This window comes from Streptomyces sp. NPDC101776, from assembly GCF_044766845.1.
In the GTDB taxonomy this organism is placed as follows: Bacteria; Actinomycetota; Actinomycetes; order Streptomycetales; family Streptomycetaceae; genus Streptomyces.
Window position 1 is genome coordinate 213,692 of record NZ_JBIWMV010000003.1, and the last position, 56,003, is coordinate 269,694.

Consider the following 56,003-nt stretch of genomic DNA (forward strand, 5'->3'; position numbering starts at 1 on the left):
GGAGAAGAGGTCGGCGGACGGGAGCGCCCCGGCCGTCTCACCGCCCAGCGCGAGGACGGCGGTTCCGGCCAGACCGAGTACCTGACAGCGGCGGAGATCGACGGGAAAAGCCATGGCCAACACTCGCCAAGCGTGTCAACTCCGGATGGCGGGAAAGCGACGTGCCGCTCTCCGTGCGGAGGCCTGCGCATGACCTCCGTGTGATCGGGCCGAGCCACCCATGAATTCGCCGTGCGCAGGGGGATCCAGTCAGAACACCGACACCCCGGTGAGCGTCGTGAAGCGGTCCAGGGCCGCGACCCCGGCGACCGAGTTCCCCCGCTCGTCAAGTCCCGGACTCCACACGGCGATTGTGCAGCGGCCCGGGACGATCGCGATGATCCCGCCCCCGACCCCGCTCTTGCCGGGCAGCCCCACCCGGTAGGCGAACTCCCCCGCCGCGTCGTACGTCCCGCACGTCAGCATCACCGCGTTGACCTGCTTGGCCTGGGTGAGGGTGAGCAGCCGGGAGCCGTCGGCGCGGCTGCCGTGCCGGGCCAGGAAACCGGCCGCGAGGGCGAGGTCGGCGCAGGAGGCCTCGATGGAGCACTGCCGGAAGTACTGGTCCAGGAGGACGGGCACCTCGTTGCCGATGTTGCCGTAGGACTTCATGAAGTGGGCGAGGGCCGCGTTGCGGTCGCCGTTCGCGGACTCGGAGGCGGCGACCTCCTTGTCGAAACCGAGGGACGGGTTGCCGCTCTCCGTACGCAGGAAGGCCAGCAGTTCGCCGGCCGCGTCTCCGGTACGGGTCTGGAGCCGGTCGGTGACGACGAGCGCGCCCGCGTTGATGAACGGGTTGCGCGGGATGCCGCTCTCGTACTCCAGCTGGACAAGGGAGTTGAAGGGGTTGCCGGAGGGCTCGCGGCCCACGTGCTGCCACAGTTCGTCGCCCTCGCGGGCCAGGTCGAGGGCGAGGGTGAAGACCTTGGTGATGGACTGCGTGGAGAACGGCTGCCGCCAGTCCCCCACCCCGTACACCGTGCCGTCCAGCTCCGCGACGGCCATGCCGAAGCTGCGCGGGTCGCAGGCGGCGAGCGCCGGGATGTAGTCGGCGGGCCGGCCGCGGCCGGGGGTCCGCTCGATCTCACCGGCGATGCGCTCCAGGACCGGCTGGAAGGTCATCGATGGGGACATGATCACCATTGTGCCTCCGGGCCGGTCCTGGTGCGCGTCCGCGGTCAGCCGGCCACGGGGCCGCTGCCGGCCAGGACCTCGGGCCGCAGCAGGTCTGCGAGGGTTTCGGCGGGCAACAGGCCCTTCTCCAGGACGAGTTCGGCCACGCCCCGGCCGGAGGCGAGGGCCTCCTTGGCGATGTCGGTGGCGGCCGTGTACCCGATGTGCGGGTTCAGCGCGGTCACCAGGCCGATGGAGTTCTCCACGCTCGCGCGCAGCGCCTCGGTGTTGGCGGTGATGCCGTCCACGCAGCGCTCGGCCAGCGTGAGGCAGGCGGCCCGCAGATGCGTGATGCTCTCCGACAGCGAGTGCAGGATGATCGGCTCGAACGCGTTGAGCTGGAGCTGTCCGGCCTCGGCGGCCATGGTGATGGTGACGTCGTTGCCGATCACCTCGAAGGCGACCTGGTTGACGACCTCGGGGATCACCGGGTTGACCTTCCCGGGCATGATGCTCGAACCGGCCTGCACCGGCGGCAGGTTGATCTCCCCGAGCCCCGCGCGCGGCCCCGAGGACAGCAGCCGCAGATCGTTGCAGCTCTTGGAGAGCTTGACCGCGACCCGCTTCAGCACGCCCGACATCTGCACGAACGCCCCGCAGTCCTGCGTGGCCTCGACCAGGTTGGCCGCCGTCACCAGCGGCAGCCCCGTGATCTCCGAGAGATGCCGCCGAGCCGACTCCGCGTACCCCGCGGGCGCGTTGAGCCCGGTCCCGATGGCCGTGGCCCCCAGGTTGATCTCATGGATCAACTGCACAGCCTCGTCAAGACGTTGACGATCCTCGTCAATCATGACCGCGTACGCCGAGAACTCTTGACCGAGCGTCATCGGCACCGCGTCCTGCAACTGTGTACGGCCCATCTTGAGCACGTCACGGAACTCGACGGCCTTACGGGCGAACGCGTCCTCAAGAACAACCATTGACTCGATCAACCCATGGACGGCGAAGACCGTCGCGATCTTGACCGCCGTCGGATACACGTCATTGGTCGACTGACCGAGGTTGACGTCTTCATTGGGGTGCAGGTACCCGTACTCCCCCTTCGCGTGCCCCAACAACTCCAACGCCCGGTTGGCGACAACCTCGTTGGCGTTCATGTTGGTGGAGGTCCCGGCCCCGCCCTGAACCACGTCCACGACGAACTGCTCATGCAGCTTCCCGTCCCGGATCTCCTGGCACGCGGCGACAATGGCGGCCGTCTTCTCCGCCGACAGCAGCCCCAACTCCTCATTGGCGAGAGCGGCTGCTTCCTTGACGGCGGCAAGGGCATTGATCAAGTGCGGGTAGACGGAGATCGGCGTCCCGGTGATGGGGAAGTTCTCGGTGGCTCGCAGGGTGTGAACACCCCAGTAGGCAGAAGCGGGTACATCCCGGTCCCCGAGCAGATCATGTTCGCGACGGACAGCGACGGTCATCGGGTTCACTTTCAGAAGAGGTCGAGGACTGTTTTCAGGGGCGCGGGAAACTGCGCGACCAGCCACAACGGACCCGCGCATCCCCCACAACCGATCTAGGCACACGCGGACAACGGCGACACCGGGTCCAAAGCCCGCACAGGCCGCACACACCCCACCGGCTCCCCACCACCAAACACCGGCTCCCCCGCGAACTCGCCGAGCAACGAGGCGGAAACCCCGGCCCGCACTAGCCCCGCGGCCGCCACAGGAACTCGCGCCCGGTTGGCCCCATCCGCAATCTTCACGGCAACAGCTCGCCCATCAGGCAAGGCGGCAACCTCGACCCCCTCGAACCCGTCCTTGGCCAACAGCCCCGGCACGGCCCGCATCAACGCGGCGACATCCCGCCCGGAACCGGACGCCATCTCCGCGAACTCCCGCATCGCGTCCGCGACCCGAGCCTCAGGCGTCCCCGGCGCGGAAGTGACGATCCGCGAGACACCCCGAGCAAGCCCGTGCAGGGAGATGGAGAACAGAGGAGCCCCGCACCCGTCGACACTCACCCGAGCGATCCGCTGCCCGGTGAGATCCTCGACGATCTCGGCGATCGCCTGCTGAAGCGGATGCCCGGGGTCGAGACAGTCGTCCAGGGACCAGCCGTTGAGCTTCGACACGTACAGCATCGCCGCGTGCTTCCCGGAACAGTTCTGGGCGAGCCGGGACGGCGACCGCCCCTCGCGCACCCAGGCGTCGCGGACGTCGGGGCCGTAGGGCAGATCGGGGACGTTGCGCAGATCGTCCTCGCCGAGGCCCGCCAGTTCGAGGATGCGCCGGGTCCCGGCGAGGTGGCGTTCCTCGCCGGAGTGGCTGGCGGCGGCGAGCGAGAGCAGTTCGCCGTCGAGCGGGAGTCCCGCCCGGACCATGGCGACGGCCTGGAGGGGTTTGATCGCCGAGCGCGGGTAGAACGCGGCCTCGATGTCGCCGAGTTGGAGCTGTACCTGGCCGTCGGCGTCGAGGACGACGACGGAGCCGTAGTGGATGCCCTCGGTCATTCCGCCGCGGATGAGGTGGGCGACGGGTGCGTGGAGGGGTTCACGGATGAGGGGTGGGTCCGCGAGGGGACTGCTGTACATCGCTGCCTGTCGGGGTCAGGACGGCGTGGGTCTCACGCGTCGGGTGCGGTGGTGGACATGTGTGTCACGCGGCGGCGGACGGCGAACCATCCGGCGACCAGCGCGGCGGCGATCAGCGGCAGACAGAGCACGGTGGTGCGTCCGGCGCCGCCGTCGGCGTACATGAGGACCAGGACGGAGGCGAGGAAGGCCAGCGTCACGAGTTCGGTCCAGGGGGAGCCCGGCAACCGGTAGCCGGGCCGGGAGAGTTCGCCCTTCTCGGTCTTCCACCAGAAGAGGAGGTGACAGAGCATGATCATGCCCCAGGTGGCGAGGATGCCGATCGCCGCGAAGTTGAGGACGATCTCGAACGCGTCCGCCGGGACGACGTAGTTGAGGCCGACGCCGAGGACGCAGATGCCACTGGTGAGCAGGATGCCGCCGTAGGGGACCTGGCTGCGGCTCATCACCGAGGTGAACTTGGGTGCGGAGCCGGACATCGCCATGGAGCGAAGAATGCGGCCGGTGGAGTACAGGCCGGAGTTGAGCGAGGACATGGCCGCGGTGAGGACGACGAGGTTCATGACACCGCCCGCCGCCGGGATGCCGATGTTCGACAGCACGGTCACGAAGGGGCTCTGGCCGGCGCTGTACTTGTTCCAGGGCAGCAGCATCGAGAGCAGGAGCACCGAGCCGACGTAGAAGATGCCGACACGCCACATGATCGAGTTGATCGCCTTCGGCATGATCTTCTCGGGGTTCTCGGTCTCGCCGGCGGCGACGCCGACCAACTCGACGGAGGCGTAGGCGAAGACGACGCCCTGGACGATCAGGAGCATGGGCAGCATGCCGTTGGGGAAGATGCCGCCGTTGTCGGTGATCAGGGACGGGCCGGGGGTGGTGCCGTCGACCTGGTGCTGGGTGGCCAGCAGGAAGATGCCGATGAGCATGAAGACGACGAGCGCGCCGACCTTGATGATCGCGAACCAGAACTCAAGCTCGCCGAAGAGCCGTACAGAGATCAAGTTGACGGTCAAGACGACCGCGAGGGCGATCAATGCGATCAACCATTGAGGGATGTCGGAGAACATGCCCCAGTAGTGGGTGTACACGGCCACGGCGGTGATGTCGGCGATGCCGGTGGTGGCCCAGTTCAGGAAGTACATCCAGCCCGCTATGTAGGCCCCTTTCTCGCCGAGGAACTCGCGGGCGTACGACACGAAGGCGCCGGACGAGGGCCGGTAGAGGACGAGTTCGCCCAGGGCGCGGACGACGAGGAAGGCGAAGAGTCCGCAGACCGCGTACGCGATGAAGAGGGAGGGGCCGGCGTCGGCGAGGCGGCCGCCCGCGCCGAGGAAGAGGCCCGTGCCGATCGCTCCGCCGATGGCGATCATGTTGACGTGCCGGGACTTCAGGGACTTGCTGTATCCGGCGTCTCCGGCGTCAACATGGCCGGATCGTTTCTGCACGCCGTCGTGCAGGGGCTGCTCGCTGTCGTGCAGGGGCTGCTCGCTGTCGTGCAGGGACTGCTCGCTCACGCCTCGGGTCCGCCTTCCGTGGGGGTGTCCGTGCGCGTGGGGCGCACGATGTCGGTGAGGGTCGTCTCGACCCGGTCGAGGTGGTGGGACATGGCCTCGACGGCGTCCGGTTCGCTGCCGTCGATCAGCGCCTCGACGATCGCCCGGTGCTCACGGTTGGACTGCTCGCGCCGGCCGCCGAGTTCGTTGAGGAACGCGGACTGGCGGGCCAGCGCGTCGCGGATCTCCTCGATCACCCGGCGGAACACCGGGTTCTGGGCGGCCTCGGCCACGGTGAGGTGGAAGAGGGTGTCCATCGCGACCCACGCGGTGGTGTCCGTCTCCTGTTCCATCCGGTCCAGGAGGTGGGCCAGGTGGTCCAGGTTCTCCGGGGTGCGGCGCAGTGCCGCGTACCCGGCGACCGGGATCTCGACGTGGCGGCGCACTTCCAGCAGGTCGCTGGCCGCGTAGTCGCCGAAGGTGGGGTCCTCCACGGCGTTGGCCACCACGAAGGTGCCCTTACCGGTCTTGGAGACGGTCAGCCCCATGGTCTGCAGGGCCCGCAGGGCCTCGCGGAGCACGGGCCGGCTGATCTCCAGGGTGCGGCACAGCTCCGCCTCGGAGGGGAGCTTGTCGCCGATGGCGTAGTCGCCGCGCTCGATGGCGCCGCGGAGGTGGACGAGCACCGCTTCCATGGCGCTGACGCGCCGCGGCCCGACTCCACCTGTCTGGCTGTCTGACAGGTTCACGGACGTGATCCTGCGGGTGACGGGACAGTGCTGTCAAGCGATCGGAAAAGAAAAATACAGAGGGCGTGCGGCCTGAAAATCCGGCTTCACGCCCTCCGCGATGATCGTCCGCGCGGTGTCAGCTGTTGAGCACACCCGTGCCGAGCAGGCCGAACAGCAGCAGCCCGATGACGATCCGGTAGATCACGAAGGCGTTGAAGGAGTGCTTCGCGACGAACTTCAGCAGCCAGGCGATGGAGGCGTAGGCGACCACGAACGACACGACCGTGCCGACGGCCAGCGGGGCGGCGCCGACCCCCGCGCCCAGGGCGTCCTTCAGTTCGTAGATGCCGGCGCCGGTCAGTGCGGGGATGCCGAGGAAGAAGGAGAGCCGGGTGGCGGCGACCCGGTCCAGGTCGAGGATGAGACCGGTGGACATCGTGGCGCCGGAGCGCGAGAAACCGGGGAAGAGCAGCGCGAGGATCTGTGAACTGCCCACCAGCATCGCGTCCTTGAACGTGACGTCGTCCTCACCGCGCTTGTGCCGGCCCATCTGGTCCGCGGCCCACATGACACCACTGCCGACGATCAGCGAGGCGGCGACGACCCACAGCGAGCCGAGCGGCCCGTCGATGAGCGGCTTCGCGGCGAGGCCCACCAGCACGATCGGGATCGTCGCGTAGATCACCCACCAGGCGAACTTGTAGTCGTGGTGATAGCGCTCCTCGCGGTTGCGCAGGCCACGGCCCCACGCGGTCACGATCCGCACGATGTCCTTGAAGAAGTACACGAGGACGGCGGCGATCGCGCCGACCTGGATGACGGCCGAGAACCCGACGACGGAATCGTCGTCGACGGGGATCTTCATCAGCCCCTCGACGATCTTCAGATGGCCGGTGGAGGAGACGGGCAGGAACTCGGTCACCCCCTCGACGACTCCGAGGACGGCGGCCTGACCGACGCTGATGACGCTCATGAGATCCAGTTCTTCGGGATTGGTCGACAGTGCTGTAGACAATAGCGCCGGGGGCGGTGCCGCTCGGGCGCGGGAGCCGCCCGACCTCTTACGCCCACAGGGCCTGCGCGATCGACACCCCGACGAATACCGCGCCGAGGCCCGCCATCACGCTGCCGACGACGTTGGCGGCAGCGTAGAGGCCCGCCCCTGTCTCGGTCAGCCGCAGTGTCTCGTACGAGAAGGTCGAGTACGTCGTCAGGGCCCCGCACAGGCCTGTCCCGACGAGGAGTTGGAGATGCGAGCCCGCCGCGCCGGCGGACACCGCACCGGTCAGCGTGCCCAGGATCAGACAGCCGGTGACGTTCACCGCGAAGGTGCCCCAGGGGAAGACGGAGTCGTGTCGGGTCTGCACGGCGCGGTCGGTGAGATAGCGGAGCGGAGCACCCACGACGGCTCCCGCGACGACCAACAGCCAGTTCACAACGACCTCTTACCCTTCGCGCGACCCCTGGTGTCCGTTTCGCCGGAGTCGTCCGCGCGGCCGACGTACCGGATGACCTCGCAGTCGTCGAGGATCACCAGGCCCTCGGCGACGAGTTCGTCGAGCTGCGGCAGGAACGCCCGGACCCGCTCCTCGGTGTCCACGATCACGATCGCCACCGGCAGGTCCTCGCTGAGCGACAGCAGCCGTGAGGTGTGGATCAGGGAGGAGGCGCCGAAGCCCTCGATGCCCCGGAAGACGCTGGCACCGGCCAGCCCGGCCCGGTGTGCGCGGTGGACGATCTCCGAGTACAGGGGCTTGTGGCGCCAGGTGTCGTTCTCGCCGATGAAGACGGTCACGCGCAGGGCATTGCCGGTCAGCCTGGTCATCGCTGCCTCCGCTTCAGGACGCGCCGGGCCGCCGTCACTCCGAGCCACACCGCCGCGAGCGCCGCGAGCAGGGTCGCGGCGAGGTAGGCCAGCGCGGTGCGGGGATGGCCCGCGTCGACCAGTTTCTGGATGTCGACGGCGTATGTCGAGAAGGTGGTGAAGCCGCCGAGCACACCGGTGCCGAAGAACGGCCGCACCAGCCGGTGAGCGGCCCACACCTCGGTGACCACCACCATGAACACGCCTATGACGGCGCAGCCCACCACATTGATCCCGAACGTCGCCCAGGGAAATCCGCCGCTCCGCGCGGGCCACCACAGGGACGCCGCGTAGCGGGCCACGGCACCGATCGCGCCGCCGAGCGCGACCACCGCGACGACGGTTCCCTGGCCGCGCCAGACGGACGGGCGCGGGGGTCGGGTCGGGGCGCGCAGGCTCTCGGCTTCGGGGGCTGTCATGGCCGTACGTCTCCTACTCGTCGGGGGCCCTGAGGGCACACGCCTCTACAAGTAGGGACCGTTGGCGGCACCACTGCCGCGGTTCGGGTACGGCGGGCCCCACCGCCGCGCCGCGAGAGCTGATCGCGGCCGGGGATCAGGGTAACGCCGGGGGCCTGCCGGGGTCACTTCGGGGCGGGCGGCTCGCACAGCGCGACACCGCGTTCGCGGAGGCTGCCCAGGACGAGATGGCCGACCGCCTCACAGGCGCTGGTCACCATGCGGAAGGACGAGCCGCGCGCGACGAGGTGGTGGACGATCCGTCCCGAGTCGTCGACCGCCAAGGCCCCGATCATGCCCGTGGGGTGGAAGGGCACATGGACGGCGATACGGCCGGCCGTGTGCCGTACGGCGTCCGAGCCCCGGTGGAGGAGGTCGAGCGGGGCCACCCGGGGACCGGCCAGGGCCACCCAGATCGGCCCGTCGGTTCCGGCACGCCAGATGTTGTCGGGCATCCCGGGGAGGTCCTCGACGAAGACGTCGCTACGGCCCGCCCGCGGTCCGGTGAGCCAGTAGCGGGTGAGGCGGTACGCGCCGGTCTCGGCGATCGCCAGGAAGGACTCATCGGCGCTGAGGGCGAGCCCGTTGGCGAACTGGAGCCCGTCCAGCAGGACTTCGGGGGTGCCGCTGTCGGGCGCGAGGCGCAACAGGCGTCCGGTGCCGGTGTGTTCGACGATGTCGGCGAGCCACTGGTGGAGCGGGTAGCGGCGGCTGGAGACGGTGAAGTACACACTGCCGTCGGACAGCGCGACCACGTTGCTGCAGAACCGCAGCGGCTCCCCCGCCACCGAGTCGGCGAGGACGCGCACCGTACCGTCCCCCAAGTCGACGCCCAGCAGCCCGCGTTCCGCGTCGCACACCAACAGGGCGTCGTCCGCGAGGAGTTCGAGGCCGAGTGGCCTGCCGCCGGTGTCGGCGAGGGTCTCCACCCGTACCGTCTCGGGGTCGCTCAGACCGTCCAGGCGGAGGATGCGGCCGTCCTCTACGCCGGTCAGCACCCGGCCCCGGGTGTCGGCGACCACGTCCTCGGGGCCGCGGCCGCCGATCGCGACGTAACGGCGGGCGAGCAGGGCCTCGGGTCGGTCCATGAAAGCCTCCACGGTTCGGGTCGGCGAGCGTACGCTTGCTGCTCTTCCCGGTCATCGCGGCATCCGGTCACGTTTGCCGAGCGTATTGCCGGCTACCCGGATCCCGCTGCCGGTCGGCGAGAAGGGGGCCCTCATGTCACGGTCGGCCACCCGTCGTGCGGGACGGCAGCGGTGAGACGGGTGCGGGCGGTGTGGCAGGGGCTCGGCCTCGCCGAACTCAACCGGCGCGGGCGGGAGTTGGAGCTGCTCCACCGGGCCATGGGGTTCGCGACGCTGGCCCTGGTGACGCTGGCGCCCCTGCTGATCGTGGTGGCCGCGGCCGATCCGATCGGGCACGGCGGGTTCGCGCTGTGGCTGGTGGACGGCATGGACCTGTCCGGCCGGTCCGCCCGCGCGCTCACCGACGTCTTCACCCCGCCGCGCAAGGTCATCGGCACCACCAGCGCGTGGAGCGTGGCGCTGCTCGCGCTGTTCGGCCTGTCCTTCGCGTCGAGCGTGCAGAACGGCTACGAGCACGTGTGGCGTCCTACCGGCGCACCCTGGCATCGCATCTGGCGCCAACTCATCTGGCTGGTCATGCTGATGGGCTACCTGTACGCGCAGGTGCAGACCCGCACCGTCCTGGAGGGCACGCCCCGCATCCTGCTCAGCATGGCGGCAGGCCTCCTCTTCTTCTGGTGGGGCCCGCACTTCCTGCTCAGCCGTCAGGTCCACTGGCGCTATCTGCTCCCGGGCGCGCTCGCCACGATGGCGGGCCTGGTCGGACTGCGCTGGTTCTCGTATCTGGTGTTCACTCCGCTCCTGGTCACGCAGGCGGTCAGCTACGGCCCGGTCGGCACGGTCCTGGTGGTGGAGTCCTGGCTGGTCGGCGTGGGCTTCGTGCTCTACGGCGGCGCGCTGGTGGGCCGGCTGCTGTGCGAGCGGTTCGGGGACCCGGACGCGGCTTTCCGCACGGAGCCGGAGGAGACAGTGGAGGAGGAGACGGAACCGGAAGCGCCTCCGACACCCTCGCCGCAGGACACCCTCTGAGGTCCCGCCCTACCAGCCCTTCTCGAACATCCGGGCCACCTCGGCGATACGGACCTCGTCGCGCCGGTAGTAGGTGCGCAGCCGGATCCGCCGGGTGCGCAACAGGCCCAGGGACACGAGGAGTTCGAGGTGGGTCTCGGCCACCTGGCGGGACACGCCCAGCTTGGCCGCCACCGCCTCCGAACCGACCCCTGCCTCGTCGAGGTACCGATGGGGCGGGAAGTGGGCGGCCGGATCTCTCAGCCACTCCAGGATGTCCAATCGTCGCTGACCAACCGGAGTCCTCAGCATCTCGTGCCCCTCCGTCCTGCACGCCGCTTGCCGTGCCCTCCCACTGTCCCGCAGCACGGTCCATCGCGTCCCGGACTCGGTGACCCTTGTCCGGGACCGACCGTTCCTGTTCGGCACGGCCGCAGCCACTGGGGCGTGGGGCGACAGGCGGGACGCGATGAGACCACCGGGAACGAACTCCGGTTCCTGGAAACGGAGTTGGCCGAACCACACCGCCCCAGCCGAACAAGAACGCACGCGCGCCGGACGACGGGCGTCCCCCTCCGCCCGCGGCTCGTGGCTCGCGCGGGCGGAGGGGAGCCGGGTCAGCCGTCGAGCCGCAGCACCCGAACGGCTCCGGCGGGGACCGCCAGGTCGCCCGCGGCGCGCTCGCCGGTCAGCAGCTCGGTGCCGTCGGCGCCCAGCGGCACCTTGACGTCCGAGGCGCTGTGGTTGATCACGAACAGGAAGCTGCCCGACTCGCCTTCCCTGCGCACGACTTCGACGTCGTACGGCAGCTCGGCGCGCGGCGCGATCCGGGCGTCCTCCGTCGCCCAGCCGAGCAGGGCGTCCAGGCCGTGGGCGTCGAGACGGGTCGACACGTACCAGGCGGTGCCCTCGCCGAGGCGGTGCCGGGTGACGGCCGGGTGGTCGGCGGTGAGTCCCTCGGCGTACGTCCACACGGTCTCGGCACCGCGCGGCACCACGAACTCGGTCCACACGTCGCCGGTGAGTTCGGAGCCGTCGGGTCCGGTGATGCGCACCCGCTGCCCCGCCAGCAAGGGCGAGAACTCCTCGACGGTCAGGCCGAGTACGTCCCGCAGCGCACCGGGGTACGCGCCCTCGTGGACGGCGTCGTGCTCGTCGACGATGCCCGAGAAGTAGGAGACGACGAGGGTGCCGCCCTGCTCGACGTACCGCTTCAGGTTGCGGCCGGCCGCCTCCGTGGTCAGATACAGGGCGGGTACGACGACAAGGGGATAGGCCGACAAGTCGGCTTCCGGGTGGGCGAAGTCGACCGTGAGGTGACGGTCGAAGAGGGCCTCGTAGAAGGCGTCGGCGCGCTCGCGGGCGTCGTGGTCCTCGCTCGGGCGCCACTCCAGCTTCTGCGCCCACCACGACTGCCAGTCCCATACGACGGCCACGTCGGCCCGTGTGCGGGTGCCGCGGATCTCGCTCAACTCCTCGACGGAGGCGCCGAGTTCGACGACCTCGCGCCAGACGCGGGTCCCGGTGCCGCCGTGCGGGAGCATCGCGGAGTGGAACTTCTCGGCGCCGCGCCGGGACTGACGCCACTGGAAGAACATCGCGCCGTCCGAGCCGCGCGCCACGTGCGAGAGGGCGTTGCGGGCCATCTGGCCGGGGGCCTTGGCGGGGTTGCGGGGCTGCCAGTTGACACCCGAGGTGGAGTGTTCGAGGAGCAGCCAGGGGGCGCCGCCCGCGACGGAGCGGGTGAGGTCGGCGGCCATCGCGAGGTTGACGTGGGTGCGCCGGCCGTCGGTGATCAGGTAGTGGTCGTTGGTGACGAGGTCGACCTCGCGGCCCCAGGCCCAGTAGTCGACGGACTCGCACTGGCTGAGGGCGGCCATGAAGTTGGTCGTCACCGGGATACCGGGCGCGAGGCGGTGCAGGATGTCCCGTTCCGCGACGAAGTTCTCGCGCATCGTGGCGTCCGCGAACCGCGTGTAGTCCAGCGCCTGGGCCGGGTTGACGGCGGTCGGGGTGAGCCGGGGCGGGTTGATCTGGTCGAGGGTCGCGTAGCACTGGCCCCAAAACGCCGTGCCCCAGGCCTCGTTGACGCCGTCGACGGTCTGGTACGTCCGGGTCAGCCAGCGGCGGAAGTGGGCGGCGCAGGAGTCGCAGTAGCAGGCGGAGACGGGGACGCCGTACTCGTTGAAGACGTGCCACAGCGCGAGGGCCGGGTGGGTGCCGTAGCGCTCGGCGAGCTGGGTGGTGATGTTCGCGGCGGCGGCGCGGTAGTCGGCGTCGCTGTGGCAGATCGCGCCGCGTGAGCCGAACTCGTAGCGGGTGCCGTCGGCGGTGACGGGCAGGGCCTCGGGGTGGGCGCGGTAGAACCAGGCGGGCGGGGCGACCGTGGGGGTGCCGAGGTCGGCGCGGATGCCGTGCTCGTGCAGCAGGTCGAGGAGGCGGTCGAGCCAGCCGAAGTCGTACACACCGGGCTCGGGTTCCAGCAGTGCCCAGGAGAAGATCCCGACGCTCACCATGGTGACGCCGGCCTCCCGCATCAGCCGGACGTCCTCCTGCCAGACGCTCTCCGGCCACTGCTCGGGGTTGTAGTCCCCACCGAAGGCGAGCCTGGTGAGGCCCTTCAGGGTGGTCTCCGGCATGGATCTCTCCCGTAGTCGATCATTTGGGAACGTGCACACAGCGCGCCCTACGGCGCCGCCTCAACATAACCGCACGCCAGTGACCGCTGACAAGTGTCCCCGATGTTTCTCTGCCGTGAATGCTGTGAACGCTCCCATAGAGGTCTCCCAGCGGTGCTTCAGGCTCCGGGCACGGGCGCCGTAGAGTCATGACCATGAGCAATACGGGGGGTCGGCGCAGGCCGCCGACGATCCATGACGTGGCGCGCGAGGCCGGTGTCTCACGGGGCACGGTGTCACGGGTCCTCAACGGCGGGCACTATGTGAGCCCGGCCGCGCAGGAGGCCGTCAACGCGGCCATCCGCAGGACGGGTTACGTCGTGAACCGGCACGCCCGCTCGCTGATCACCGGGCGCTCGGACTCGGTCGGTTTCCTGCTGACGGAACCGCAGGAGAAGTTCTTCGAGGACCCCAACTTCAACATCCTGCTGCGCGGCTGCACCCAGGCGCTGGCCGCGCACGACATCCCGCTGCTGCTGATGCTGGCCGGCACCGAGGACGAGCGGCGGCGCATCACGCGGTACATCACCTCCGGGCACGTCGACGGGGTGCTGCTGGTCTCCAGCCACTCCGGGAACCCGGTGGCGGAGGAGCTGAGCGAGGCGGGCGTGCCGCTGGTCGCGTGCGGCAAGCCGATCGGGCTCGGCTCCAAGATCAGCTATGTCGCCGCCGACGACCGGGACGGCGCCCGTGACATGACCCGGCACCTGCTCTCCCTCGGCCGCCACCGCATCGGCACGGTCACCGGTCCGCTGGACACCCCGGGCGGTGTCGAGCGCCTCGCCGGATACAAGGAGGTGCTCGCCGAGGCGGGCATCGCGGTGGACGACGATCTCGTCGTCTCCGGCGACTACAGCCGGCTCAGCGGCGAGCGCGGCGCCGAGCGGCTGCTGGCCCAGGTCCCGGACCTGGACGCCGTGTTCGTCGCCTCCGACCTGATGGCGCGGGGCGTGCTCACCACGTTGGAGCGGGCCGGACGACGGGTGCCGGAGGACGTGGCGGTCGGCGGCTTCGACGACTCCCCCGCCGCGCTCGCGTCCAGCCCCGAACTCACCACGATGCGGCAGCCGTTCGACCGGATCAGCGCGGAGATGGTGCGAGTGCTGCTGGCGCAGATCGGGGGCGAGGACACGGCGGCGGTGATACTGCCGACGGAGTTGGTGAAGCGCGAGTCGACGTAGGAGGGGACGCGCTCCCGGTGGAGAGCGCGCCCCTTTCCCACCGCCGTCAGGCGGACGGGTTGACGATCACCTCGGCCGTGTTGTTCGCGGTGTTCGTGTCGAAGGCGAGGGGCGTGCCGTTGTAGGCCCGGGTCGTGACGTGTCCTGTCGCGTCCGGGACGACCGTGTCGATGCGCAGTTGGAACGGGAAGCCGACGTCCAGGTCCGGCTTGGCCCAGGTCGGCAGGGTGCACGCGTAGTGGGCGATGGTCGGATCGTCGCCGGACGTCCAGGCGTTGTGGCAGGTCTTGGGCACGGACGTGACGACGGTGCCCTGCGGGGCGTAGAAGTCGATCGTGGTGATCGGGTCGCCGGCGCTGATGTCACCGGCCCAGGCCGGTCCGTGGTTGACGAAGCGGAAGCCGGAGGTGACGGTGTCGCCGGCCGCGCCGCTCGCCTCGGTGCCGTAGACGGCGAAGTCGGCGGTGTTGTCCGCGGTGATGTGCCAGGAGCGGCTGTTGTCCGAGCTGTCGAGGTCGGTGACGTCGGCGGCGGGCTCGACGTCGTAGTCGAAGCGGTCGTACAACGCGTGCTCGGTGACGGCGAGTTGGAGGGGTTCCGGCAGTTCGACGGTGGCGCCGGGGGCGATCTCGGTGTCGAAGGAACAGGTCACGGTGGTGAAGCCGGTGCCGTTGACGTCCGGTCCCGTGTAGGCGCACTGCGGGTAGCGGGTGGTGACGTCGAGGCCGTACGTCGCCCACATGTTCACGCTGAAGCCGTGCGCGGTCTCGTTGCCGGTGTTGGTGATCGAGGACGGCACGGTGAGGCTGCTGCCGGGTGCGACGCCGGCGGCATCCTGCGGGGTGCCCATGCCGAGGTCCACGCCTGAGCCGACCGTGACGGTGGTGTCGTTGCTCCGTGTGGTGACGATCGTGCCGTCGGGGGCGCCGGTGGCCTCGGCGGAGTAGGTGACCGTGCCCTGCGCGCCGAGGGCGGCGGCGGTGAGGGCCCGCACCTTCAGCCGCACCTGCGGGTTGTAGCGGTTCGGCACGTCCCCGGTGTCGCACACGGCGACGGTGCCGGCGGTGTCCGGCGCGCAGGTGGCGGGCCAGGCCACCTCGGCGACCCCCGCGAGCCCGGAGGCGTCGACGGTCAGGTGTCCGTCGGTCAGGGTGAAGGTGTCATTGCTGTGCGTCAGGCCCAGCACCAGCGGCCGGTACTGCGCGACACCATCGTCCGGAGCGACGGTCGCCGTCACGTCGTACGGTGAGTGGATCGCCAGCTCATCGGTCTGCGGTACGTCGTCGGCGACCGCCGCCCCGCTCCCGAGTCCGGCGACGACCAGCGCCCCCACGGCTCCGGCACAGGCCCCGCGACGCAGCACGCGTCCGACGGAGACAGAACTCATGAAATCCCCCAGTTGGGACAGCAGAGACCCCGGCAACTGATCGGTGCCGGGCGGGAGTTGGACGGGACGGCGGGACGGAAGGTTGTAGGTGGGGCGGGTGTGACGGGGGGTTCTTACCGTTTTCTTGATCGGCGCGGGACCGGGCAGCGCGTCAGGCCTGTCGGGCGGGTCGGGGCAGCCAGTCAGGATTCGAGAAGCCCTCACCCCCTCCCGCGCCCTAGCCTGAATTCACCGGCGAAAACCGTCGGACCGCACCGCACGGAGGAGCTCGTCATGACCGACGGACTGAACACGATCATCTACCCCGTCAAGGACCTCGACGCCGCGAAGGCCCTGTTCGGCGCCCTGCTCGGGGTCGAGCCGTACGCGGACGAGCCGTACTACGTCGGCTACAAGGCCGCCGGACAGGACGTCGGCCTCGACCCGAACGGGCACGCCAAGGGCATGACCGGACCGGTGCCGTACTGGACCGTGGACGACATCCGGACACGGCTCGCGGCGATGGTGGAGGCGGGAGCCGAGCTGGTCCAGGACGTCCAGGACGTCGGCGGCGGCAAGCTCATCGCGTTCGTGAAGGACGCGGACGGGAACTTCGTCGGGCTCACCCAGAATCCGGCCGCCTGACACCACCGCCGCACCGGCCCGGCTACTTGCACGCGCACTAGTTGCAGACTCAACGATTGGCCGGATCGGTGTTACCGTGCGGGTATGGCAGTGAAGTCGGCCGGTGCCCGGCAGCTAGAGGAACAGTGGCGGGACATCCTGTCCGTGCACGCGCGCACGATGTGCGAGATCGACCGTGTACTGCACCCGCACGGCCTGGGCGCGAGCGACTTCGAGGTGCTCGACATGCTCGCGTCCGAGGCGCCCGGGGAGGGCGACCAGTGCCGGGTGCAGAACCTGGTCGGGCGGGTCCATCTCAGCCAGAGCGCGCTCTCCCGCCTCATCGGGCGGCTGGAGAAGGACGGCCTCGTCGAACGTTCCGTGTGTGTCGAGGACCGGCGCGGGGTGTGGGTCGCGCTCACCCGGAAGGGCCGCGAGCTGCACGCGGAGGTGCTCCCGCTGCAACGGGACGTACTGGCACGGATGTTGGACGACGCACCGGCCTAGGGCCTGTCCGGCGGAGCATGTCGCAGACGCGGGGCGTGGCACGCGCATCTGCGGCGGTGTCGTCGGTTGCCAAGGCTCCGCGTTGACGCCCTCCTCCGCCTTGCAGCTGCACGCACCACGCCCCGCTCACCGGCGCCCATCAGGTACCGCCGATTTCCTGCGAGCTGCTCCGCCGGACAGGCCCTAGCCGCCCACCACGAACTCGGCCCCGTCCATGAGCACTTCGACCCCGGCCCCGTTCACCTGCGCCCGCGCCGCCGAGCCCGGGTCGAGCAGCGGGTTCGTGTGGTGGAGGTGCGTGTAGATCCGGCGCACGCCCGGGTAACGGGCGAGGGCGGTCAGGCTGCCCCGGGCGCCCGCGACCGGCAGGTGTCCCCGGGCCGACCGGTCGGTGGCCGTCTCGTCCGCCGTGAAGAAGGTGCCGCCCAGCACGGCGCAGTCCGCCTCCGTCAGCAGGTCGTCGAGGGTGTCCGTCCAGACGGTGACACCGGGGGCGTAGACGAGCACCCCGCCACTCGCCAGGTCCTCGATGCGGTACGCCGTCACCCAGCGGTCGTCCGACGGGCGGGGCGGCAGATACACCGGGGGCCGCGCGGCCATCGGGTGGGCCGTGACGACAAGACCCCCGGCCAGGACGAACCCGCCCTCGGCGAGGCTGTCGGACCACTCCCAGGGCGCGTGCCGGTCGAGGACGGTCCGGGCCGGGGTGAGCGCGGCGAGGACGGGCCGCGGGGCGTACACCTTGAGGCCCGCCGCCCCGCGGAGTGCGGCCAGGCCCGTCACATGGTGGGCCTCGGCGTCGGTGAGGAGCACGCCACGCACGGGGGTGTCGCGCGGACCGGGACCGGGCCAGAGCGCGGGAGTCGCGGCGAGCTGAGGGCCGATGTCGGGCGACGCGTTGAGCAGCCACCAGTCGCGCGCGTTGCCGGTGACGGCCACGCACTCCTGCGTGCGCGAGGGCAGTTTCCCGTCGCGGGCGGCGGCACACAGCGCGCAGGCGCAGTTCCACTGCGGGAAACCACCACCGCCCGCCGTACCGAGCAGGACGACCCTCACGACGATCGCGCCCCCTTGCGGACTCACCGAACTCACGGACCGACCGGGCTCACCGAATCCCTCAAGGGATCTTTCCTCCGAAACAGACCGGACTACCCCACCGCAGGGGGCAGTTCCGGCCGATCTCAGACCGGCCGGACGACGGCCCCCCGCCGCGCCTGTCTCAGCGCAGCAGATCCCGTACGGCCGCGAAGGCCGCGTCCACCGTCGCCGGGTCGGCGCCCGGGCGGGCGAGCGCGCTCATCGGGATCGGGGTGACGGAGGGCAAGCCGTCGTAGGGGGTCAGCCCGTCCGGAGCCGTGCCGACCGCGGCGAGCAGCGCGACGCCCTGTCCGGTGCGGGCGATGTCGAGAACGCCGGCGAGATAGCCCGCGTCGCCGACGACCGCGGCGGGCACACCGTGCGCGGCGAGGGTGGAGATGGCGCGGCGGCGGATCGCGCACGGGTCCTCGATGGCGACGAGCGGGACGGGCGCGGGCGCCGCCGGGGGCTGCCAGCCGGGCGTGGCGTGCCAGGTGAGCGGGAGGCCGCCGACCGGTGTGCCCTCGGTGGCGGCGGCCTCGGTGACGTACACCGCGACATCGACGCTGCCGCGTTCCACGGCCTCGACGAGCCGGGCCGAGCGGTCGATGCGGAAGCGGACCCGGCAGCCGGGCCGCACCTCCTGGACGGCCGCGGTCAGCCGTGGCAGAAACTGGTCGGCCGCGTGTTCGGTGGAGCCGATGGTGACGGTGTCGCCCTCGACGTCGAGCAGGGTGCGCACGGCCTCGTCGTGCACGGCGAGGATGCGCCGGGCCTGTTCGAGGAGCAGCCGCCCTTCCGGTGTGAACCGGGTGCCCCGCCCCTCTCGCTCGACGATCGGCAGACCCAGCGTCTTCTCCAGTCTGCGGACGTGCTGGCTGACCGCGGACTGACTCAGGGCGAGAGCCCGGGCCGCCCGGTGGAAGCCACCGCAGTCGGCGATCGCGGTCAGGCTGCGCAGGGCCACGATGTCGAGGACAGGTTGGGGCATGCCGGTGACGGTAGTCGTTTCCCGCACCGATCGCGATAGCTGATCGATTTCGATGCGGAATCATCGTTGGACGCGATCGGTCACGGCCGGTCATGATGGGCCCATGCTGCACACGACCGCTTTCGCTGCCTTTCTGACGCAGCGCCGAGTCATCGACTTCGGCGTGGCGTGCAGCGCGCGCTGTCGTTGACCGACCGCCGGTCTCCGGCACCCTTCCCGAGCTCCCGCTGATCACGTCCGCCCCGCGCACTGACACGTGACGGCTGCTCCGGCCTGCACTCTTCCCCTCTGTTCCTCTCTGTTCCCCACTCTTCCCCTCTCTTCCTCCCCTCTGCTCAATCCCCCTCCCCTTGCCCCTCGTTGGGAGCTGTCACCCCATGCCCTCTTCCTCCGTCCCGTCCTGGGACGAACCCGAAGGCCTCGCCGCGCGCGGCACGTTGATCGTGCTGGCCGGGCGGGGCGAACACGGCGGTGTCTACGAGCGGTTCGGTCGCCGGCTCGGCTTCGACGCCTACCGCGTCCGCGCCCTCGGCGACCCGACCGCCGACCCCGCCGTACTGGAGCAGGCCGCCAAGCTGCTCGCCGACGAGTCGCTGCCAGGACCGAAGGTGCTGGTCGGTTCCGACACGAGCGCGCTCTACGCCCTTCAGCTCGCCGCCGAGCAGACCGCGGGCGTCGACGCGCTGATCCTGGCCGGACTGCCCACCGGCACCTGGACGGCGGGCAGTTGGGAGGAGGAGGCCGCGGCACGCACCGCCTGCCCGACCCATCAGGGGCGCCTCACCAACGACTCCGAGTTCCGCCGGGGCGCGATCGCCGGCGCCCCCGAGCTGCCCGAACCGGATCTGGACCTGGTTCGTGTCCCGGTGCTGGCCCTGCACGGCCAAGCCGACACGATCAGCCCGCTCGACCGGGCGCTGAGCGTCTACGCCGGTCACCCGAACGTCCACACGGTGACCTTCGTGGACGGTCGGCACGACGTCCTCAACGACGCCCTGCACCGCACCGTCGCCGCCACGGTCGTCCTCTTCCTCGAACGGCTCCGCCTCTCCCCCGAACTGCCCGCGATAGCCGAGGAGTCGACATGAGCCGCCGCGTGACGACCACCGTCGCCGAGCTGACCGGACTCCTCGGCTCCGAGCGGCCCCCCGTGCTGCTCGACGTCCGCTGGGCCCTCGGCGATCCCTACGGCCACGACCACTACGCGGACGGCCACATCCCGGGCGCGGTCTACGTCGACCTGGACACCGAGCTGGCCGCACCGGCGAGCCCCGAGGGCGGGCGCCATCCGCTCCCCGACTTCACGGAACTACAGGAGTCCGCCCGCCGCTGGGGCATCGCCGACGGGCAAGCCGTCGTCGTCTACGACGACCTCGGCAACACGGCCGCCGCCCGCGCCTGGTGGCTGCTGCGCCATGCGGGAGTCACCGAAGTGACCCTGCTGGACGGGGCGCTGGGCGCCTGGCGCGCGGCGGGGCTGCCGCTGGAGTCCGGGATCCCCGCCGATCCGGCACCGGGCGACATCGTGCTCCGCACGGGTGCGCTGCCGATCACCGATGCCGACGGCGCCGCCGAACTCGCCTCCTCCGGGCTGCTGTTGGACGCACGTGCCGGTGAGCGCTACCGGGGCGAGGTCGAGCCGGTTGACCCACGTGCCGGGCACATTCCGGGGGCAGTGTCCGCGCCGACCGGGGAGAACCTGGCGGCGGACGAGACCTTCCTCTCCCCCGAACTGCTCCGCAAGCGGTTCGAGGAGCGGGGGGCCGGTGAGGCCGAACGCATCGGCGTGTACTGCGGGTCCGGTGTCACCGCCGCCCATCAGATCGCGGCGCTGGAGCTGGCCGGGTTCGAGGCGACGCTCTTCCCCGGTTCCTGGTCCGCCTGGTCCGCCGACCCCGCCCGCCCGGCCGCGACGGGAGACCGGCCATGACGACGAAACCCCTCAACGTGGCCGTACTGCCCGTGCAGTCGGCACCCACGGACAAGGTGCCGCCCGCCGCCCGCGTCACCATCCGGGGCAGGGCGAAGACCGCCCGCCGCTTCACCGTCCCGCGATCCGTGCGGCGCGCGGCCGGTCCCGTCGGGCTCGTCCTGCTCTGGTTCCTGACCTCCGCCACCGGGGTGCTGCCCGAGTCCGTGCTGGCCTCCCCCGTCGACGTCCTCCGGCAGGCGGTGGACCTGACGAAGAACGGTGAACTGCCCAGCGCCATCGCCGCGTCGGGCCGCCGGGCCGCCATCGGGTTCCTGATCGGCGCGAGTGTCGCGCTCGTCCTGTCGCTGCTGGCCGGGCTGTTCCGGCTCGGCGAGGACGTCATCGACTCCTCGATGGGCATGTTCCGGGCGATCCCCTGGGTGGGTCTGATCCCGCTGTTCATCGTCTGGTTCGGCATCGAGGAGACCCCGAAGATCGCCCTGGTCGCACTCGGGGTGACCTATCCGCTGTACTTCAACATCTACGGCGGCATCCGCTCCACCGACGCCCAACTCGTCGAGGCCGCCCGGATGATGGGGCTCGGCCGGTTCGGTCTGATCAAGTACGTGATCCTGCCGAGCGCGCTGCCCGGGGCACTCGTGGGCCTGCGGTACGCGCTGTCCACGGCCTGGCTGGCGCTGGTCTTCGCCGAGCAGATCAACGCGGACGCGGGGCTCGGCTATCTGATGAGCAACGCCCAGCAGTACTTCCGCACGGACGTCATCGTGCTCTGCCTCGTCGTGTACGCGCTGCTCGGGCTGGCCTGCGACTTCGCGGTACGGATCCTGTCGCGCCGGCTGCTGACCTGGCGGGCCAACTTCGAGGGTGAGGCGTAGAGATGGCCAACTCCGTTGAGATACGCGGGCTTTCGCGGGCCTTCGACGGCAACACCGTGCTGCACGCGCTCGATCTGGACATCCGGGAGGGCGAGTTCGTCGCCCTGCTCGGGCACAGCGGCTGCGGCAAGTCGACGCTGCTGCGGATCCTCGCCGGGCTCGACGACGAGATCGGCGGCGAGGTGACCGTGCCCGCGCGACGCAGCGCGGCGTTCCAATCACCGCGTCTGCTCCCCTGGTTGAAGGTGTGGCGCAATGTCGTGCTCGGGCTGCCGGGGCGACCCGATCGGGCGCTCGCGCTGAAGGCGCTGGACGAGGTCGGCATCGCGGAGCGCGCGACCGTCTGGCCCAAGACGCTGTCCGGCGGTCAGGCGCAGCGCGTCTCGCTCGCCCGCGCCCTGGTCCGTGAGCCCGAACTCCTGTTGCTGGATGAGCCGTTCGGCGCGCTGGACGCGCTGACCCGGGGCAAGGTGCAGGCGCTCGTCGCCGAGCTGTGGCGGCTGCACGGGTGCGCGATCCTCCTGGTCACCCATGACGTCGAGGAAGCGCTGCTGCTCGCCGACCGGGTGCTGGTGATGGACGAGGGCCGTATCGCCCACGAGTTGACCGTCGACCTGCCCCGCCCCCGTGATCTGACCGCCACCGAGTTCGTCACCCTGCGCGCCCGCCTCCTGAACTGGCTCGGCGTGACCCGTACCTTGGAAGGAACCCCCTCGTGATCCGCAGATTCGCCGCCGCCGCCCTGAGCCTGACCTCCCTGCTGGCGTTGAGCGCCTGCGGCGCCGACTCCTCGGCGGACACCGCGTCCGGCAAGCAGGTCACCCTCACCATCGGCGACCAGGCCAAGACACTCCAGACGATCATCGCCGCCTCGGACGCGCTCAAGGGCGCCAAGTACAAGGTGAAGTGGGCCGAGTTCCAGGGCGCGGCCCCGCTCTACCAGGCCGTGCAGGCGGATGCCGCCGACACCGGGTTCTCCGCCGACCTGCCCGCGCTCCAGGCGCTCAGCGGCGGGGTCAGGATCAAGAACATCGCCGCCCTGAAGAACGACGGCACGCACGTCGGGATCGTCGTCCGCAAGGACTCCGGCATCGACAGCGTGAAGGACCTCAAGGGCCAGAAGGTCGTGGTGTCCTCGGCGAAGGGCAGCGTCTCGGAGTATCTGCTGGCCAACGTCCTCAAGCAGAACGGGCTCAGCTACCAGGACGTCAAGGTGCAGTACCTCCTGCCGACCGACGCGCAGGCCGCGTTCGCCTCCGGGAAGGTCAAGATCTGGGCGACGTTCGGTGTCTACCAGGCCGTCGGTCTGGAGCAGGGCGGCCGTCTCCTCGTCGACGGCGGGGACGGCCGGGTCAGCGGCATCGGCTTCGTCAACGCCTCCGAGAAGGCCCTCGCGAACGCCGGGAAGAAGACCGCCCTCAGCGACTTCCTCCAGCGCCTGAGCACGGCCCTGAAGTGGACCAGCACCCACCAGGACGCGTACGCGAAGGCCATCGAGCAGCGCAACGGCGCCGACGCCTCGGTGGCGAAGACCCTCGCGTCGGCCGCCTACAGCCAGGTGCTGCCGGTCACCTCGGACGTCGACACGAGCGTGCAGCAGGTGGCCGACCTCATGAACAGCATCGGGGTCCTCGACCCGAACGTGGACGTGGCCAGGACCACGGACACCTCTCTGCTCAAGTGACCCTCACGTCCTAGGAGTTCGCTCATGCCTGTCGAGTTCATCAGCGCCGTCCACACCGACGCCGGGGCCCCGGGCCCCGCCGCCGCGAGCCGGATCGGCTTCGACGTCGACCACCTCCGCAAGTACGCCCGCACGCTCGACGACGGCGGCTTCGACCACACCCTGGTCGCCTATCACTCGGCCTCGCCCGACGCCTTCCAGGTCGCCCAGTTCGTCGCCACCCACACCGAGCGGATCCGCCCGATCCTGGCGCACCGGCCGGGTGTCATCTTCCCGACGCACGCGGCCCGCGCCCTGGCCACGCTGGACCGGATAAGCAACGGCCGGCTGACCCTGCACATCATCTCCGGCGGCAGCGACGAGGAGCAGCGCCGGGAGGGCGACTACCTCAACAAGGCCGAGCGGTACGAGCGTTCGGACGAGTACATCCAGATCCTGCGCAAGGTGTGGCAGGCCGAGGGGCCCGTCTCGCACGAGGGCAGGCACTTCCGGTTCGAGGGCTACCACTCGGACGTGAAACCGGTGAACGGACTGGTCCCGATCTCGGTCGGCGGCTCCTCCCAGGACGCCTACCGGGTGGGCGGACAGCAGGGCGACATCTTCGGATTGTGGGGCGAGCCGCTCAAGGAGACGGCCGAGCAGATCGCCGCCGTCAACGCGGTCGCGGACGCCGCCGGTCGCCCCCATCCCCGTATCTGGGTGTCGTTCCGCCCGATCATCGCGCCCACCGAGGAGCTGGCCTGGGAGAAGGCGCACCGCACCCTCGGTGTCCTCAAGGACCAGGCGAAGGAGGCCGAGTCGCTGCGCCACTACCGCACCACCGGCCGCCCGGCGAACGTCGGTTCGCAACGTCTGCTCGACATCGCCGAGCGCGGCGAGGTCCAGGACCGCTGCCTGTGGACCGCGCCCGCCGTCGCCACCAACGCGGCGGGAGCCTCAACTGCCCTGGTGGGTACGCCCGAGACGGTCGCGCAGGCGCTGCTCGACTACGTCGACATCGGCTGCGACCTGCTGTCGATCCGCGGCTACGACCCGCTGAACGACGCGATCGACTACGCCCGGCACGTGCTGCCGCTGGTCCGCCAGGAACTCGCCCACCGGGCGAGCACCGCCCAGGCCGCCTGAACCACCTCCCCCCTTCCTGATTGCGAACTCCCCTATGGAGACTCCGTGTTGTTCCGCCGTTCCCTGCGCGCGTCCGCCGCCGCCCTCGCCCTGCTCCTGCCGTTCGCCGCAGCTTGCGGCGGCAGCGCGAAGGCCGAGTCCCCGTCCGACATCTCCTCCGTGACCCTGCGGGTCGGCGACACCGGCTGGAAAGTCGGGGAGGCCGTCCTCAAGTACGCCCACCTCGACGACACCCCGTACAAGGTGAAGTGGAATCTCTTCCAGGGTGGCGACCTCCAGCTCCAGGCCATGCGCGCCGGAGCACTGGACCTGGCCTCCTCCAGCGAGATCCCGCCCATCTTCTCGGCCGCCGACGGCAAGCCCAACTTCAAGGTCGTCGCCGTCCAGCGCGGCACGACCCTCAACCAGGAGGTCATCGTCCCCAAGGGGTCGAAGGTGACCGACATCGCCGGCCTGAAGGGCAAGAAGGTCGGCTACGTCCAGAACACCACCGCCCACTACTTCCTGTACGAGCTGCTGAAGCAGGCCGGCCTCAAGTGGTCGGACATCGACGCCAAGCCGCTGCTGCCCAACGACGGCCTCGCGGCCCTGAACGGCGGCAGCATCGACGCCTTCGCCTCGTACGGCACGTCGGTCATCACCGCCCACCAGCAGGGCGCCACCACGGTCGGCTCCGGCGCGGACATCCTGTCCGGCAACTTCCTCTGGTCCGCGCGGGACAGCGTCCTGAAGAGCCCCGCCCAGAAGGCCGCCGTCGCCGATCTGATCGCCCGGATCACCAAGGCGTACGCCTACGTCCGCGACGGCCACGAGGACGGCTTCGCGAAGGTCACCGCCGAGGCCACCCACCAGCCGCTGGCGCAGGCGAAGTCGGATCTGCTCGCCGCGCAGAAGCAACGGCCCACGCAGGCAAGGACGGTGGGCGACGACACGATCGCCTCGCAGCAGAAGGTGGCCGACGCCTTCACCGAACTCGGCGCGCTCAAAAAGCACTTGGACGTGAAGTCGTTCTGGACCACCGCACTCAACGCCGACCTGAAGAAGGCCCTGTGACCGAGCGCATCGCCGAACTCGCCGCCGACTACGACCAGTCGGGCGCCTTCCCCGCCGACTCCCTGAAGATCGCGCACGATGCCGGGCTGCTCACCGCGACCATCGGTGAGCAGTACGGCGGCCGGGGCGCCCGGGTCGAGGAGAGCGCGCGCATCCTCCACCTGATCGGCCAGGGCGACCCGTCCGTCGCCCTGATCGCGGCGATGACCCTCAACACGCACGCACGACAGGCCGTACAGCCGCACTGGCCCGCCGAGCTGTACGCGCGGCTCGTCAAGGAGTCCTTCGGGCGGCCGGTGCTCGTCAACCACGCCCGTGTGGAACCGGAGTTGGGCTCCCCCGCCCGCGGCGGCCTCCCCTCTACGCTCGCCCGGCGCACCCCGGACGGCTGGTCGCTGAGCGGCACCAAACGCTTCGTGACCGGCGCGGAGGGCCTGGACTGGTTCCTGGTGTGGGCCACCACCGACGAACCGGAACCGCGCGTCGGCACCTTCCTGGTGCCGGGCGGCTCCCCCGGTATCGAGATCACCGGCCGCTGGGACCAGTTGGGGCTGCGGGCCAGCGGCAGTCACGACGTGACGTTCCGGGACATGGAGATCCCGTACGAGCACGTCATCGGCATCGGCCCGTACGGTGCGGCGGCCGAGCAGGACAACCGGGCGGGCGCCGCACTCCATCTCCCCCTGGCAGCCCTCTACTTGGGGGTGGCGCGGGCGGCGCAGTCCTTCTTCCACACGTTCGCCCACTCCCGGGTTCCCGCCAACCTCGGTCATCCGGTGGCCCGTACGGAGCGGTTCCGCAGGGCCGCCGGAGAGATCGAGGTGCTGCTCGCCGCCGCCGAGCAGCTGGTGTTCGACGGCGCCGCCCGGGTGGACTCCGGCGACTCCGCGTACACCCCCGAACAGGCCCTCGGGGCACGGGTGTTGGCCGACCGGCACGGTGTACGGGCGGTTGAGCTCGCCGTACGCCTGCTCGGCAATCCCGGGCTCGCGCGCGGCAATCCGCTGGAGCGGCACTTCCGGGACATCCAGTGCGCTCCCGTGCACGCACCCCAGGAGGACATCTCGCTGCTCGCGATCGGAACGAAGGCGTTGAATCCGTGAAGGCACGCACAGTGAAGGTACGGAACCGGTGACCACAGCTCCCCCGACCGCTCCCACCGCCGCCGCCCGGCTCCTCGGTCTGCTCGCCCGGGATCTGCCGCCCGATCAACTGGCAACAGAGCCAAGGACGTTGGCCGCGCACGCCACGGACCGTTCGGGCACCCGGCCGGACGGTGTACCGCTCGCCGTGGTGCACGCCCGGCGCACCGAGGACGTGACCGTCACCCTCCGGCACGCGAACGCGCTCGGCGTGCCGGTGGTGCCGCGCGGTGCCGGCACCGGCCTGTCGGGCGGGGCGTCGGCCGGCGAGGGCGTGCTCGTCCTCGACCTGGCCGGGATGAACCGCGTCCTGGAACTGTCGGCCGACGACCAGCTCGCGGTGGTCGAACCGGGCCTGATCACCGCCGAGTTGGACCGGGCGGCGGGCGAGCACGGCCTGCGGTACGCGCCCGATCCAGCGAGCGCGGCGATCTCGACGATCGGCGGGAACATCGCGACCAACGCCGGCGGGCTGCGGTGCGCGAAGTACGGCGTGACGCGGGACAGCGTGCTCGGCCTGGAGGCCGTCCTCGCCGACGGCACGGTGGTCACGACCGGCCGCCGTACCGTCAAAGGGGTCACCGGTTACGACCTCACCGCGCTGCTGACCGGGTCGGAGGGCACGCTCGCCGTCATCACCTCGGCGACGCTGCGGCTGCGTCCGGTGCCGGTGGCGACGGCCACGGTGGCCGCCTACTTCGACTCGTTCGAGGCAGCGGCCGAGGCGTCGTACGCGATCGGGCGGGCCGGGGTCGTACCGGCGCTCGCGGAGTTGCTCGACGGGCCGGTGCTGCGGGCCGTCGATCCGGCGCTGGGCGAGCGCGGGGCGGCGCTGCTGCTGGTGCAGTGCGACGGGGCGGGGGCCGGCATCGAGGCGGAGCAGGTCGCGCGGGTGCTGGCGCCGACGGCCTCCTCCGTGGAGACCACGACGGACCCGGTCGAGGCGGAGTCGCTGCTGGCGGCCCGCCGGCTCGCCCTGCCCGCGCTGGAGCGGCTGGGCCGGCCGCTGATCGAGGACATCGCGGTGCCCCGTTCGCGACTCGCGGAGGCGGTCCGCGAGATCCGCGTCATCTCGGCCCGTCACGATGTGCCCGTCTACACCCTCGCGCACGCGGCGGACGGCAACCTCCATCCGATCATCGTGGTCGATCCCGCCCTGGACCGACTGCCGGACGCGGCCTGGGAGGCGGCCGGCGAGATCTTCGCGCTCGCGCTGCGGCTCGGCGGCACGCTCACCGGCGAGCACGGCGTGGGAGTGCTCAAGCGGCAGTGGGTGGCGGACGAACTCGGGCCCACCGCCCACGCGTTGCAGCGACGACTGAAGGAGGCGTTCGATCCCCGGGGCATCCTCAACCCGGGAAAGACCCTGTGAGCGGGACCCGGCCGAATACCCCGAACGAGTGACGTCGGGTCAACCGGGGGTGGTGCGGGGGCACGTGCGAATGGCATGTGCCTCGACCGCCGTCGCCGGCCATCACTCGTGGTGACCGATGAGGGGTAGCTGTACGCACGGAATGTGACGGGAGCAGACACTCCGTCATCCGTGCGACAGGAGAGAAGGCACCATGTCGGTCGACACCGGTACCGCGCCCGAGGCGGGCGCCGAGGAGCGGGAACAGCAGAGCCTCGGTACCGCCGCGGCACGCACTCTGGCGACCACGACCAAGTCCGAACCCCAGATGCAGGGCATCAGTTCACGCTGGCTGACCCGCATGCTGCCCTGGGTGAACGTGCCCGGCGGCACCTACCGCGTCAACCGCCGGCTGTCCTACACGCGGGGCGACGGACGGGTGACGTTCGTCCAGACCGGCGCCCAAGTGCGGGTCGTCCCGGCCGAGTTGAGCGAGCTTCCGCTGCTGCGCGGCTTCGCGGACGCCGACGCGCTCGGCGCGCTGGCCGAGCGGTTCGAGCAACGGGAGTTCGCGCCGGGGCAGTTGATCGTGGAGGCGGGCCACCCCGCCGACCAGGTGTTCCTGATCGCGCACGGCAAGGTGGAGCAGCTCGGGGAGGGCCCCTACGGCGACGAGGCGGTCGCCGGTCTGCTGGCCGACGGCGACACCTTCGGCGGCCAGGCTCTCGGCGGCCCGGACGGCACCTGGGAGTTCACGGCCCGCGCGGCGACGGCCACCACGGTGCTGGCGCTGCCGCGCCCGGCGTACCAGGCCGTCGCGGAACGGCACCCCGCGCTGAGCGCGCACGTCGAGGCGGCCGGCGCGGACGACCGCGGACCGCTCAACACCTACGGCGAGGCGGCGATCGCGCTCAGCGCCGGGCATGTCGGCGAGCCCGATCTGCCGGCCACGTTCGTGGACTACGACCTCGCCCCGCGCGAGTACGAACTCAGCGTGGCCCAGACCGTGTTGAAGGTGCACAGCCGCGTCACCGACCTCTACAACCAGCCGATGAACCAGACCCAGCACCAACTCCGGCTCACCGTCGAGGCCTTGCGCGAGCGGCAGGAGAACGAGCTGGTCAACAACCGGGGGTTCGGGCTGCTGCACAACGCCGACTACGACCAGCGGATCTCCACCCACTCCGGGCCGCCGACCCCCGACGACCTCGACGAACTGCTGAGCATGCGGCGCGACACCCGCTTCCTGTTCGCCCATCCGCGGGCGATCGCCGCGTTCGGCCGCGAGTGCAACAAGCGGGGCGTCTACTTCAGCGGCATCGACGTCGGCGGCCACCATCTGCCCGCCTGGCGCGGGGTGCCGCTGCTGCCCTGCGGCAAGATCCCGGTCAGCGCGTCCCGTACGTCGTCGATCATCGCGATGCGTACCGGCGAGGACGACCAGGGTGTGATCGGCCTCTACCAGACCGGCATCCCGGACGAGCTCGAACCGGGCCTCAACGTACGGTTCATGGGCATCAACGAGCAGGCGATCATCTCCTACCTGGTGAGCACCTACTTCTCGGCGGCGGTCCTGGTGCCGGACGCGATCGGCATCCTGGAGAACGTCGAGGTCTCCCGGCGGGACGGCAACTGACCTTCATGGACGGCTAGTTCAGGAACGCGTCCAGTCGTGCCGCGTCCGGTGCGGTCGCCGGGCCCGGCGCGGTGACGGCCAGGGCGGCGCCCGCGTTGGCCCGGCGGGCGGCGGCCACCGGGTCGAGGCCCTGCGCCAGGGCGGCCATGAACACCCCGGTGTGCGCGTCGCCCGCGCCGTTGAGGTCGACGGCGTCCACGGCGAACCCGGGGACGGTGACGAGGCGTTCACCCTGGCGCAGGAGACAACCGTCGGCGCCGGTACGGACGAGCACCGAGCCGCGCCCCAGCCGGGATTGGAGCGCGCGAGCGGCTTCGGCCGGATCATCGACGCCCGTGAGGAGGGCGGCCTCGCGGGCGTTGCAGCTCCACCAGTCCGAGCGGGCGAGCAGCGACTCCAGTGCGTCGCCGGGGATTTCGTGTGCCAACGGCCCGGGGTCGGTGACCACCGTGACGGCCGGGTCCAGTCGGGCCAGGAGGCCGAGCAGGGCGGCGCGGTTGCCGTCGTGGAGCAGGCTGTATCCGGTGAGGTACGCCAAGTCGCCCGCGCTGGGCCGGAGTTCGGCCAGGTCTGCGGGGGTGAGAGTGGATTCGGCGCCGGGGCTGGTGACGAAGGTGCGCTCGCCGTCCGCGTCCACCAGACAGACCACGAAGCCGGTGTCCGGTGCCGGGCGCGGTGCGAGTAGGACGTCGATGCCCTCGGCGCGCAGCGCGGCGCGCGCCCGGTCGCCGAAGGGGCCGGTCCCGTGTGCTCCGGCGTAGGTCACGGCAAGTCCCTGACGGGCAGCGGCGGCCATGACGTTGAAACCGCCGCCCGGCGTGCGCTCGGTGCGGGTGGCGAGGACGTCACCGCCGCGCTCGGGGAGAGCGGGGATGTCGAGAACCAGGTCGACGACGACGTTGCCGAGGTGCCACAGCCTGCCGGTCACGACCGGTCCCGCAGGACGAGGAGCGCGGCGGCCGTCGTGTCCAAGCCCAGCTTCGGGTTGACGCGGACGAGCGTCTCCCGTGCGTCGGCCGGGAAGGCGTCCACTCCGTGGCACGCACCACCGACGGCGCCCGCGATCGCGGCGATGGTGTCGCAGTCTCCGCCGACGGACGCGGCGAGCAGCACGGCCCGCCAGGGGTCCTCGGGGCAGGCGGCGAGGACGGCGAAGGCGGCCGGTACGGACTCCTGTGTGGCGAGGCTCGTCCCGACCAACGCGTAGACCCGTTCGCAGACTTGGGCCTGATCGAGACCCCGCACCAGCCCGGTCGCCCAGACGATCCGCTCGGCGACGTCGGCTGCGGCCACCCAGTGCCCGCGCCCCGCAGCCAACCGGGCGGCCGACACGGCCACTTCGACCGCCTCCGGAACCGACGCCCCGTCAACTCCCGCGCTCACGGCGGCGGCCACGGCCGCGGCACCGGCGAGGGCGACCCCGGTGTTGTGGGTCAGGCTGCTGGCTTCCACCACCCGGTCCACCAACACGGCCGGGTCGGCGGCCGGCACCGCGATGCCCACGGGCGCGATCCGCATCGCGGCGCCGTTGGTGGTGCCGTAGCGCCCCACCTCGTCGACGGGGGTGCCCGCGAGGACCAGTTCCACCGCGCGCTTCGTGGACGGTCCGAGGAGGTCGAGCGAGCCGCGGGCCCGCATGTCGTCCTCCCAGGCGACCAGGCGCCGGGCGAGTTCCGCCGGGTCGACGCGGCCCTCGCCGTCGAGCAGCAACCGGGCCAGGAGCAGGGCCTGTTCGGTGTCGTCGGTGACCGCGCCGGCCGGCATCCCGGCGGCGAGCGGATGATCCGGGGCGGCCGGTTCGAAGCCGGTCAGGAACGGGCCGTAGCGCGCGGTGATCTGGGGGCGGGACAGCATCTGGGTGGGCATGCCGAGGGCGTCGCCGAGGGCGAGCCCGTGGAGGGCTCCGGTGGCGCGGCTCTGGAGGGTCATGGGCACTTTCCGTGGCAGGGGTCGGCTTGTGGGGCGTGGATCAGCCGAATTCGAGGGTGAGTTGGAAGTGGTCGGGGTCGAGGAGGCTCACGACGTGTTCGACGAAGGAACCGTCGGCCGCGCGGCTGGTCCGCCGGGTGTCGAGGAACCAGTCGCCCGCCTCGCGGCGCAGCAGCTCCGCCTCCCGTGCGTCGATCCGCCGCCCGCTGACCCGCTGTTCACCGTGGTCGGCCCGCAGCCCCGCCCGCAGCATCACCTCGGTCAGCGACTCCGCGCCGAGGCCTCGCGCGGGCAGATCGCGCACCCCGGGCACGGGCGGCAGGAAGCTGCGTTCGTACGACACGACGACCGCGTCCGCCGCGAGTTCCCGTATCCGCTCCACGCACACGAACTCGGCGGTGTTCAGAGTGAGTTGGCGCGCGAGTTGTTCGTCGTGCCGGGCGTCCACCTTCAGGGTCCGGACCCGGGTGTCGATGCCCTGGGTGGCCAGCGCGCGGGCCCAGCCGAGGCGGTCGTCGAGGGGGCGGCCGTCGAAGAGGACGTAGGAGCCCTTGCCGGTGCGGGTGGCGATCAGGCCGGCCTCGCTGAGTTCGGCGAGGGCCGCGCGGACGGTCGTACGGCTGACGCCGAAGCGTTGGGCCAGGGCGTGTTCGCCGGGGAGTTGTTCGCCGGCGGGGCGGTGGCCGCTGCGGATCTCCTTGGCGAGGACCTCGGTGATCCGCTGGTGTTTGAGCCGGACGCCGGTCATGAGGTCTCCCCGACCGCCTCGGCGACGGTGACCACCCGGATCAGCGGCCGGTAGAGGTCCATGACGTGCAGCGCCTTGGCGTGGGAGTCGTCGTCCACACCCGCGCAGGCGTCGGCTACGACCAGGACCTCCGCTCCCGCGTCGGCGGCGGCCAGGGCCGTAGAGAGGACGCAGCAGTCGGTGCTGACGCCGGCGAGGACGAGGCGGCCGGTGGGGGCGACGCGCTCGGCGAGTTCCGGGGTCCACTTGCCGAAGGTGGGCGCGTCCACCAAGTGCCGTGCCCGGACGGCGAATTCGTCGGTCAGCCGCCAGAGCGGGGCGTCCGATGGCTGGAGCGCGAAGGGCCACACGTCGTAGTAGGCCCGCCAGGCGCCCTCGGGTTTCGCGGGGGCCAGGAAGCGGGTGAAGGTGACGTCCTCCCCGAAGGCCGGCAGCAGTCGTCGTACGCCTGCCGCCGCGTCGGCGAAGCGGGGGGTGGCCCAGGGGCTGTCGGGTTCGGCGAAGACGCGCTGCATGTCGATGACGGCGAGGTGGCCGGGTGCGGTGGTCATACGGCGGGCACCGCCTCCGGGCTGGGGGCCTGCTCTTCCTGGCGCCGGACTCGGGCGCGGCCCAGGGCGAGGGTGCCGAGGAAGCCGAGGGCGAGGGCGGCAAGGACGCCGAGGTTGGCGTAGGCCCAGGCGCCGGACTTGCCGCCGAGGCCGAGCGGGTCGAGCAGATAGCCCTGCCAACTCAGCCAGCTCGCGGCCGTGTTGGTGACCAGGCCCCAGCCGATCGCGGTGGCGGCGAGGGTGAGGAGGAGGGGCGTGAGCGGTACGTCGCCGTAGCGGCCGGCCGGGCGGAACAGGTCGGCCTCGTCGTAGTCGCGGCGACGCAGGGCGAGGTCGGCGAGCATGATGCCGCACCAGGCGGCGATGGGGACGCCGAGGGTGGTGAGAAAGCCCATGAACTGGCCGAGGAAGTTGTCGGCGAAGAACACGATGTAGATCGAGCCCGCGATCATCAGGACGCCGTCGACGAGCGCGGCGAGATAGCGCGGCACCCGCAAGCCCGCCGAGAGGAGGGCGAGGCCGGAGGAGTAGATGTCGAGGACCGCGCCGCCGACCAGGCCGAGAACGGCGACCACGGCGAAGGGGACCAGGAACCAGGTGGGCAGGATCGTCGTGAGCGCGCCGATCGGGTCGGCGGCGACCGCCTTGTTCAGCGTGCTGGAGGAACCGGCGAGCATCAGACCGAAGACCAGCAGGAGCAGCGGGGCGACGGAGGCACCGAAGGTGGTCCAGCCGATCACTCCTCGGCCGGACGAACTCCGGGGCAGATAGCGGGAGTAGTCGGCGGCGGCGTTGACCCAGCCGAGGCCGAAGCCGGTCATCATGAAGACCAGCGCGCCGATGAACTCCTGGGCGGAGCCCGCCGGTACGGCGCTGACCGTGCTCCAGTGGATGTGGTCGGCGACGAGGGCGATGTAGACGACGGTGAGCACGGCGGTGACCACGGTGATGACCGTCTGGAGCCGCATGATCAGGTCGAAGCCCATGACGCCGCCGACGACGATGAGCGCGCCGACGATGATCAGTGCGACCACCTTGGTCTCCGTGCCGCCGCCCCAGCTGAGTCTGTCGAACACGGTCGCGGTGGCCATGGTCGCGAGGGCGGTGAGGACGGTCTCCCAGCCGACGGTCAGCACCCAGGAGATCACCGACGGCAGCCGGTTGCCGCGCACACCGTAGGCGGCGCGGCTGAGCACCATCGTCGGCGCGGAGCCGCGCTTGCCCGCGACCGCGATGAAGCCGCAGAGCAGGAAGGAGAAGACGATCCCGATCACGCCGGCGACGAGTGCCTGCCAGAAGGAGATCCCGAAGCCGAGCGCGAACGCGCCGTAGCTCAGTCCGAGGATGGAGACATTCGCCCCGAACCAGGGCCAGAACAGGGTGCGCGGGGTGCCTTTGCGTTCGGCGTCGGCGATCACGTCGAGGCCGTGTGTCTCGACCTGGAGCTGCCGGGACCGGGAAGTCTGTGCGTCCGCCATCGTCGACCTACCTGTCTAGACGTGTTTAGTCGACGGTAGGCCGGGTGCCGGCGGGCGTCAAGGGGGCGCGCCGCCGGTTCCGCTCACCGGCACGGCACGCGACACGGCACGGGCCGGCCAGCAGGCTGTTCCCATCGGTCGGGGCGTCACGCGTACCGCACACGGGTGCCGCGCCTCCGTACTGCCGAAGGGGGCCGCCATGGAGTCGTCCGGGACGCGTCAGGGGTACGGCGATGCCACCCGCACTCCCCGCGGAGTCCGCCCCCGCGTCCGTGACCCGTTGGCTCTGCTGGGGGCGGAGTTCGACGGCGTCCACGACGTGTGGCGCTCGACCGCGGGCACCGTGTGTGTGGCCGGGCCGGAGTCGGCCCGGGCGGTGCTCGGCAACCGGGACGGGACCGTTGTCGACATGTCCGACTTCTACCGGACGCGGCACGGGGACTTCGGGCCTCGTTCGGCGCAGATCCGGATCGGGCGCGCGGCCCGCGCCCTGATCCGTCGTCATCTGGACGCTCGGCGGCCGGAGTTGCCGGGTCTCGTCGCCGAACTCCTCACACCCGACGCTGTCTGGCCGGACGCCGGGAACCTGCTCGTCCTCCGGCATCTGCGGGACGTGCTGGTCCGTCCGGACGCGCCGCCCCGACTCCACGCCACCGTCGAGCAGATCGTGCGCCGAGCGGTGCTGGCGGGTGCGCGGCGACGTCACTCGCCGGTGTCCCGGCTGCTCTTCCGACGCCGTGCGCTGAGCGTGCTGCACGGCGAAGTGCGTGCCCGGCAAGTCGAGTTGACGGGTCCGCGCGAACCGCGCGACCTGCTCGACGTGGTGGTGGGCGAGAGCGAGCCCGGGGCGGATCCGAAGGATCTCGCCGAGGTCTATCTCTCCTTCCTGTTCGCCACCGTCGGCTCGGTCGGCTTCGCGCTCGGCTGGTCGGTCTATCTACTCGGCACACATCCCGACTCCCCGGCCGCGAGGCCGAGTTGGGTGGTGCGGGAGGCGCTGCGGCTGTGGCCGGTGGCGTGGCTGTTCGCGCGGACACCGAGCCGTGCGCAGGATCTGGGCGGGACCGCGGTGACCCCGCGCGACCGGCTCGCCGTCTGCACCTATCTGGTGCACCGGCATCCCGGGCACTGGGAGCGGCCGGACGAGTTCGTGCCGGAGCGCTGGGCACAGGCTCCGCCGGACCCGGCGTATCTGCCGTTCGGACACGGGCCGCACAGCTGTGCCGGAGCGACCGTCACCATGCGGCTGCTCGAAGATCTCGTCGAACTCATCACCCGTGACCGGAGGTTGACGGTCACCCATGACGGCGCCGGTCCTCAGGTGGGTCCGGCGCTCGCTCCGCCGCGTTTCACCGCGGTGCCGAGCGCCCGCACCGGTTGTCCCGGAAGGAGGTGAACGCGGATGCGCGCCATGTACCTCAAGGCGAAGTCGGTTCTCAACATCCGAAGCCAGTACGAGTACTTCTGGTACCTGTACCACCACATCTGACCGGCCCGGCGTGGGGAGCCGCCGCACGGTCGGCTCCCCACGCTCCACGAGGGGGAACGTTCACGATGACCACTCCGCAGCATCCCGAGGACTTCCTGCGTTTCATGCGGATGCGCAGCGCGACCGAGGACGGCGTCTTCTGGGTCGACGACACCCGGCTCGGCCTGTTCGAGCCGGAGGCGGCGCGCCGGGTCAGCGCCACGAACTGGCACCGGTTCGTGATGCACGACCGGCTGATCGACATGGTGCGGCGGCGGCACAGTCCCGAGGTGCGGTGGAGCCGGATCCGTTCGGCATGGCTCACCCAACTGCACACGCTCGCCACACCGGAGCACCACGGCCGGCTGATCGACCGCATGGACCGGATCATCGGCGAGCGGCTCGGCGAGGACGTCGACCTGGTGACGCTCACCCAGGACGTGGCGCTGCGGTCCATGCTGCCGGTCGCGCTGACGGGTCTCACCTCGGGCGAGGCCGATCTGGTGCGCCGGGACCTGGAGATGAAGCTGCTGCGGCTCATCTCGCCCGATCCGGGCGGGACTTGGCACCATCTGAAGTTCATCGTCGTACAGCTGCGGTCCGGGCTGGTGGTGCGCCGCGTGCTGCGGCAACGCGCGCACGGGAAGCGGCGGCGTGAGCCCGATCTCGCCGATCCGTTCGTCGACATGCTGCCCGAACTCGGCATGGACCGCGCGCTGGACGTGGTGACCACCGTCCTCACCGCGATCGGCGGCCCGCCGGGCACCGCCGCCGCGAGTCTGCTCTACGAGTTGGTCCGCAACCCCGAGTGGCAGCGACGGCTCACCGAGGAACTGTCCGCCGTGGACCCGGTGGAGTTCCGTACGGCGCCGACGCACGCGGCCCCGATGACGCACCGGTTCGTGAAGGAGGTGCTGCGGCTGTGGAGCCCGCCGCTGCTCCTGGTCCGGCGCAACCACCACCCCTTCGACTTCGGCAAGACCCGGCTGGAGCCCGGCGACTGGTATCTGCTGAGCCCGCATCTGATCCACCGGGACGAGCGGGTCTGGAAGCAGCCGGACGTCTTCGACCCGGACCGCTTCCTGCCCGGCGCGCCGCACGGGCCGGCGGACCGCTCGTCCTACGTGCCGTTCGGCTGGGCGCCCAAGAAGTGTGTCGGCGCCAACATCGGGACGGTCCAACTGATGGGCCTGTGCCACTTGTTGTGCACCCGCTACCGGCTGACCGTCGACCATCCGGAGAATCTCACGATGGCCCTGCGCTTCGCCCCGGTCCCGGAGAACTTCCGTGGCCGGCTCGCGCTGCGCTGACCAGGATCGCCGTCTGTCCCGGAACTCCAGCGGAATTGTCCGTGATCCGTAACAGAGGGATCCTTCCGCTCGTTTATCCCGTCCTGACGAATGCACGAAGTCGGGCAACAGAACAGGGAACAGGGCGGACATGGCGCGGCATGGCGGGCGGGGATGGTACGGCCGGGTACTCGCGGCGGCGGTCGGGGTGACTGCGGTGGCGGCGGCCACCTCTGTATGGACCGCGCAGGCCGGGGTCGTCGACGCGCAGCGGAACGGGGCCAACGCCCTTCCCGGCGCGTCCAGTTCGGCCCCGGCCCGGGTGGTGACCGTGTCGCAGGAGATCGTGCACGCCTCCGACAAGGGCGCCCACGGCGTCAACATCACGATCGACGACGGGCCGGACCCGACCTGGACGCCGGAGGTGCTCCAAGTCCTGCGGGAGAACGGCGTGAAGGCCACCTTCTGCATGGTGGGCACCCAGGCCGAGGCCCACCCCGACCTGGTCAAGGCGGTCGTGGCGGCCGGACACCGGCTCTGCGACCACACGGTCTCGCACGACACCACGATGGACAAGAAGTCCGAGGCCTATCAGTCGAAGGAGATCCTGGACGCCGCGAGCATGATCACCAAGGCGTCCGGCGGTGTCCGCCCGCAGTACTACCGTGCGCCGGGCGGCGCCTTCACTCCGTACAGCCGGCATCTCGCCGCCTCGCAGGGGATGCGCCCGCTGGGCTGGAACGTCGACTCCAAGGACTTCGAACTCCCGGGTACGGACGCCATCATCACCACCGTGAAGTCCGAACTGGCCAACGGGCCGACCATCCTGTTCCACGACGCCGGCGGCGACCGCTCCGAGACCGTGGCCGCGTTGCGCGAGATCCTGCCGTGGCTGAAGCAGCAGGGTTATTCGTTCGGGTTCCCGGTGCGCTGAAATGACGGTCACCGCTTTTGGGTGGCGAATATGTGTGGGAAATGTGTAACGGCCCGCGAGGTGACAGCATTTAAGCGTGTCAGTGCCGATTCGCGCCGCTGTCGATTTCCGATGAAGGCTTGCGGCGATATCAGGCGTGCAGTAACTACGTGACACATGAACCTGTTCAACCGTGCTGCGCCCCTCCGCCGCTCGGCACCCCCCGCCACCGTCCCGCAACGCCCGGCCGCCCCACCGGCCTTCACCTCCTCCGGCCTGCCCGATCCCGATCTCGCCGGGCTGACCGGAGAGTGGATGATCGATCCCGCGCACAGCCGGATCGGCTTCTCCGTCCGGCACGCCATGGTGACGACCGTGCGCGGGTCTTTCGCCGAATACAAGAGCCGGCTCTACTTCGACGGCCGCAACCCCGCCCGTTCGCGGGCGGAGATCGTGGTGTCCACCGGCAGCGTCGACACCGGCGTGGAACAACGTGACGCGCACTTGGTCGGCCGTGACTTCCTCGACTCCGCCACTTTCCCGCAGATGCGGTTCGCCAGTACCGCCGTGCAGATGGGTGGCAACGATGTCTACCGGATGCTCGGCGACCTCACCATCAGGGACGTCACCCGTCCCGTCGTCCTCGAACTCACCTATATCGGCCATGTCACCGACCCCTTCGGCTACGAGCGCGCCGGCTTCGACGGCACCACCACCATCGACCGCTCCGACTGGGGTCTGATCTACAACTCCCGGCTGGCAGAAGGGGGCGCGATGGTGAGCGAGAAGGTGCGGCTCCAGTTCGACATAGCGGCGATCCGTACGGCAGCGACCGCCTGACGGAACGTCACCGCCCGACGAACCGGCCGCCGACGACCGTGTGCACGGGGTTCAGGTCACCCAGGGCCTCGCTCGGGCAGCGGGCGGGGTCCTGGTCCCAGACGGTGAGATCGGCGAGGCGGCCCGGGGTGAGGGTGCCGCGCAGGTCCTGATCGCCGCACAGGCGGGCCGCGTTGACCTTGTGCAGGGTGACGGCCTCGTCGTAGGTGATGGCGTGTTCGGGGCCCTTGACGCCGATGACGGTCCGGCGGGTGGCCATGCCCCAGACGGAGCGCATCGCGCCGAACTGGCCCACGGGGAAGTCCGATCCGGCGCTGACCTGGGCGCCCAGGTCGATCCAGCCGCGGGCCGGAAGAGCGGGGCGACGCGCTCCGGGCCCCAGAAGCCCTCCTCCACCTCGGCGGTGTCGTGCAGCAGCGGCTGCTGGATGGTGACGGGGATGCCCAACTCGACGGCGCGGGCGCGCTGTTCGGGTCCGGCCAGGCCGCCGTGCTCCATCACCAGCGTGCCGGCGGGCAGGCCGGGGTTGCGGGCGAGGACGCGCTCGTAGACGTCCAGGAGCGTGCGGACCGCGCGGTCGCCGTAGGCGTGGGTGCCGACCCACCGGCCGCGCCGGACCACCGCCTCGACGGCCTCCACCAGTGCGGCGGGCTCCCAGATCAGCGTCCCGGAGAAGGCGTGGTCACAGGCGTACGGCTCCTCGGTGGCCCCGGCTTCGAGGCCGCCGTCGAGGCCGAACTTCACGCCCCACACCCGCAGTTCGGGGTCGGAGCCGTCACGCCAGTCCTCCATGACGTCGAGCAGTTCCTCCACCTGGGCCGCGCTGGTCATGCCGAGCGCCGAGATCAGGGCGCGGATCCGGATGCCGAGCGCTCCGGCCTCGCGGGCGGCCAGGAGTACGGCGTAGTCGGCGGGGCTTACCGCGCAGTCGCGGACGGTGCCGATGCCGGTGGCGGCGTACTGGGCGGTCGCGAGCCGCAGCCCGTCGATCCGCTGCGCCCGGTCCGGTCCCGGCACCAGGCGCTCCACCAGCCCCATGGCGTTGTCGATGAGCCGCCCGTCGAGCCTGCCGTCGGCGTCGCGGCCGATGACACCGCCCGGCGGTACGGGGGTGTCCTCGGTGATGCCCGCCAGGCGCAGCCCGTAGCTGTTGACGACGTCGTTGTGGCCTCCGCGCTCGACCAGGACGGGGTGCCGGTCGGTGGCGGTGTCGAGTTCGGCCGCGGTGGGCATCCGCCGCTCGGCGAGGTTGAGTTCCTGCCAGTTGGTGGTGGTGCGGATCCACTCACCCTCGGGGGTTGTCGCCGCCCGTTGCCGGATCAGGTCGAGGAACCCGGGGATGTCGTTGGCCTGATGGACGGGCACGTCGTGCGCGCCGAGCGCCGCGTAGATGAGGTGCGTGTGGGTGTCGTCGAACGCGGGCAGCACCGTGGCGCCGGGCAGGTCGTGGACCGTGGTGTGCGGGCCCACCCAGGCGTCGAGTCCGTCCGGGTCCGGCGAGAGGGCCGCGATGCGGTCGCCCCGCACGGCCAGCGCCCGCTGCGGCGCCTGCCCGGGCACCAGGGTGTGGATCGCCTCGGCCCGGATCACCAGGTCCGCTCCGTGATCGCTCATCGTTCTCTCCCACTCCTTCGCGACATCCGCTGCCCAGTTTTTTGTACGACCGGTCTGCCGCTTCGCACCCATTCGGCGGTTGATGAAGCAGGAAATACGTCACTGCGGGCACTTCACATGGGGATCATGCGCCAATCGATCGACATCGATGTCCCGCTCTTGCCGGGCGCCGTTCGCGCGCACGGGACCGGTCCACCAGGGCGGACCAAGATTGACAAGGCGATTCCGCAACGGTTGTCATGAGCACTTGTCGAGATGCCCGAGGACACCATGCGAGTACGGTCATTGAGCGGGCGCCGCGAGTTGCTCGACGCCGCCCGGGGCGATTTGACGGTCCGTCAGGGAGTGCTGCTGTACGGTCCCGCCGGGATCGGCAAGTCCGTGCTGGTGGCCGCCCTGGTGGCGTCCTCGGCCGCTCATGTCGGGCCGTCCGGAACGGTGTTGCACTGCTCCCCCGCCGAGGAGGACACCCGGCTCCCGTTCGCCGGCCTCGTCGACCTGTTCGCACGGATCCCGGAGAGCTGCCTGGCGGCCTTGGCACCCGAACCCCAAGCAGCCCTGCGGGCGGCCCTGTTGCACGGCCGGGAACCGGACGGCGACCGGGACCGGCTCGCGGTGCGCGTCGCCGTGCTCGACGTGCTGCGCGCCCTCGCCGCGACCGGTCCCGTGCTGCTGGTCCTCGACGGCCTCCAGTGGCTCGACGGGCCGACCGCCGAGGTCCTCGCCTTCGTCGTACGCCGGGTCGAGGGCCTCGACGTACAGGTCGTCGCCGCCGAGCGGGTGTCCGAGGGCGAGCAGCCCGAACGGCCGCGCTGCTGCCCGCCCGGCACCGTCGAACTGCCGGTGCCGCCCCTGACGGACGACGAGGTGGCGCGGCTTCTGCCCACCGATCTGCCACCGGCCGTCCTGCGGGCCGTCCAGGACACCGCCGCCGGAAACCCTTGGTACGCACTGGAGTTGGGGCGGGCGGCCCCGCGCGACGGCGCGGCCGTCGGCCTCGGCCGGAACCTGCCCGTGCCCCGACGGCTGCGCACCCTGCTCCTGGACCGGGCGCGCACACTGCCGGAGACAGCGCGCCGCACCCTCCTCGTCACGAGCACCGCCGCCCGCCCCACGCTCACGCTGCTCCGTGTCGCCGGGTTCCGCGACCCCGCCGGGGACCTCGCGGAGGCGGAGCGGCTCGGTGTCGCGACGGCCGACGCCGACGGGACCGTGTGCTTCGGGCATCCGCTGATCCGGGCCGCCGTCTACGCCGACGCTCCGGAGCACGCCCGCCGACAGGCGCACGCGCTGCTGGCCCGAGCGGTCGCCGACCCCGTCGAGCAGGCGCGGCACTTGGCGCTCGCCGACCCGTACGAGGACGAGACCACGGCCCGCACGCTGATGGCGGCGGCTGAGTCCGCCCGTCGCGACGGCGAACCCGACACCGCCTTCGAGTTGGCCGGGCTCGCGGCCCGGCGTACCCCCGCCGACCTTCCCACGGAGCGCGCCGACCGGTTGTTGGCGGCGGCCGAATACGCCTGTGACGCCGGGCAGTTGGAGGAGGCGGGGCAGGCGGCCGAGACCGTGCTCGCCGGGTCGGGATCCGCACGGCAGCGGGTGCGGGCGCGGCTGGTCCTGCTGCGCAACGCCGGACAGGCGCTCCAGGGTGCCCACGCCCTGATCGAGGAGGGGCTCCAGGATGCCGACGGCGACCCGGAGGCGGAGGCCTGGCTGCACCACTGGGCCGCCGTACGGGGCCTGTTGTGCGGGGAGTTGGAGGACGCGGCCCGACATGCCCGGCGCGCGGCGCGGCAGGCGGCGGTGGCCGGCGACACGGACACCCGGATCGGGGCGCTCGCCACGCTTGCCCGCGTGCGATCCCTGGGCGGCGAACCGGACGCCGCCGACCGCGCGTTGGAGGAGGCCCTCGCACTGACCGGGGGCGCCGGTGCCGGACCGGAGAGCTGGGGGCTGATCCGGATGCGGGCGATCCTCGCCCTGGACTCCGACAAGGTCACCGAGGCGCAGGCCCGGGTCACCGAACTCCTTGCGGAGATAGGGGAGTTCGCCGGGGTCGAGGAAGTCATGGCGACCCTGGTGGCCCTGACCCGGATCCAAGTGCGCGCCGGACACTGCCGCGAGGCGCTGCGCACCGCCGCCCGCTGCACCCGTGCCGTGGCCGAGACCGGCGTACAGGCCGCTCCGGCGCTGTACGCGGCGGCGCTCGCCGCGACCGCCGGTGGCAGTGCCGACGAGGCGCGGCAGTTGGCCGAGCAGGCGGTGCGGGCCTCGGAGGCGGACGGTGACCGGCTGTTCCTGCTGCGGGCGCTCGCGGTGCTGGGGCAGGCCGAGTTGCTCGTCGGCGACCCGCGTGCGGCGGCGGCCGCGGTCGAGGCGCTGCAACGCGTGAAGGAACTCGGCGCGGCCATGTCCGCCGCCGATCCGCCCCTGCTGCACTGGTACAGCGATCTGGCCGAGGCCCTGGTCGTGCTGGGTGAGACGGACGCGGCCGGGGCGGTGATCGACGAGGCGCGCGAGCGGGTGTCCGCCGACGCCCCCGGCAGCGTGCTGGCCGCGCTGGAACGGGCGGAGGGACTGCGTGAGGCGGGGCTCGGCCGGGCACGGGAGGGGGCGGTGGGGCTGCGGGCCGCCGTGGACCGGTTGCGTCGACTCCCGCTGCCCGTGGACCTCGTACGCACCCTGATCGCGCTCGGCGCGGTCGAGCGCCGGGCCCGGCACCGGAACGCGGCACGCACCGCGCTCGGTGAGGCGCTGGAGACGGCGACGCGGATCGGCGCCGATCCGCTGGCGGCACGGGCCAGGGACGAACTGACCCGGCTGGAGGCCGGCGACCGGGACGGCGAGGGGCGGCCCGAACTCACGCCCACGGAGGCCAGGATCGCTGAGCTGGTCGGCGGCGGGGCCACCAACAGGGAGGTCGCCGCCGAGCTGTTCATCAGCGTCAAGACGGTCGAGGGCACGCTCTCGCGGGTCTACCGCAAGGTCGGCGTCCGCTCGCGCACCGCGCTCGCCCATGCCATGGCGGTCGCCGTCATCGCGTCCGGCGCGGCGACCGTGAGCGTCGGCGACGACGACCAACAGCCGTCCACGGCACAGGCGGTGACAATCAGTCAGCCGGGCCGTGTACGGACCGCCCGCGCAGTCGACAACCGGCGCTGACCCGTCGTCCGCGCTTTCGCACGCAATCCGCGGTTCACGTGACATGCACAGTTAACACGTGACGCAAGGGTTCCCCCGCTTATGCGGGTGGGGTCGATGTTCCTACGGTGAAGCCGTTCCGCTTCCGGGACAGCAACCCCCCACTCCTCGGAGGATCTTCGTGACCTCACGCCTGAAGCTGGTCGGCCTCGTCGCCGTGCCGGCCCTGCTCGCCGCCGCCGTCCCCAGCGCCTACGCCGCCGTCCAGCCGCACACAACTCGCGCCGCCGTCGCGGGAGATGTCCTCAAGGGCCTGAACCACGACGCGTCCCGCACCGGCGCCGTGGCCGCCGGCAAGCGCATATCGGTGGCGGTCAGCCTGACGCCCAGAAGCGACAAGGCGCTCGACACGTTCGTCGCGAACGTCAGTAATCCGCGGTCGAGTTCGTACGGCCACTATCTGACGAAGGCCCAGTTCGCGGCCCGGTTCGGCCGAACCGACGCCGAGGTCAAGCAGGTCAAGGACTTCCTGCGCGCCCAGGGTCTGACGGTCGGCAAGGTCCACTCGGGGAACCTGCTGGTCGACGCCAGCGGCACCGCCGCCCAGTTGGAGAAGGCGTTCGGCACCAAGCTGTCGACGTGGAAGGACGCCAAGTCGGGCCGCGCCTTCTACGCCAACGAGACCGCGCCCACCCTGCCGACCGGCATCGCCGGCCTCGTCAGTGACGTGACCGGCCTCAACAACCGCGCCCAGCTGCACCGTCAGTCGACCTCCACCGTCGCCCCGCGCAACGGCCCGGGCGGCGGCTACACCCCGGCGCAGCTCAAGGGCGGCTACAACGTCTCCGGCACGTACACCGGCAGCGGCCAGAAGATCGCGCTGCTGGAGTTCGACGGTTTCCAGCAGGCCAACATCACGAAGTACGACACCAACTACAGCCTGGGCTCGCCCACTCCGACCGTGTCGAAGGTGGACGGCGGTTCCGGCGCGCTCGGTGACGGTCAGGTCGAGGTCGAGCTGGACATCGAGGTGCTGCACGCGATCGCCCCCAAGGCGAACGTGACGGTCTTCGAAGGTCCCAACTCCGACGCCGGTGAGGTCGACACCTACCAGGCCATCGTCGACAGCGGCATCCCGACCACCTCGATCAGCTGGGGTGCCTCCGAGAGCCAGCGCACCACGTCCAACATCAACGCCGTGGACGCCGTGTTCAAGGCGGGCGCGGCCGAGGGCCTCGGCTTCTACGCGGCCTCCGGCGACGACGGCTCCGACGACGCGGGCGACGGCACGACCACCGTCGACTTCCCGGCCAGCGACCCGTACGTCACCGGTGTCGGCGGCACCAAGCTGACGGTCACCTCCGCCAACGCGTTCAGCAAGGAAGTGGCCTGGTCCGGCGGTGGCGGCGGCAAGTCCTCCGTCTTCAAGATCCCGAGCTGGCAGACCGCGGTGCAGAAGACCGCCGGTGGCGGCTACCGCCAGGTCCCGGACGTCTCGGCGCACGCCAACCCGAGCCCCGGTGTCTCGATCTACTCGCAGGGCAGTTGGGGCACGGTCGGCGGCACCAGCGCCGCCGCGCCCGAGTGGGCCGCGTTCGGCGCGCTCTACAACCAGCAGGCCGCTGCGGCCGGCAAGGCCAACCTCGGCTTCGCCAACCCCGCGCTCTACACGGCGAGCGGCACCGGCTTCCACGACATCACCAGTGGCAGCAACGGCGCCTACTCCGCCGCCACCGGCTGGGACTTCACCACCGGCTGGGGTTCGTACAACGCGGCGACCCTGGCCACCAAGCTGCTCGGCTGACCCGCAGCGACAGGAAAGGGCGGGCCGGGTTCATCCCCGGCCCGCTCTTCGCGTCACCTGAACTTGGCCTTGCCGGGGCCCTCTTCGACGAAGCTGCGCATCCCGCGCTCACGGTCCTCGGTCGCGAACGGCCCCGCGAACCACGTCCGTTCGACCGCAAGCCCCGTCTCGATGTCCGTCTCCAGACCGGTGTCGACCGCTTCCTTCGCCGCCCGCAGCGCGATCGCCGGTCCCTGCGCGAGCTTGGAAGAGCCGATCAGCCGGGCCGGCCGCTGCGTACCACCCGCACCCGGGATGAGCCCGAGGAGGATCTCCGGCTGCCCCAACTCGCCCGCCTCAGCTGTCGTAGTCGACGGCGAGGGTGTCGGACACCGGGTAGGTCTGGCAGGTGAGGACGTAACCGGCGTCGACCTCGGCGGGTTCGAGGGCGTAGTTGCGCCGCATGTCCGCGGTGCCGTCGGTGACCAGAGCGCGGCATGTGCCGCAGACGCCGCCCTTGCAGGCGAAGGGCAGGTCGGGCCGGGTCTTCTGGGCTCCGTCGAGGATCGAACTGTCCTTGTGCAGAGCCGAGTTGGTGGTGCGGCCGTCGAGGGTGACGCTGACCTGGCTGACGGGACCGTCGTAGACCTTGTCGATGTGTTCGTTGGTCCGTACGGGCTCGTCGTCGGCGTAGAACAGCTCCTGGTGGACGCGTTCGGCCGGGACGCCGAGTCCGGTCAGGACCTGTTGGGCGTCGCGGACCATGCCGTGCGGGCCGCACAGCCACCAGTGGTCGGCGGTGTCCACGTCGACCAGGGCGTCCACGAGCGCGGTGAGCCGGTCGGCGTCGAGGCGGCCGGAGAGGATCTCCGCCTCGCGCGGTTCGCGGGACAGGATGTGCGCGAGCTGGAACCGGCCGGGGTGCAGGTCCTTCAGGTCGGCGAGGTCGTCGGCGAACATCACCGTGTCGCTGCGCCGGTTGCCGTAGAAGAGCGTGACGCGGGAGCGGGTGTCGGCGGCGAGGACGGATTCCGCGATGGACAGCATCGGGGTGATGCCGGAGCCGGCGGCGATCAGGACGTGGTGGCCGGGGAGGGTCAGGTCGGGGGTGAAGGCGCCGGTGGGGGCCATCACCTCGACGGTGTCGCCGGGGCGTACGTCGTTGACCAGCCAGGAGGAGAACAGACCGCCCGGGACGACGCGTACGCCGATGCGCGGTCGCGCCCCCGCCGGGGAGCAGATCGAGTACGAACGGCGCTCGTCGCGCCCTTCGACCTCCCGGCGCAGGGTGAGCGACTGGCCGGGCCGGTACGCGAACTCCTCGGCGAGGTGGCCGGGAATGTCGAAGCCGATGGCGGCGGCGTCCTCGCACAACGGCTCGACGGCGGCGACCCGCAGTGCGTGGAAGGCCGGGCGGCGGCGCGCCGGGCGGGCGGGGGTGGCGGGGGCCGGGGCGGTCACTGGTCCACCGTCCTTTTCGCGAGGGGGAGTTGAGGGCTCGCCGTGGTCGAGTGTTGAGGGCTCGCCATCAGATCTCCTTGACGTACTCGAACGGCTCGCGGCAGGCGCGGCACCGCCACAGGGCTTTGCAGGAGGTCGCGGCGAAGTGCGAGGTCTCCTCGGTGTCGGTCGCCCCGCAGCGGGGGCAGGGCACCGTACGGCGGGTCGGCGACAGGGTGAGGACCAGCGGACCACGAGGGGCGGCGCCCGGCGGGGCGATGCCGTGTTCGGCGAGCTTGGCGCGGCCGGCCGGGGTGATCCAGTCGCTGCTCCAGGGCGGGGTCAGGACCGTACGGATCTCCACGCGCGCGTACCCGGCGGCCGTCAGCCGTGCGGCCACCTCGGCGCGCATCTCGGCCATGGCGGGGCAGCCGGAGTAGGTGGGCGTCAGGCTCGCCACCACCGTGCCGTCCTCGCGCAGCTCCACGTCACGCAGGACGCCGAGGTCGGCCAGCGTGAGCATCGGCATCTCGGGGTCGGGCACCTGCGCGGCGATGTGCCGGGCGCGCCGCGCGTCGAGCAGGGTGGTCACCATGTCGCCTCCGGGTGGGCGCGGGCCACGCTCTGGAGTTCGGCCAGGAGGGGGGCCAGGTGGTCGGTGTGGTCGCCGTCGCGGCCGTGTCCGGGGACCGGTGCCGTCGTGGGCAGGACGAGTCCGGCGGCGTCGGTGACCTGACGCAGCACGCTCAGCACCTCGTCCCTCAACTCCCCGTCCACCGCGAAGAGTTCGTCCAGGTACGGGGTCACGGCGGTCAGCGCGTCCCGCGTCCTCCGCTGCGACTCCTCCGTGCCGTCGCCCAGCCGGACGACCCATTCCGCCGCGTACTGACGGTGGTACGCGAGCTCCTTGACTCCCTTGGCGGCGATGGCCGCGAGCACCGGGTCCGGTGTGGTGACGGCGAGTCGCTCGAAGAGGGCCAGTCGCCAGGAGGAGAGCACCAGCAGGCGGGTGATGGAGAACGCGAAGTCTCCGTTGGGGAGTTCGGCCAGCCGTACGTTGCGGAAGGCGTCCGCGTCACGGAAGTAGGCGTACGCGTCCTCGTCGCGTCCAGTGCCGTCGACCTGACCGGCACGCGCGTAGAGCAGACGGGTCTGACCGAGCAGGTCGAGCCCGATGTTGGCCAGCGCCACCTCCTCCTCCAACTCGGGGGCGGCGGTGCACCATTGGGCCAGTCGCTGCGCGCTGACGAGCGCGTCGTCGCCAAGTGCCAGGCAGTACGCGGCCAGTCGGGCGGTGTCCGTCCCCTCCGGCACGGTCTGGTCGACGCCGTGCAGCGGGTCCTCGAAGCCGGTGCCGAAGGCCCAGCGGGCGTCGCTGTCGTCGTGCCCCTCGGCCAGGGACAGATAGACGTGGTCGTCACTCATTCCCTGCTCCTAGATGTGGGGGACGTCGTCGGGGATGTCGTAGAACGTGGGGTGGCGGTAGACCTTGTCGGCGCTCGGGGCGAAGAACGGGTCCTTCTCGTCGCGGGTCGAGGCGGCGATGTGCTCCGAGCGCACGACCCAGATGGACACACCCTCGTTGCGCCGCGTGTAGAGGTCGCGGGCGTGGGTGAGCGCCATCGCGTCGTCGGCGGCGTGCAGCGAGCCGACGTGGACGTGGTTCAGGCCGCGCTTGCCGCGGACGAACACCTCGTACAGGGGCCAGTCCTGCGTCATGCCGCCGCTCCTTCGGTTTTCTGGGTACGGGCGGCCTGCTTGGCCGCGTGGGCGGTGGCCGCCTCCCGGACCCAGGCGCCCTCCTCGTGGGCGGCCCGGCGGCGGGAGACCCGCTCCGCGTTGCGCGGTCCGTCGCCGCTGATCACGCGCTGCAACTCGGACCAGTCCGGGGTGCCGAAGTCGTGATGGCCGCGCTCCTCGTTCCAGCTCAACTCCGGGTCGGGCAGGGTGACTCCGAGCTTCGCCGCCTGCGGGACCGTCATGTCGACGAAGCGCTGGCGCAGTTCGTCGTTGCTGTGCCGCTTGATCTTCCAGGCCATGGAACGCGCCGAGTTGGGCGAGTCGTCGTCGGGCGGGCCGAACATCATCAGCGACGGCCACCACCAACGGTCCACCGCGTCCTGGACCATGGCCCGCTGACCGTCCGTGCCGCGCATCATCGTGAGCAGCAGCTCGAAGCCCTGGCGCTGGTGGAAGGACTCCTCCTTGCACACGCGCACCATGGCCCGCGCGTACGGCCCGTAGGAGCAGCGGCACAGCGGCACCTGGTTGCAGATCGCCGCGCCGTCCACGAACCAGCCGATCACGCCGACGTCGGCGAAGGTCGGCGTCGGGTAGTTGAAGATCGACGAGTACTTCTGCCGGCCCTCGATCAGCGCCTCGGTCAGGTCCGCGCGGTCCGCGCCCAGGGTCTCGGCGGCCGAGTACAGATACAGTCCGTGTCCGGCCTCGTCCTGCACCTTCGCGAAGAGGATCGCCTTGCGGCGCAGGGAGGGCGCGCGGGTGATCCAGTCGCCCTCCGGCTGCATCCCGATGATCTCGGAGTGCGCGTGCTGCGCGATCTGCCGGATCAGGGTCTTGCGATAGCCCTCGGGCATCCAGTCGCGGGGCTCGATCCGCTGGTCCTTCGCGATCGTGGCGTCGAACTGCTCCCGCAGCGGCCCCGCGTCCCGGTCGGCGGCCGACGCCCCCGTGTCTGTGCCGGTCATCAACACACCACCTTCCCTACCGACCATTCGTTCGGTACCCAGTCTGATGGGTTTCCCCCGGCGAGGCAAGACCTGCCGGACGAATGGCTGGTCAGCGGCCCTCGAACGAGGGCTCCGCCCGCACGAGAAAGGCTTCTACGGCGGCCCGGTGGTCCCGCGTAGCACCCAGCCTCTCCTGTGCAGCCGCCTCGCGCTCCAGCACGGTGGCAAGGCTCGCGCCGGGCGCGTCCCTCCCTGCTTCGCGCTCACTCCCATACATAGAACCCCTGTCCCGTCTTGCGGCCCAGCTCGCCGCGGGCGACCTTGTCCCGCAGCAGTCGCGGCGGGGCGAAGCGCTCGCCGAGGGTGGAGTGCAGGTACTCGGCGATGGCGAGGCGCACGTCGAGGCCGACCAGGTCGGTCAGGCGCAGCGGTCCCATGGGGTGCTTGTACCCGAGGCTCATCGCGTCGTCGATCGCCTCCGGCGCGGCGACGCCCTCCTCGACCATGCGGATCGCCTCCAGACCGAGCGCCAGTCCGAGCCGGCTGCTGGCGAAGCCGGGCGAGTCCTTGACGGTCACGTCCTTCTTGCCGAGTGCGTGCGTCCAGTCGAGCGCGGCGCTGACGACGGCTGCCTCGGTGTGCGGTGCGACGACGATCTCGACCAGCGCGGAGGCGGGCACCGGGTTGAAGAAGTGCATGCCCAGGAAGCGTCCGGGCCGGGTGAGCACGGAGGCGAGTTCGGCGACCGAGAGGGAGCTGGTGTTGGTGGCCAGCACGGTCCTCGCGCCCACCGCCCGCTCGGCCGCCGCGAGCACGCGGGCCTTGAGGCCGGCGTCCTCCGGGACGGCCTCGACGACGAGGTCGGCGTCGGCGGGCAGGCCGTCGACCGAGTCCGCCATGGTGAGGCGGGCGAGCACCTGCTCGGCGGGCTCGTCGAGCAGGCCGCGCTCGGCGGCCCGCTTGAGGCCGGTCGCGACCCGGTCGAACGCCGCGGCCGAGGCCGCCTCGCCGCTCTCCACGACGGTCACCGACGAACCGGCGGCCACGAAGGACTGCGCGATCCCGGCGCCCATCCGGCCACCGCCGATCACACCGACAACGGCCGGTGCGGAGACGGGTGTTGGGCTCATGCGCGGTTCCTCTTCTCCAAGAAGCGTGTCATCCGGTCCCTCTTGTCCTGCCCCTCGAAGAGCACGGCCTGGGCGAGGTCGTCGGCGATCGGGTGCGCGCCGGGCGAGTCGACCACCAGCTTGGTGAGCCGGAGGGCCGTGGCCGAGGACCGGGCCATGCGGTCGAGCAGCGCGTGCGCCTCGTCCAGCAGCTTCTCCGCCGGTACGACGTCGATGACCAGCCCGGCCGCCAGGGCCGCCGCCGCGTCGAGGTTCCGTCCGGCCAGCAGTACCTGCTTGGCGAGGGACTCGCCGACCAGCTCGGGCAGCCGCCAGCAGGCACCGGCCGCCGCGAGGATGCCGAGCCCTGGTTCCGGGTTGCCGAAGACGGCGTCCGGACCGGCGATCCGCAGATCGCAGGCGTACGACAGTTCCGCGCCGCCGCCCAGCGCCCAGCCGTCCACCGCGGCGAGGGTCGGCATCGGCAGCCGGCGTACCCGCTCGAAGAGCCGGCTGTTGATGCCCCGGAGCGCCTCGTCCCGCCCGCGTGCCAGCAGTTCCGCGATGTCGGCGCCGCCGGCGAAGACCCCGCCGTGACCGGTGAGCAGGAGCAGCTTGGGTTCCTGCTCCAACTGCTCGCAGACGGCGTGCAGTTCGCGGATCATCAGCCCGCTGATGGCGTTGCGGGCCTCGGGCCGGTGCAGGGTGACGACGACACGGTCCGCGCGCTCCTCGACGAGAAGGGTCTCGTACGGGCCGTAGGCAGAAATGGCGCTCACACCCGCTCCACGAGCATCGCGACACCCTGGCCGACACCGACGCACAGCGTGGCCAGACCCCGGCGGGCGTCCTCGCGCTCCAGCCGTCCGAGCAGCGTGAGCAGGATGCGGGCGCCGGAGCAGCCGAGGGGATGGCCGAGCGCGATGGCTCCGCCGTCCGCGTTGACCTTCTCCTCGTCGAGCTTGAGGCGGCGCGTGACGGCGATCGCCTGGGCGGCGAAGGCCTCGTTGAGTTCTACGGCGTCCAGGTCGGCGGTCCCCCAGCCGGCGCGGGCGAGGGCCTTCTCGGTGGCGGGGACCGGGCCGAGGCCCATGATGTGGGGCTGCACGCCGGCCGAGGCGGAGGTGACGATCCGGGCCCTGGGGGTGAGTCCGTGGCGTCGGACGGCCGCGCCGCTCGCGACCACCAGGGCGGCGGCGCCGTCGGACAGCGGTGAGGAGGAGCCCGCGGTGACGATGCCGCCCTCGCGGAAGATGGTGCGCAGGGAGCCGAGCTTCTCCAGCGTGGTGCCGGGGCGCGGGCCCTCGTCGCGGGTCACCGCGCCGTCCTTCACCGCGACCGGCACGATCTCCCGGTCGAAGTGGCCCGACTCCTGGGCGGCGACCGCCCGTTGATGGCTGCGCAGCGCGAACGCGTCGGACTCGGCGCGGGTGATGCCGTCGAGCGCGGCAACCTCCTCGGCGGTCTCGCCCATCGACAGGGTCTGCTGTGCGGCGAAGCGCGGATTGGTGAAGCGCCAGCCGAGCGACGTGTCGTGCACCTCCCCGGGTTTGGCCCACGGGGTGCCGGGCTTGGCCATCACCCAGGGGGCGCGGGTCATGGACTCCACCCCGCCCGCGACGACCAGGTCCGCCTCTCCGGCGCGTATCGCCTGCGCGGCCGAGGCCACGGCGGTCAGACCGGAGGCGCACAGCCGGTTGACGGTGTAGCCGGGCACGGTGTGCGGCAGCCCGGCCAGCAGGACGGCCATCCGCGCCACGTCGCGGTTGTCCTCGCCGGCCTGGTTGGCGGCGCCGAGGATCACCTCGTCCACCTCCTCGGCCGGGATCCCGGCCCGGCGGACCGCCTCGCCGACGACCAGCGCCGCGAGGTCGTCGGGCCGTACGGAGGCCAGGGCGCCGCCGTAGCGGCCCTGTGGGGTGCGGGCCCCGTCGATCAGATAGACCTCGCCGGAGGAGGGTTCGGAGCTGGTCTGGGGCATGCGTTCCACCTCTTGACAGGCAGTGGTGATGCTGGATTACTTGGCCGTGACGCACGCTAACCGAATGTTCGGTCGGTCCACAAGGTGGTGGAAAATGACGCAGGCCGCTGACACGGCCTCCGGTCCCACGGCGCGGATGTTCGCCGCGGACGAGGCGTCCCGGGCTCTCGGCATGGAGCTCGTCGAGCACGGCGCGGGGACCGCCGTGCTCCGTATGACCGTGACCCCGGCCATGGTCAACGGACACAGGATCGCTCACGGCGGCTATCTGTTCCTGCTCGCCGACTCCGCCTTCGCCTGTGCCTGCAACAGCCACGGCCCGGTGACCGTGGCCGCCGGTGCCGACATCGACTTCGTCGCCCCGGCGCACGAGGGCGACGTCCTGGTGGCGACCGCGACGGAGCGCACCCGGTTCGGCCGCAGCGGCATCTACGACGTGAGCGTGCTGCGCGGCGACCAGGTGATCGCGGAGTTCCGCGGCCGCAGCCGCATGATCGACAGCGCGAAGACGAAGGAGTCTCCATGAGCAGCGACCTGACAGCCCCGGCGGCCCCACCGGCTTCGCCGCCCCTGAGTCCGCGCCTCGGGGAACCGCTCCCCGACGGGTTGCTGGACGCCGCCGAGCGCCTGACGCGCGAGGAGCTGCGGGAGCACCAACTCGGCCTGCTCCAGGCCACGTTGCGACACGCCTACGACCATGTGGAGCTGTACCGCAGGAAGTTCGACGAGGCCGGCGTCACCCCCGAGGACTGCCGCATCCTGGAGGACCTCGGCCGCTTCCCCTTCACCACGAAGGCCGACCTGCGCGACACGTACCCCTTCGGCATGTTCGCCGTCCCCATGGACCAGGTCCGCCGTGTCCACGCCTCCAGCGGCACCACCGGCCGCCCCACGGTCGTCGGTTACACGGAGAACGACCTCTCCATGTGGTCCGACGTGGTGGCCCGCTCGATCCGCGCGGCCGGTGGCCGCCCCGGGCACAGGATCCATGTGTCGTACGGCTATGGGTTGTTCACCGGTGGTCTGGGCGCCCACTACGGCGCCGAGCGCGCGGGCTGCACGGTGATCCCGGCCTCCGGTGGCATGACCGCCCGCCAGGTGCAGATCATCCAGGACTTCGAGCCCGAGATCATCATGGTCACCCCGTCGTACATGCTCACCCTCCTCGACGAGTTCGAGCGCCAGGGTGTCGACCCGCGCACCAGCTCCCTCAAGGTGGGCATCTTCGGCGCCGAGCCGTGGACGGAGGCGATGCGGCTGGAGATCGAGGAGCGCATGGACATCCACGCGGTCGACATCTACGGCCTGTCCGAGGTGATCGGCCCCGGTGTCGCGCAGGAGTGCGTGGAGACCAAGGACGGCCTCCATGTGTGGGAGGACCACTTCTACCCGGAGGTCGTCGACCCGATCTCCGACGAGGTGCTGCCCGAGGGCGACAGCGGCGAGCTGGTCTTCACCTCCCTCACCAAGGAGGCCCTGCCGATCATCCGCTACCGCACCCGCGACCTGACCCGGCTGCTGCCCGGCACCGCCCGGCCGGCGTTCCGGCGCATCGAGAAGATCACCGGCCGCTGCGACGACATGATCATCCTGCGCGGGGTGAACGTCTTCCCCAGCCAGATCGAGGAGATCATCCTGCGCTCCCCCGCCGTCGCCCCGCACTTCACGATCCAGCTCAGCCGGCGCGGCCGTATGGACCATATGACGGTCCGCGCCGAGGCCCGGCCCGGCGCCACTCCCGAACAGCGGGACTCCGCCGCCGCGGCGATCGGCAAGGGCGTCAAGGACGGCGTGGGGGTGTCCGTGGCGGTGGAGATCGTCGATCCGGAGACCCTGGAGCGCTCGGTGGGGAAGATCCGCCGGGTCAAGAATCTGCGGGAGCAGTGACCGCGGCGGCCGTTCCGTCCGGTGCGGTCGCCGGTCTTGTCACAATGGCCCGGTGACCAGGACACCTGTGCAGAACCCGGCCGGCCGCCACGGCCGGCCCGCCTACGACCGCGACTCGCTGCTGGAGGTCGCCGTCGTGGTCTTCAACGAACGCGGCTACGACGGCACCGGCATGGAGGAACTGGCCAGGCGCCTGGGACTCAGCAAGTCGAGCATCTACCACCATGTGTCCGGCAAGGAGGAACTCCTCGAACTCGCGGTCAACCGCGCCCTGGACGCGCTCTTCGCCGTGCTGGACGAGGAGGAGAGGCAGGCCCGGGACCCGGCCGTCGGGTCCCCGGCGACCGCCCGGATGAAGCGGGTCATCCACCGCAGCGTCGAGGTGCTCGCCGCCGAACTGCCGTACGTCACCCTGCTGTTGCGGCTGCACGGCAACAGTGAGGTCGAGCAGCGGGCGCTGGCCCGGCGCCGTGAATTCGACCACCGGGTGGCCGAGTTGATGACCCGGGCGGCGGCCGAGGGCGGCATACGCGCGGACATCGATCCGCACCTCGCGAGCCGGCTGCTGTTCGGCACCGTCAACTCGCTGGTGGAGTGGTACCGCCCCGACCGCGATCTGACCGTGGAGACCCTGGCGGACGCCCTGACGACCATCCTCTTCGACGGCCTGCACGGACCCGCGCGCGGCTGACCTGCGCGGCAGGCCCAACTCCCCTCCCCCACAGGCCATATGACCGGCCCGAGTACGATGATCGCGAGCCCGGCCCGCCCCACCTCCCCCACCCGCCCCTCACTTGCCGCGATGGAGTTGCCATGACGACCGGCCCCAAGCCGTCACCGCAGATCGACACCGGCAAGGCACATCCCGCGCGGGTCTACGACTGGCTGCTGGGCGGCAAGGACAACTACCCGGTCGACGAGGCCGTGGGCGAGAAGCTGCCGCCCGAGGCGAAGGACGCGGCCCGGCAGAACCGTGCCTTCATGCACCGCGCGGCGACCTGGGTCGCCGGCCGGGGCATCGACCAGTTCCTGGACATCGGCACGGGCATCCCCACCGCGCCCAATCTGCATCAGATCGTCCAGCGGACGGTGCCGACGGCGAAGGTCGTCTACACCGACTACGACCCGATCGTCCTGCGTCATGCCGAGGCGCTCCTGGTCAGCCACCCCGACGGGGTCACCGACTACATCCAGGCCGACGTACGCCAGCCCGAGGAGATCGTCGAACACGCCCGCCACGTCCTGGACTTCACCCGCCCGATCGCCCTCTCGCTGATCGCGCTGATGCACTTCATCCCGGACGAGCAGGACGCCCACGGCATCGTCCGCGACCTCGTCGCCACCCTGCCGTCCGGCAGCTGTCTGGTCCTGTCCCACGCCGCGTCCGACCTCTACCCCGAACTCGCCGCACAGGTCACCGCCGAGTACGCCAAGGGCGGCATCAAGCTCGGCTTCCGCACCCGCCCGGAGGTCGAGCGCTTCTTCGACGGCCTCGACCTGGTGCCGCCGGGCCTGGTGACGGCGACCGAGTG

At 71.2% G+C, this 56,003-nt stretch carries 54 protein-coding genes and 2 pseudogenes (2 of these 56 running past the window's edge); 24 read left to right on the forward strand and 32 right to left on the reverse strand.

Annotated features, from left to right (window positions below; genetic code table 11):
- The 11 genes from mptB to ACIRRY_RS12485 form a co-directional block, all read right to left on the reverse strand.
- Positions 1-114, reverse strand: partial view of a polyprenol phosphomannose-dependent alpha 1,6 mannosyltransferase MptB gene (mptB, locus tag ACIRRY_RS12435; RefSeq protein WP_403971274.1) — the beginning only. It extends 1,281 nt beyond the left edge of the window; only the first 114 of its 1,395 coding nucleotides appear in the window; its start codon is at positions 112-114; the stop codon falls past the left edge of the window.
- A gap of 135 nt (positions 115-249) precedes the next feature.
- On the reverse strand, positions 250-1,182 hold the full coding sequence (locus ACIRRY_RS12440; protein ID WP_403971276.1) for a glutaminase: 933 nt from the start codon (positions 1,180-1,182) through the stop codon (positions 250-252).
- 35 nt (positions 1,183-1,217) lie between these two features.
- On the reverse strand, positions 1,218-2,627 hold the full coding sequence (gene aspA, locus ACIRRY_RS12445) for an aspartate ammonia-lyase (RefSeq protein WP_403971278.1): 1,410 nt from the start codon (positions 2,625-2,627) through the stop codon (positions 1,218-1,220).
- A gap of 95 nt (positions 2,628-2,722) precedes the next feature.
- Entirely contained in the window at positions 2,723-3,742 is a 1,020-nt protein-coding gene (locus tag ACIRRY_RS12450) for an asparaginase (RefSeq protein WP_403971280.1), read from the reverse strand.
- A 32-nt stretch (positions 3,743-3,774) separates the two neighbouring features.
- Entirely contained in the window at positions 3,775-5,259 is a 1,485-nt protein-coding gene (locus ACIRRY_RS12455; protein ID WP_403971282.1) for an amino acid permease, read from the reverse strand.
- Positions 5,256-5,933 carry a FadR/GntR family transcriptional regulator gene (locus ACIRRY_RS12460; RefSeq protein ID WP_402024560.1) on the reverse strand — a complete coding sequence of 226 codons (678 nt, stop codon included), beginning with the start codon at positions 5,931-5,933 and terminating at the stop codon, positions 5,256-5,258. The genes ACIRRY_RS12455 and ACIRRY_RS12460 overlap by 4 nt, the downstream gene beginning before the upstream one ends.
- Positions 5,934-6,105: 172 nt before the next feature.
- The gene (locus tag ACIRRY_RS12465) at positions 6,106-6,942 is read right to left on the reverse strand and encodes an undecaprenyl-diphosphate phosphatase (protein ID WP_403971284.1); all 837 of its coding nucleotides are present in this window, start codon (positions 6,940-6,942) and stop codon (positions 6,106-6,108) included.
- An 88-nt stretch (positions 6,943-7,030) separates the two neighbouring features.
- Positions 7,031-7,405, reverse strand: coding sequence for a fluoride efflux transporter CrcB (gene crcB / locus ACIRRY_RS12470; protein ID WP_200686325.1), 375 nt, complete (start codon positions 7,403-7,405; stop codon positions 7,031-7,033).
- Positions 7,402-7,794 carry a DUF190 domain-containing protein gene (locus tag ACIRRY_RS12475; protein ID WP_403971286.1) on the reverse strand — a complete coding sequence of 131 codons (393 nt, stop codon included), beginning with the start codon at positions 7,792-7,794 and terminating at the stop codon, positions 7,402-7,404. The genes crcB (ACIRRY_RS12470) and ACIRRY_RS12475 overlap by 4 nt, the downstream gene beginning before the upstream one ends.
- A complete protein-coding gene (crcB, locus tag ACIRRY_RS12480; RefSeq protein ID WP_403971288.1) occupies positions 7,791-8,252 on the reverse strand; it encodes a fluoride efflux transporter CrcB in 462 nt (153 codons plus the stop codon). Before crcB (ACIRRY_RS12480) ends, ACIRRY_RS12475 begins: the two co-directional genes overlap by 4 nt.
- A 164-nt stretch (positions 8,253-8,416) precedes the next feature.
- Complete coding sequence (locus ACIRRY_RS12485) at positions 8,417-9,379, reverse strand: SMP-30/gluconolactonase/LRE family protein (RefSeq protein WP_403971290.1); 963 nt, start codon at positions 9,377-9,379, stop codon at positions 8,417-8,419.
- 171 nt (positions 9,380-9,550) lie between these two features.
- On the opposite strand from ACIRRY_RS12485, the gene ACIRRY_RS12490 reads away from it, so the two are divergent.
- Positions 9,551-10,408, forward strand: coding sequence for a ribonuclease BN (locus tag ACIRRY_RS12490; protein WP_403971292.1), 858 nt, complete (start codon positions 9,551-9,553; stop codon positions 10,406-10,408).
- A 9-nt stretch (positions 10,409-10,417) separates the two neighbouring features.
- Here the strand turns inward: ACIRRY_RS12490 and ACIRRY_RS12495 are convergent, their stop codons facing one another.
- Both ACIRRY_RS12495 and ACIRRY_RS12500 read right to left on the reverse strand, forming a co-directional pair.
- Positions 10,418-10,699 carry an ArsR family transcriptional regulator gene (locus ACIRRY_RS12495; RefSeq protein WP_403971294.1) on the reverse strand — a complete coding sequence of 94 codons (282 nt, stop codon included), beginning with the start codon at positions 10,697-10,699 and terminating at the stop codon, positions 10,418-10,420.
- A gap of 305 nt (positions 10,700-11,004) precedes the next feature.
- Positions 11,005-13,026, reverse strand: a complete 2,022-nt coding sequence (locus tag ACIRRY_RS12500) for a beta-galactosidase (RefSeq protein ID WP_403971296.1) — start codon at positions 13,024-13,026, stop codon at positions 11,005-11,007.
- 188 nt (positions 13,027-13,214) lie between these two features.
- Here ACIRRY_RS12500 and ACIRRY_RS12505 point away from each other — a divergent pair, with 188 nt between their 5' ends.
- Complete coding sequence (locus ACIRRY_RS12505; protein WP_403971299.1) at positions 13,215-14,246, forward strand: LacI family DNA-binding transcriptional regulator; 1,032 nt, start codon at positions 13,215-13,217, stop codon at positions 14,244-14,246.
- Between the two features lie 46 nt (positions 14,247-14,292).
- Here ACIRRY_RS12505 and ACIRRY_RS12510 read toward each other — a convergent pair whose 3' ends face one another.
- Positions 14,293-15,633 carry a hypothetical protein gene (locus tag ACIRRY_RS12510; RefSeq protein ID WP_403971301.1) on the reverse strand — a complete coding sequence of 447 codons (1,341 nt, stop codon included), beginning with the start codon at positions 15,631-15,633 and terminating at the stop codon, positions 14,293-14,295.
- A 273-nt stretch (positions 15,634-15,906) separates the two neighbouring features.
- Between ACIRRY_RS12510 and ACIRRY_RS12515 the strand changes: the two genes are divergently transcribed.
- Together ACIRRY_RS12515 and ACIRRY_RS12520 are read left to right on the forward strand one after the other, a co-directional pair.
- On the forward strand, positions 15,907-16,257 hold the full coding sequence (locus tag ACIRRY_RS12515; RefSeq protein ID WP_200685675.1) for a VOC family protein: 351 nt from the start codon (positions 15,907-15,909) through the stop codon (positions 16,255-16,257).
- A gap of 84 nt (positions 16,258-16,341) precedes the next feature.
- On the forward strand, positions 16,342-16,743 hold the full coding sequence (locus tag ACIRRY_RS12520) for a MarR family winged helix-turn-helix transcriptional regulator (RefSeq protein ID WP_403971303.1): 402 nt from the start codon (positions 16,342-16,344) through the stop codon (positions 16,741-16,743).
- 183 nt (positions 16,744-16,926) lie between these two features.
- Here the strand turns inward: ACIRRY_RS12520 and pqqB are convergent, their stop codons facing one another.
- Both pqqB and ACIRRY_RS12530 read right to left on the reverse strand, forming a co-directional pair.
- Complete coding sequence (gene pqqB, locus ACIRRY_RS12525; RefSeq protein ID WP_403971305.1) at positions 16,927-17,799, reverse strand: pyrroloquinoline quinone biosynthesis protein PqqB; 873 nt, start codon at positions 17,797-17,799, stop codon at positions 16,927-16,929.
- Positions 17,800-17,962: 163 nt separating this feature from the next.
- Positions 17,963-18,811, reverse strand: coding sequence for a LysR family transcriptional regulator (locus ACIRRY_RS12530; RefSeq protein ID WP_403971307.1), 849 nt, complete (start codon positions 18,809-18,811; stop codon positions 17,963-17,965).
- Between the two features lie 377 nt (positions 18,812-19,188).
- Between ACIRRY_RS12530 and ACIRRY_RS12535 the strand changes: the two genes are divergently transcribed.
- The 10 genes from ACIRRY_RS12535 (at position 19,189) to ACIRRY_RS12580 (ending at position 29,610) form a co-directional block, all read left to right on the forward strand.
- A complete protein-coding gene (locus ACIRRY_RS12535) occupies positions 19,189-19,899 on the forward strand; it encodes an alpha/beta hydrolase (RefSeq protein WP_403971309.1) in 711 nt (236 codons plus the stop codon).
- Positions 19,896-20,741: a sulfurtransferase gene (locus tag ACIRRY_RS12540; protein ID WP_403971311.1), complete on the forward strand. Its 846-nt coding sequence runs from the start codon at positions 19,896-19,898 to the stop codon at positions 20,739-20,741. Before ACIRRY_RS12535 ends, ACIRRY_RS12540 begins: the two co-directional genes overlap by 4 nt.
- Positions 20,738-21,619, forward strand: coding sequence for an ABC transporter permease (locus tag ACIRRY_RS12545; RefSeq protein ID WP_403971313.1), 882 nt, complete (start codon positions 20,738-20,740; stop codon positions 21,617-21,619). Before ACIRRY_RS12540 ends, ACIRRY_RS12545 begins: the two co-directional genes overlap by 4 nt.
- A gap of 2 nt (positions 21,620-21,621) precedes the next feature.
- The gene (locus tag ACIRRY_RS12550) at positions 21,622-22,338 is read left to right on the forward strand and encodes an ABC transporter ATP-binding protein (RefSeq protein WP_403971315.1); all 717 of its coding nucleotides are present in this window, start codon (positions 21,622-21,624) and stop codon (positions 22,336-22,338) included.
- Positions 22,335-23,303, forward strand: coding sequence for an ABC transporter substrate-binding protein (locus ACIRRY_RS12555; RefSeq protein WP_403971317.1), 969 nt, complete (start codon positions 22,335-22,337; stop codon positions 23,301-23,303). The genes ACIRRY_RS12550 and ACIRRY_RS12555 overlap by 4 nt, the downstream gene beginning before the upstream one ends.
- 24 nt (positions 23,304-23,327) lie before the next feature.
- The gene (locus ACIRRY_RS12560; protein WP_403971319.1) at positions 23,328-24,428 is read left to right on the forward strand and encodes an LLM class flavin-dependent oxidoreductase; all 1,101 of its coding nucleotides are present in this window, start codon (positions 23,328-23,330) and stop codon (positions 24,426-24,428) included.
- Positions 24,429-24,473: 45 nt separating this feature from the next.
- On the forward strand, positions 24,474-25,481 hold the full coding sequence (locus ACIRRY_RS12565; protein WP_403971321.1) for an ABC transporter substrate-binding protein: 1,008 nt from the start codon (positions 24,474-24,476) through the stop codon (positions 25,479-25,481).
- Positions 25,478-26,584, forward strand: coding sequence for an acyl-CoA dehydrogenase family protein (locus ACIRRY_RS12570; protein ID WP_403971323.1), 1,107 nt, complete (start codon positions 25,478-25,480; stop codon positions 26,582-26,584). The genes ACIRRY_RS12565 and ACIRRY_RS12570 overlap by 4 nt, the downstream gene beginning before the upstream one ends.
- Positions 26,585-26,612: 28 nt before the next feature.
- Positions 26,613-27,995: an FAD-binding oxidoreductase gene (locus tag ACIRRY_RS12575; protein WP_403971325.1), complete on the forward strand. Its 1,383-nt coding sequence runs from the start codon at positions 26,613-26,615 to the stop codon at positions 27,993-27,995.
- Between the two features lie 193 nt (positions 27,996-28,188).
- Positions 28,189-29,610, forward strand: coding sequence for a family 2B encapsulin nanocompartment shell protein (locus ACIRRY_RS12580; RefSeq protein ID WP_403971327.1), 1,422 nt, complete (start codon positions 28,189-28,191; stop codon positions 29,608-29,610).
- Between the two features lie 13 nt (positions 29,611-29,623).
- On the opposite strand, the gene ACIRRY_RS12585 is transcribed toward ACIRRY_RS12580, so the two are convergent.
- From ACIRRY_RS12585 to ACIRRY_RS12605, 5 genes are read right to left on the reverse strand one after another with little or no spacing between them, the layout of a single operon-like run.
- Positions 29,624-30,538 carry a PfkB family carbohydrate kinase gene (locus ACIRRY_RS12585; RefSeq protein WP_403971329.1) on the reverse strand — a complete coding sequence of 305 codons (915 nt, stop codon included), beginning with the start codon at positions 30,536-30,538 and terminating at the stop codon, positions 29,624-29,626.
- Complete coding sequence (locus ACIRRY_RS12590; RefSeq protein ID WP_403971331.1) at positions 30,535-31,539, reverse strand: ADP-ribosylglycohydrolase family protein; 1,005 nt, start codon at positions 31,537-31,539, stop codon at positions 30,535-30,537. Before ACIRRY_RS12590 ends, ACIRRY_RS12585 begins: the two co-directional genes overlap by 4 nt.
- Positions 31,540-31,579: 40 nt before the next feature.
- Positions 31,580-32,287: a GntR family transcriptional regulator gene (locus tag ACIRRY_RS12595; RefSeq protein WP_403971333.1), complete on the reverse strand. Its 708-nt coding sequence runs from the start codon at positions 32,285-32,287 to the stop codon at positions 31,580-31,582.
- Entirely contained in the window at positions 32,284-32,838 is a 555-nt protein-coding gene (locus ACIRRY_RS12600) for a cysteine hydrolase family protein (protein ID WP_403971335.1), read from the reverse strand. Before ACIRRY_RS12600 ends, ACIRRY_RS12595 begins: the two co-directional genes overlap by 4 nt.
- On the reverse strand, positions 32,835-34,316 hold the full coding sequence (locus ACIRRY_RS12605; protein WP_403971337.1) for a purine-cytosine permease family protein: 1,482 nt from the start codon (positions 34,314-34,316) through the stop codon (positions 32,835-32,837). The genes ACIRRY_RS12600 and ACIRRY_RS12605 overlap by 4 nt, the downstream gene beginning before the upstream one ends.
- Positions 34,317-34,515: 199 nt before the next feature.
- Here ACIRRY_RS12605 and ACIRRY_RS12610 point away from each other — a divergent pair, with 199 nt between their 5' ends.
- The 4 genes from ACIRRY_RS12610 (at position 34,516) to ACIRRY_RS12625 (ending at position 38,826) form a co-directional block, all read left to right on the forward strand.
- On the forward strand, positions 34,516-35,712 hold the full coding sequence (locus ACIRRY_RS12610) for a cytochrome P450 (protein ID WP_403971339.1): 1,197 nt from the start codon (positions 34,516-34,518) through the stop codon (positions 35,710-35,712).
- 158 nt (positions 35,713-35,870) lie between these two features.
- Complete coding sequence (locus tag ACIRRY_RS12615; protein WP_403971341.1) at positions 35,871-37,094, forward strand: cytochrome P450; 1,224 nt, start codon at positions 35,871-35,873, stop codon at positions 37,092-37,094.
- A gap of 130 nt (positions 37,095-37,224) precedes the next feature.
- The gene (locus tag ACIRRY_RS12620) at positions 37,225-38,007 is read left to right on the forward strand and encodes a polysaccharide deacetylase family protein (protein ID WP_403971343.1); all 783 of its coding nucleotides are present in this window, start codon (positions 37,225-37,227) and stop codon (positions 38,005-38,007) included.
- A 156-nt stretch (positions 38,008-38,163) separates the two neighbouring features.
- Positions 38,164-38,826 carry a YceI family protein gene (locus tag ACIRRY_RS12625; RefSeq protein ID WP_403971345.1) on the forward strand — a complete coding sequence of 221 codons (663 nt, stop codon included), beginning with the start codon at positions 38,164-38,166 and terminating at the stop codon, positions 38,824-38,826.
- A gap of 7 nt (positions 38,827-38,833) precedes the next feature.
- Here the strand turns inward: ACIRRY_RS12625 and ACIRRY_RS12630 are convergent, their stop codons facing one another.
- Together ACIRRY_RS12630 and ACIRRY_RS12635 are read right to left on the reverse strand one after the other, a co-directional pair.
- Positions 38,834-39,208, reverse strand: coding sequence for an amidohydrolase family protein (locus tag ACIRRY_RS12630; protein WP_403972249.1), 375 nt, complete (start codon positions 39,206-39,208; stop codon positions 38,834-38,836).
- A gap of 86 nt (positions 39,209-39,294) precedes the next feature.
- Positions 39,295-40,512 (reverse strand): annotated as a pseudogene (locus ACIRRY_RS12635) (amidohydrolase); the annotation flags it as partial.
- A 183-nt stretch (positions 40,513-40,695) separates the two neighbouring features.
- Between ACIRRY_RS12635 and ACIRRY_RS12640 the strand changes: the two are divergent.
- Together ACIRRY_RS12640 and ACIRRY_RS12645 are read left to right on the forward strand one after the other, a co-directional pair.
- Positions 40,696-43,602, forward strand: a complete 2,907-nt coding sequence (locus ACIRRY_RS12640; RefSeq protein ID WP_403971347.1) for an AAA family ATPase — start codon at positions 40,696-40,698, stop codon at positions 43,600-43,602.
- A 160-nt stretch (positions 43,603-43,762) separates the two neighbouring features.
- Positions 43,763-45,385, forward strand: a complete 1,623-nt coding sequence (locus ACIRRY_RS12645; protein WP_403971349.1) for a protease pro-enzyme activation domain-containing protein — start codon at positions 43,763-43,765, stop codon at positions 45,383-45,385.
- Positions 45,386-45,438: 53 nt separating this feature from the next.
- Here ACIRRY_RS12645 and ACIRRY_RS12650 read toward each other — a convergent pair.
- The 9 genes and pseudogenes from ACIRRY_RS12650 to ACIRRY_RS12690 all read right to left on the reverse strand — a co-directional run.
- Positions 45,439-45,726, reverse strand: a pseudogene (locus ACIRRY_RS12650) (enoyl-CoA hydratase/isomerase family protein); the annotation flags it as partial.
- The gene (gene paaE, locus ACIRRY_RS12655) at positions 45,722-46,825 is read right to left on the reverse strand and encodes a 1,2-phenylacetyl-CoA epoxidase subunit PaaE (RefSeq protein ID WP_403971351.1); all 1,104 of its coding nucleotides are present in this window, start codon (positions 46,823-46,825) and stop codon (positions 45,722-45,724) included. The gene paaE and the pseudogene ACIRRY_RS12650, both read right to left, overlap by 5 nt.
- A gap of 67 nt (positions 46,826-46,892) precedes the next feature.
- Positions 46,893-47,399 carry a 1,2-phenylacetyl-CoA epoxidase subunit PaaD gene (gene paaD / locus ACIRRY_RS12660; RefSeq protein ID WP_403971353.1) on the reverse strand — a complete coding sequence of 169 codons (507 nt, stop codon included), beginning with the start codon at positions 47,397-47,399 and terminating at the stop codon, positions 46,893-46,895.
- Positions 47,393-48,229, reverse strand: a complete 837-nt coding sequence (gene paaC, locus ACIRRY_RS12665) for a 1,2-phenylacetyl-CoA epoxidase subunit PaaC (RefSeq protein ID WP_403971355.1) — start codon at positions 48,227-48,229, stop codon at positions 47,393-47,395. The genes paaD and paaC overlap by 7 nt, the downstream gene beginning before the upstream one ends.
- A 9-nt stretch (positions 48,230-48,238) precedes the next feature.
- On the reverse strand, positions 48,239-48,523 hold the full coding sequence (paaB, locus tag ACIRRY_RS12670) for a 1,2-phenylacetyl-CoA epoxidase subunit PaaB (RefSeq protein WP_019075091.1): 285 nt from the start codon (positions 48,521-48,523) through the stop codon (positions 48,239-48,241).
- The gene (gene paaA / locus ACIRRY_RS12675) at positions 48,520-49,512 is read right to left on the reverse strand and encodes a 1,2-phenylacetyl-CoA epoxidase subunit PaaA (RefSeq protein ID WP_403971358.1); all 993 of its coding nucleotides are present in this window, start codon (positions 49,510-49,512) and stop codon (positions 48,520-48,522) included. Before paaA ends, paaB begins: the two co-directional genes overlap by 4 nt.
- 245 nt (positions 49,513-49,757) lie before the next feature.
- A complete protein-coding gene (locus ACIRRY_RS12680; protein ID WP_403971360.1) occupies positions 49,758-50,624 on the reverse strand; it encodes a 3-hydroxyacyl-CoA dehydrogenase family protein in 867 nt (288 codons plus the stop codon).
- A complete protein-coding gene (locus tag ACIRRY_RS12685; protein WP_403972251.1) occupies positions 50,621-51,373 on the reverse strand; it encodes an enoyl-CoA hydratase/isomerase family protein in 753 nt (250 codons plus the stop codon). The genes ACIRRY_RS12680 and ACIRRY_RS12685 overlap by 4 nt, the downstream gene beginning before the upstream one ends.
- Before the next feature lie 5 nt (positions 51,374-51,378).
- The gene (locus tag ACIRRY_RS12690) at positions 51,379-52,584 is read right to left on the reverse strand and encodes a thiolase family protein (RefSeq protein WP_403971362.1); all 1,206 of its coding nucleotides are present in this window, start codon (positions 52,582-52,584) and stop codon (positions 51,379-51,381) included.
- A 94-nt stretch (positions 52,585-52,678) separates the two neighbouring features.
- Here ACIRRY_RS12690 and paaI point away from each other — a divergent pair, with 94 nt between their 5' ends.
- The 4 genes from paaI to ACIRRY_RS12710 form a co-directional block, all read left to right on the forward strand.
- Entirely contained in the window at positions 52,679-53,110 is a 432-nt protein-coding gene (paaI, locus tag ACIRRY_RS12695) for a hydroxyphenylacetyl-CoA thioesterase PaaI (protein WP_403971364.1), read from the forward strand.
- Positions 53,107-54,471 carry a phenylacetate--CoA ligase PaaK gene (gene paaK / locus ACIRRY_RS12700; protein ID WP_403971366.1) on the forward strand — a complete coding sequence of 455 codons (1,365 nt, stop codon included), beginning with the start codon at positions 53,107-53,109 and terminating at the stop codon, positions 54,469-54,471. Before paaI ends, paaK begins: the two co-directional genes overlap by 4 nt.
- Positions 54,472-54,523: 52 nt before the next feature.
- Positions 54,524-55,162: a TetR/AcrR family transcriptional regulator gene (locus tag ACIRRY_RS12705; protein ID WP_403971368.1), complete on the forward strand. Its 639-nt coding sequence runs from the start codon at positions 54,524-54,526 to the stop codon at positions 55,160-55,162.
- 122 nt (positions 55,163-55,284) lie between these two features.
- Positions 55,285-56,003: the 5' portion of an SAM-dependent methyltransferase gene (locus ACIRRY_RS12710; RefSeq protein WP_403971370.1), read on the forward strand. 70 nt of this gene lie beyond the right edge of the window; only the first 719 of its 789 coding nucleotides appear in the window; the start codon lies at positions 55,285-55,287; its stop codon lies off the right edge, out of view.

Coding starts and splice junctions, on each gene's coding strand:
- ACIRRY_RS12440 (WP_403971276.1), bottom strand. CDS start 1,182: ATGGTGATCATGTCCCCATCGATGACCTTCCAGCCGGTCCTGGAGCGC.
- aspA (WP_403971278.1), bottom strand. CDS start 2,627: ATGACCGTCGCTGTCCGTCGCGAACATGATCTGCTCGGGGACCGGGAT.
- ACIRRY_RS12450 (WP_403971280.1), bottom strand. CDS start 3,742: ATGTACAGCAGTCCCCTCGCGGACCCACCCCTCATCCGTGAACCCCTC.
- ACIRRY_RS12460 (WP_402024560.1), bottom strand. CDS start 5,933: ATGGAAGCGGTGCTCGTCCACCTCCGCGGCGCCATCGAGCGCGGCGAC.
- ACIRRY_RS12465 (WP_403971284.1), bottom strand. CDS start 6,942: ATGAGCGTCATCAGCGTCGGTCAGGCCGCCGTCCTCGGAGTCGTCGAG.
- ACIRRY_RS12475 (WP_403971286.1), bottom strand. CDS start 7,794: ATGACCAGGCTGACCGGCAATGCCCTGCGCGTGACCGTCTTCATCGGC.
- crcB (WP_403971288.1), bottom strand. CDS start 8,252: ATGACAGCCCCCGAAGCCGAGAGCCTGCGCGCCCCGACCCGACCCCCG.
- ACIRRY_RS12485 (WP_403971290.1), bottom strand. CDS start 9,379: ATGGACCGACCCGAGGCCCTGCTCGCCCGCCGTTACGTCGCGATCGGC.
- ACIRRY_RS12495 (WP_403971294.1), bottom strand. CDS start 10,699: ATGCTGAGGACTCCGGTTGGTCAGCGACGATTGGACATCCTGGAGTGG.
- ACIRRY_RS12500 (WP_403971296.1), bottom strand. CDS start 13,026: ATGCCGGAGACCACCCTGAAGGGCCTCACCAGGCTCGCCTTCGGTGGG.
- ACIRRY_RS12505 (WP_403971299.1), top strand. CDS start 13,215: ATGACCATGAGCAATACGGGGGGTCGGCGCAGGCCGCCGACGATCCAT.
- ACIRRY_RS12510 (WP_403971301.1), bottom strand. CDS start 15,633: ATGAGTTCTGTCTCCGTCGGACGCGTGCTGCGTCGCGGGGCCTGTGCC.
- ACIRRY_RS12515 (WP_200685675.1), top strand. CDS start 15,907: ATGACCGACGGACTGAACACGATCATCTACCCCGTCAAGGACCTCGAC.
- ACIRRY_RS12520 (WP_403971303.1), top strand. CDS start 16,342: ATGGCAGTGAAGTCGGCCGGTGCCCGGCAGCTAGAGGAACAGTGGCGG.
- ACIRRY_RS12530 (WP_403971307.1), bottom strand. CDS start 18,811: ATGCCCCAACCTGTCCTCGACATCGTGGCCCTGCGCAGCCTGACCGCG.
- ACIRRY_RS12535 (WP_403971309.1), top strand. CDS start 19,189: ATGCCCTCTTCCTCCGTCCCGTCCTGGGACGAACCCGAAGGCCTCGCC.
- ACIRRY_RS12540 (WP_403971311.1), top strand. CDS start 19,896: ATGAGCCGCCGCGTGACGACCACCGTCGCCGAGCTGACCGGACTCCTC.
- ACIRRY_RS12545 (WP_403971313.1), top strand. CDS start 20,738: ATGACGACGAAACCCCTCAACGTGGCCGTACTGCCCGTGCAGTCGGCA.
- ACIRRY_RS12550 (WP_403971315.1), top strand. CDS start 21,622: ATGGCCAACTCCGTTGAGATACGCGGGCTTTCGCGGGCCTTCGACGGC.
- ACIRRY_RS12560 (WP_403971319.1), top strand. CDS start 23,328: ATGCCTGTCGAGTTCATCAGCGCCGTCCACACCGACGCCGGGGCCCCG.
- ACIRRY_RS12580 (WP_403971327.1), top strand. CDS start 28,189: ATGTCGGTCGACACCGGTACCGCGCCCGAGGCGGGCGCCGAGGAGCGG.
- ACIRRY_RS12590 (WP_403971331.1), bottom strand. CDS start 31,539: ATGACCCTCCAGAGCCGCGCCACCGGAGCCCTCCACGGGCTCGCCCTC.
- ACIRRY_RS12595 (WP_403971333.1), bottom strand. CDS start 32,287: ATGACCGGCGTCCGGCTCAAACACCAGCGGATCACCGAGGTCCTCGCC.
- ACIRRY_RS12600 (WP_403971335.1), bottom strand. CDS start 32,838: ATGACCACCGCACCCGGCCACCTCGCCGTCATCGACATGCAGCGCGTC.
- ACIRRY_RS12605 (WP_403971337.1), bottom strand. CDS start 34,316: ATGGCGGACGCACAGACTTCCCGGTCCCGGCAGCTCCAGGTCGAGACA.
- ACIRRY_RS12610 (WP_403971339.1), top strand. CDS start 34,516: ATGGAGTCGTCCGGGACGCGTCAGGGGTACGGCGATGCCACCCGCACT.
- ACIRRY_RS12615 (WP_403971341.1), top strand. CDS start 35,871: ATGACCACTCCGCAGCATCCCGAGGACTTCCTGCGTTTCATGCGGATG.
- ACIRRY_RS12620 (WP_403971343.1), top strand. CDS start 37,225: ATGGCGCGGCATGGCGGGCGGGGATGGTACGGCCGGGTACTCGCGGCG.
- ACIRRY_RS12625 (WP_403971345.1), top strand. CDS start 38,164: ATGAACCTGTTCAACCGTGCTGCGCCCCTCCGCCGCTCGGCACCCCCC.
- ACIRRY_RS12640 (WP_403971347.1), top strand. CDS start 40,696: ATGCCCGAGGACACCATGCGAGTACGGTCATTGAGCGGGCGCCGCGAG.
- paaD (WP_403971353.1), bottom strand. CDS start 47,399: ATGGTGACCACCCTGCTCGACGCGCGGCGCGCCCGGCACATCGCCGCG.
- paaC (WP_403971355.1), bottom strand. CDS start 48,229: ATGAGTGACGACCACGTCTATCTGTCCCTGGCCGAGGGGCACGACGAC.
- paaB (WP_019075091.1), bottom strand. CDS start 48,523: ATGACGCAGGACTGGCCCCTGTACGAGGTGTTCGTCCGCGGCAAGCGC.
- paaA (WP_403971358.1), bottom strand. CDS start 49,512: ATGACCGGCACAGACACGGGGGCGTCGGCCGCCGACCGGGACGCGGGG.
- ACIRRY_RS12680 (WP_403971360.1), bottom strand. CDS start 50,624: ATGAGCCCAACACCCGTCTCCGCACCGGCCGTTGTCGGTGTGATCGGC.
- ACIRRY_RS12690 (WP_403971362.1), bottom strand. CDS start 52,584: ATGCCCCAGACCAGCTCCGAACCCTCCTCCGGCGAGGTCTATCTGATC.
- paaI (WP_403971364.1), top strand. CDS start 52,679: ATGACGCAGGCCGCTGACACGGCCTCCGGTCCCACGGCGCGGATGTTC.
- paaK (WP_403971366.1), top strand. CDS start 53,107: ATGAGCAGCGACCTGACAGCCCCGGCGGCCCCACCGGCTTCGCCGCCC.